The sequence below is a fragment of the Gorillibacterium massiliense genome (assembly GCF_000455485.1).
In the GTDB taxonomy this organism is placed as follows: Bacteria; Bacillota; Bacilli; order Paenibacillales; family NBRC-103111; genus Gorillibacterium; species Gorillibacterium massiliense.
Window position 1 is genome coordinate 1 of sequence record NZ_CBQR020000152.1, and the last position, 57671, is coordinate 57671.

The following is a 57671-nucleotide window of genomic DNA, read 5'->3' on the forward strand; positions in this document are numbered from 1 at the left end:
CCCAGGCGGAGGCGTCCGCCGCCGCCCTGGCTTTCTTGCAGCGCACAGCGCCGCCGACCACCATGCCTATGGCCGCATCTGCCTTGGCCATGCCGTCCGCACGCTCGCTCCTTGCTCCCGTGCCCGTTGCCGCGCCATTTTACTCCTCCCATCTGCGGTTTCTCATCTGGGCGGTGACCGGTGCGGGTAAAACCGAAATGATCTTCCCGCTATTGGAGCATGAAGTGCTTGCGGGCCGCCGGGTTGTGGTCGCTACCCCACGCAGGGACGTGGTGTTGGAGCTGCTTCCCCGTATGCGGGTGGCTTTTCCCCATATGAACGTCGTGGCGCTGTATGGCGGCAGCGAGGATCGCGGCAGTTCGCTTACTCAGAACGGTGGCATTCTTTTGTCTACTACCCACCAACTGCTGCGCTTTCGTAATGCTTTCGATTTGGCGGTCATCGATGAAGTAGATGCGTTCCCCTACCACAATGATCCTATGCTACAGTTTGCCGCAGCCAAATCGGTCAAGCCCGATGGCCGCTGTATTTATTTATCAGCGACGCCACCTGCTGGCATGCGCCGGGAAGCGGAGCAAGGCCGATTGGACTACGTTCGCGTACCGGTGCGATACCACCGTCATCCGCTGCCTGTCCCTTGGTTTTTGCGGGCTTCCCCCCTCCACAAGATACTGAAGACTGGAAAGCTGCCCGATCCCCTGCTTAAGAGCCTAAACGTCTCCATCCGCCGTGGTGCGCAAATTTTCCTCTTCGTTCCGCAGATTGCGATGGTTGATCCTCTTGTCACGCTTCTTCAAACCTGTTTTCCGGAGTTAACCATCGAAGGAACATCATCCAAGGATGATCTGCGAGCCGACAAAGTCACCGCATTCCGGCAAAAAAACACCAACCTGCTGGTGACGACCACCATTTTAGAAAGAGGAGTTACCGTGCCGAAGTCGGATGTTTTCGTGTTGGATGCGGATTCACCTTTGTTTGACGAAGCGGCTCTGGCGCAGATGGCCGGAAGAGCGGGGAGATCAAAGGACGATCCTGCGGGGCGGGTTGTTTTTGTAGCCGCTTCCTTAACCAAGTCTCAAGCGGAAGCAGTTCGCCAAATCCGTAAGATGAACACAATCGCCCGGAAAAAGGGCTTTTTACTGGATAAGAGATGTATTTATAAAGAGGAGGCTTAAGAAATGTCAGAGAGCAATCCCGAAAAATTAACCTGGAAACAGCGGTTTGCGCAAACCTGGCAGATTCATGAGCGTAAGAGTTGCCCCTGTTGTGGGCAGCCTCCCAAAGGCCCCCTCAATCCGCTGGGTCTTTGCGTAAAATGTTTTAGGGCCATTCCATGGATTACCGACATTTGCTGTGAAGTTTGCGGCCGATCGGAGATGTGCCCGGATTGCCTGCGGCCTCATAAACGTTATTTTCGCATGAATCGCAGCGCGGTCCGTTACAATCACCCAATGAAGGATATGCTGGCTCTGTATAAATATAGAGGGGACGAGCGTTTGGCTCACTTGATGGGAAAAATGCTTGTCCACGCCTACGCCAAGCTGCGCGAGGACTGTGGTGCAGAAAGACAGGCTTATTTTGATTGCATCACCTATGTACCGGTAAGCGAGGAACGCATGCTGGATCGAGGCTTCAATCAGGCGGAGCAGATGGCCCATGAGTTAGCCAAATGGGTACAGCTTCCCGTTATTCCATTGCTTTGCCGTACGCGTTCCACCTCCAAACAAAGCTTCAAAACAAGAGAAGAACGTATTAAAGATATGAAGGGGGCTTTTGCTCCCGACGAATCGGGCTTCCACCTTCTATCCCGGTTGCCCCATCAAGCTGGTGATCTTCAACATCCGCAGCGAATTATCCTCATCGACGATGTTTATACAACTGGCAGTACAATGAACCAATGCGCGGCAGTCCTCGCTTCTGGGCGGCATACAGAGGTATTTGGCCTCACTTGGGCTCGTTAAATTTTTCTTAAATTAAGGAAAACCATTTGCATTTCCTAGCGTATTGAAAGACACTGGTCTTAGGCTGAGTAAAGAAAAAGGAGGTCAAGTCAATGTTCGATATTCATACCCACATTCTTCCGGGAGTGGACGATGGTGCACAAAACCTCGATGAATCCCTTGATTTGGCCCGCGCTGCTGTTGCAGAAGGTATAACCGGCCTAATCGCCACCCCCCATCATCAAAACGGACGGTATTGGAACGATGCTGCTTTCGTAACGGCGGCAGTGTCGGTGCTGCAGGAGATTTTTCGGGAAAAAGAGATTCCGCTCAACCTGCAGGCTGGTCAAGAAATTCGCGTGTATCCGGAGCTTCTGGACGATTTAGCGGCAGGCAAGCTGCTGACTTTGGGGAATTCCCCCTACCTATTGATCGAATTTCCCACGGCCAATGTGCCGCATTATGTTTCGGAGCTGTTTTATGAGCTTTGTCTGCTTGGCAAAATCCCGGTTATCGCACACCCTGAGCGAAACACCGAACTGGCCAATCACCCGGATCGGTTGAAAAAGCTGATCGACCTGGGCGCCTATGCTCAAGTTACCTCCCATTCCATTAACGGGGGCTTCGGACGGACGGTTCAAACGATATCGTTAAAAATGCTACGCAGTAACCTGGTGCATCTCGTCTCATCGGATGCTCATCATATCGACATGCGTCATTTTGCGCTGCAGGAGGCCTATTGGCGAGTGCAAAAAGAGCTGGGGCGCGAAAAATGCCAGCATATGAAGAATAATGCAGAGAAAATCGGTATGGGTGAACACATGTCGAAGTTCTGGGAAGAACCTGTTGCGAGCCGCAAAACCTTCTTCTCCTTTTTTCGGAGTAAATCACTTTAATGGAATGGAATGTCGTCTCGATGAATCGTAAAGCAATCGTATGGCTTTTGGTATGCCTTGGCTGGATGGCGATCATTTTTAACTCGTCCAGTCAGCCTTATGAGAAACAAGATCTGCGTCCCAAGCTGCACAGCTGGATTTCGGAAGATTTCGTCAAAAAATACTTCTCTCATGTCGTCTTCGATTACGCCGGCAGCGAAGTCAGCATCCGCGCCAAAGGCGTACCGGGCTTCGTGGAATTTTTTATCCGCAAAGGGGCTCATTTTTCTGTTTATGCCGCGCTAAGCCTGTCGTTTCTCATGTTTTTCCGCTCGTTAAAGGTTTATCGCTGGAAGGGGTTCCTGTTCGCTGTTGCCGCAAGCCTGCTTTATGCCATTTCCGATGAAATCCATCAGAGCTTTACGGCGGACCGCACGCCTCTTGTTCAGGATGTAGTGGTGGACTTTGTCGGGGCTGTGGTGGGAGCGGCGATTTTGTCCTTCATTTTGCGGAAGAAAAAAGATAAAGATCGGCTCGTTTCATCATAGTATCAGAATGAGGGAAATCAAAAGAGGGCAAGCAAACGGATAAAGCCTCCATTTCGCAACTCGGAATAGAGGCTTATATTTTTCAAACTCAAAAGAACCGAGCAACAAATGACTCACCAAGCCATGCAAATTGAACTTTTCCAAATAGCTATCCAGTCTAGAGAACATGAACCAAACGCGTTAACACTTAGTACTGCCTTTTAATGAAACCTACACCGGGAAATGGCTACCTCAGCTTGAAGTTACACGGAGTCGTTTATCAATAAGGTTTAAAAGCCACTCCTGCTCGCCGGGAATTTTCTCTTGTAACCTAGCAGCTGCTACAGGCAATATCCAAGCATTAATACTTTCGTATCTTATATTTGCTAGCCTACAATACTCATTCAAGTAAGCTCTGTTTAATATTCTTTTAATCAGCCGGAGTGGAAGTGTCATTATTTTGGGTGTCCCTGATGAATTAAACGGAGAAAGAAAGATTATTGAAGTTCTTGCTACATCACACATAGGATCCCCAATGTTTGCGTTAGTCCAATCAATTGCAATTGATTTGTTATTCGTCACTAAAATATTGTCGGGATGAAAGTCACCATGACATATCCAATTACCTTCTGGTAATTTGTAAAGATATTCGCAAATTAGGCCTGTTTTCTCTCCCAGTATTTCTTTGGCCTCATGTATCGATTGTTCCAATATATCTTTTTGGCGAGGAAGCTTTGTCGTAGAACAGCGATGAATGCTAAAATGAAGTCGTGCCATTTCTCTTGCATGCTTTATACTTCTAGTAGGAGAAGTTTGCATCATGGTAAGCATGGACGCCCCAGGAACCCGTTCATAAAGAAGCCCTCTCCGGCCTCCCTCTTCCACCATCTCGTAAACACTTGGAGCAGGTACTCCAGCCTCTTTTAAGGCCATACCGATTTCAGCTTCACCACGAATCCATTCGGGTTGATACTGATCGTAATAAAGCTTTAAAACCTGATGATCCCCCCATTCATAGACCTCAGCACTCATACCCTTTCCTATCATCGCACCTTTTTTCAATGTTGCTCCTCCATCCAGTTCTATTTAATCTATTATTTCGTTGAAAATAATAAGATTACCTTTCTAGCATGGGAAACTATGAGTTTGCAGTCTCCGCTCCGTCAAGGCGAATGTGGTCGATCAATTCGCATTTGAGATCGAATCTGTGAGTGGCTTCGAGAATGCCTCCCCAAAAACTCGCCCTTACTTGTGGTACGTTTCCACGCAAGAAATCCTCAAGAATTGTGACTTAAATCTTCTATACAACCTTGCTTTTCTCATGTAAACTTTATATAGAAGAAACATGATGCGGAAAGCGAGGGGCAAACACATGACTCTAAATGTCATGAATTGTACGCGCTGCGGGAAGTTGTGTATGCGTACGCCTGCTGAACTTTGTCCGGCCTGCGTGCGAGAACTGGATGAACATTGTGAACGGTGCGTCAAATATATTAAAGAGAACAGCGGGACAACGCTTCAGGAACTTAGTGAGGCTACTGAGATCCCGGTTAAACAAATTATTCGATTTATTCGCGAGGGACGGATTTCGCTTGTTCGTACTCCTAATCTTCACTATCCCTGCGAGAGCTGCGGCGAGCCGATTCAGGAGCAGACCCTTTGTGATTCCTGCCGGCAGAGAATGGCCAAGGAGATTCAAGCCAGTATAAAGGGCGACGATGCTTTGGTACAGGAACAAACGAAGGAAGATCATATTACTTTTCAAATTCGCGACCGTCTTCAAGGCCGTAGACGTTAATTGTTGCCCGGTTTTTATGAAAAGCTAAACAATATCCATACATTTGCCGATACATGTAGTAAAGATGATCGGCTTTTTTGTATAGCTGTGAAAGGAGCGATTACGGTGAAAATCAATGAACCGTCTCGTATCGGAAATGTGAACCCGTATAACAGGCAGCAAGAAATGAAGACTGCCCAATCGGATAAAGCCAGGACCAAGCGGAAAGACGAAGTACAGATTTCCTCTGAAGCCAAGGAACTGCAAGAAGCAGTTTCGGGCGGACAACTTGTAGACGATGCTCGGAAGGAAAAGCTGGAAAGCCTGAAGCAATCGGTTTCCACGGGAACTTATCAAGTGGAAGCAGGCAAGATCGCCGAGAAGCTTTTGCCGTATTTGAAATAGAACCTCAAGGGAATGGGTGAAAGCTACATGACGACACAAGCCTTGGTGACGTGTCTGGAGGAACTCATAGGGCTCCATGAGTCGCTATGGCAGCTTGCCAGAGATAAGACAGACGTGCTGGTCCGCAATCAGGTCGACGAGCTGAATCGGCTGGTTAATAAGGAAACCCAGTCGATTAGGAAAATCGCAGAATGGGAAAGCAAAAGGAAGGAAGCCGTTGCGGACTTCTTGAAGCAGAAGGGGTTTCGACCGGACCCGGCCATTACCATGACGGAGCTTAGCAAGCTGGTTTCCGATCGGGAGGAAAAACGGCGCCTGCAGGAGTTGCAGGGGGCTTTGCAGGATATCGCGGCTCGTATTCAGGCGACCAATGAACGAAACAAAAGATTGATCGAACACTCATTGGAATTCGTTGAGTTATCTCTCGATTTACTCACCGCTCCGGAAGCGGACGAGATGGTGTACCAGGACCCCAGGAGTTCGCAGCAGTCAGGCAAACGGGTGGTTCGGTTCGATACTAAAGCATAAGGAGAATGCGGCATGAGTTCAACCTTTCACTTACTGGAAACCTCCAAGCGAAGCCTGCTGACCCACCAGGTTGCGCTGCAGACCACAGGCCAAAATATTACCAACGCAAGTACGACGGGATACTCCCGGCAGAGAGTGAGTATGGTCGCGAGCCGTCCGCTGGAAGCTCCGGGCTTGATGAGATCCAACACCCCCGGTCAAATCGGTACCGGTGTCGAATACGACAGCATCACCCGGATACGGAACACCTTTCTGGATGTCCAGTATCGTCGGGAGAATCAGTCGATGGGCTCCTGGCAAATCCAGAATGAGACGCTGACCGCCATTCAAAATATTGTAAACGAACCTTCCACCAATGGTCTTAGCACGGTAATGGACAAGTTCTGGAACTCCTGGGAGACGCTGAATCGGGACCCTTCACTCCTGAGCGCCCGAGTCGCCGTAGCCGGAGCTGCAAGTAACATGGCGGATACCTTCAAGCATATCGGCGAGTCTTTGACGAGTTTAGAGAAAGACATCAATTCCAGCATCGACAAGAAGGTGCAGCAGGCCAATACGCTGATCGACGGGATTGCCGACCTGAACCACTTGATTCGGTATACAGAAGCATTGGGTAACAATGCCAATGATTACCGGGATCAGCGGGATGTGATGATCGACCAGTTGTCCTCCATCGTCGATGTGAGCTTTTCCGAAGACAGCAGCGGCATGACCAATATCACCTCCGCAGGGGTCAATGTGGTAAGCGGGGAAACCGGAACCCATTTAACTACGGATGCGGCGACTGATGCCACATCCGGGGAGTTGAACGGATACGTGAAGTCGCTGGGGGAAACGGGAAAGATCCGAGATCAGCTCAATGCGCTGGTAAACACTCTGGCGACGGGAGATATAAACGTAACGCTCAGCAATGGGTATGTAACGAAGCAAGATCTGACGGCTTTGAACGATGTAACGCTGAAAGACGGCACAGTTATTCCAAAGGGGACGACTATTCCGGCGGGCTCTTCGGTAACCTCCTCCATCCAGTTGACTGTTAAGGGCTTTAACGGCTTGCACGAGCTTGGCTATACGCTGACTTCTCCCACGACGGACGGCGTACCGTTTTTTACAGCCAACGGGGGCGGCGATTTTACTATCGATAATATCGCCGTTAATCCAGCTATCTTGAAAGACACGAACATGATTGCCGCTTCGTCCAAATATGAAACGCTCAATGGAGTCGACAAGGCTATCCGCGGTAACAGTGACATCGCCAACGCCATTGCCGGCTTGCGTGATGCGATCTTCACTTTCCCGGATGCTCTCACCTCCTTGTCCAACGGCACTACCGACGATTATTTCCGTGCCGTGGTCGGCGATTTGGGGATTCGATCCAATAATGTGGAAACCAATTACAATAACCAGCAAACCATGGTAGATAACATAGAAATCCAACGGCAGTCGACCAGCGGCGTGTCCCTTGATGAAGAGTTCACGGATATGATCCGCTTCCAGAAAGCCTACAATGCCGCTGCGCGCGTTGTGACCGCCGTTGATGAAATGCTGGACAAAATTATTAACTCAATGGGTATCGTTGGGCGATAAGCCGACAGGAGGATGAATCAAGATGCGCGTAACCAACTCCATGCAGAGCACCCAGCTGCTGCGTAATTTGCGAAATGTCAATACTTCCATCACTCAGAGCCAGCAGCAGTTGGCTACGGGCCAACGGATCAACAAGCCAAGCGATAATCCGGTCGGTGTCACGTACCAGATGCGCTATGACACTGACTTGGCTCGCAGTGAAGAGTTCTCTCTCAACGCTCAGACCGGCAAGGAAATTTTAAACACGATGGATTCCCTGATGGGGCAGGCTAACGATGTGCTCAAGCGGGCGCATGTTCTTGCTCTGCAAGCAAAGAACGGAACCTACGATGACCAGCAGCGGGCCGCGATTGCCGCAGAGGTCAAGCAGCTGAGGGAACAGATGGTGACTATCGGCAACAGCAAATACAACGGCCGGTATCTGTTCAACGGCCAGAAAACCGATCAAGCACCATACACATCCGATAATGCCGCCGATGATCAAACGGATAACGGATTGTTTTATTTAAGCGTAAGTCCGGAAGTGAGAGTTCCAGTCAGCATATCCGGTGAAACCATCTTTGGTCAGCACGGAACGGACAATGCATTCAAGGTATTGGACGATTTGGTTGCGGGTCTGGAAGGCAACGACGCTACCGCTATCGGAGCAAGCTTGGACAAGATTGATACGATATCTGACACGATTTCCATTAGCTGGGCCGAGATTGGAGCCAGAACAAACCGTTTCTCGATGATGGAAGAACGAATCGCCGACGAGCAGGTTAATGTCAAAGAACAGCGAAGCAACATCGCTGATGTCGATTTCTCCCAGGTGCTTGTAGAGAACCAGTCCAAGCAAAATGTTCTGCAGGCGGCGCTCTCCACAGGAGCCAAGCTGATGCAGACTTCACTACTTGACTTTTTAAGGTAACCGTACATTCCCTTCGGATTAGGAGGATAAACGATGTCTGGGATTGGGTCCTTATCTTCCGCCTATCGGTATGCGGACAGAGGGTATCAACCGGCGGATATGGAGATTCGTATGCGGCAGGCTGATATTCAGGTGGATATGCAGCAAGTATACGAGGATTGGGGGCTGAAGAAGCCGTCCACTTTTTCCCGAGAGATGGCTCAGGAAGACAAAGCGAAATACATGGAAAATCTCGCATACAAAGTGGAGGAAGGCCGGCGCCTGGGCAATATACGATCCGGGGAGAAAAACGTTGCCGGTCATATGGCCCATGAGCGCTATATGCGCAATGGCTCCAAGGAGCTTACCATTGAGGCGCTGCCAAGGGAAGGTCCGCGATTCGATGTCCGTATCTATCCGCCGGAAATTCAGATAACCCCGAAGGGAGTATTACCGAAATAATGCTTATTCAAAGCTCAGCCTACGGAACCATTTCTGTCACAGACGAGCAGGTTTTTGCATTTGAGAGCGGCATTGTCGGGATTCCGGAAATTCGGGAATACGCGATACTGCCCTTTCAAGATACATCTTTTTTTATTCTTCATGCCCTAAGCGGAGATGTCAGTTTTATTTTGCTTCCAGCTTCCCAGGCGGCTATCCCCGATTATTCATTCGAGCTTTCGGACGAAGCGGCGGAGCGTCTGCTTGCAAAGGACCCGAGGGATTTGGAAGTCTTTCTCATCGTAAACGCTCAAGAAGATCGGTTATATGTGAATCTATTGGCTCCGATTTTATTATCCGCGACAGTACGCAAGGGGTACCAATACGTTATCACGGATAAAGCTTACGCAATCCGGCATCCGCTTGTAGCTGAAGGAGGCGAATAGATGCTGGTATTGAGGCGCAAAATCGGCGAAGCGGTGATGATCGGGGGGACTATTCAGGTCCAGATTTTGGGGATTGAAGGGGATCAAATCAAGCTTGGATTTATAGCTCCCAAAGACGTACAGATCCTTCGGGAGGAACTGTATCAAGGCATCGTCGAGGAAAATCAAGCAGCAAAGGAGCAAGCGAGTCAAATACAGCCAGATCACATCCTGAATCTGCTTAAAAACTTTCAAAGGTGAATTTCACTTAAATAAATTCTATAAGCGAGTTTTGGAAGGTTGGGGTGTTCAGGATGATGATTCAGCGTATGGAGACGGTGTCTGTTGAGAAAGTAAGGCCCGGGGAAAGCTACTCGACTGTTTCGAAAACTTCTCGGGTAGAACAAATCCCAAAGTCGATGAAAAGCGAAAGCAGCGAGAAACCTCAGGAGTTTTCGGGAGAGTTGCAGAAGAAGCTGGAGGAGCAAGTCCGTAAGTTGAACGAATCCATTGCCTCTTCTGGCAAGGAATTAAAGTTCAAGTACAACGATGAAGCGAAGCAATTGTATGTGGAAGTAATTGACGCGAAAACGAAAGAGGTTGTGACCAGCCTGCCACCGGAATTTTTAATCGATCTCTCGATGAAAATGAAAGAGATGATCGGCATGTTTTTGGACAAGAAGGTTTGATGCGTTCATTCAAAGTAAAGGAGTGATAGATTATGTCCATCAGTTTCGCGGGACTGGCTTCAGGATTTGATTCCACTGCGTATATCAAGGCTGTCATGGCTCAGGAAAGTGTTCCGCTGACCAATCTGCAGACGAAAATCAGCAACACGACGACCTTTCGCAGCGTGTTCACGACATTAAATTCCAAATTGGCGGCGCTTAAGACTGCCACTGCCGATCTGAACTATAACTCGACTTTTACCGTTGCGAAAGCGACCAGCTCTGACTCAAGCAAGCTGACAGTAAGCTCCACAGGTTCGGCGAGCTATGGGGAGTACGCGGTGAATGTCGTAGGCCTTGCCAAAGCGCAGGTAACAACCAGTAAAGCCATGGTATCGGCAGATTCGTTTTCTCAAACCGGAACCCTTTCGGTACCGACAAGCTCCGGTAGTGCTGATATCGACTTATCGAGTACTGATTTCCAGGGAATAACCAATGAAAAAGCTCTCGATTTGATTGCCCAGAAAATCAACAGTACAACCGGTGTAACCGTGAAGGCAGCTATCGTTCAAACAAAGCCTGGGGAAAAAACATTGGTTTTAACGGGAAAAGAAACAGGTGTGAGTTTCTCTGTTAGTGGCACCAACACAACCTTCATGAACTCAACAAATGTTACAGAAGCTAGCAACGCAAAAATTACAGTTAACGGTCTAGCCATCGAAAGTACCAGCAATACGGTAAAGGATGCCATCCCAGGTGTAACTTTAACCCTTACAGGGACAGGCGACAGTACCGTGAAAGTGGACCAGGATACAGATCAAATTACTTCAAAAATCGATACCTTCGTATCGGCGTACAATGCAGTCATTGATCTGATTGACGCCAACACCCAAAAATCCACCAAAAACTCAGACGGTACGTATACGGCGACACTGCAGAGCGATTCCACCCTGCGGGACTTGCGTAATCAGTTGGGCAATTGGGTGAATACGAAGTTTGATGTAGGAAATATCAAACTCTTGTCCGATGTCGGCTTGGAAGTGGACAAGGGTGTCACAACCGCTTCCCTGATGACAGGAAAATTGTCATTTGATAAGACCAAGTTTGCAGAAGCAATGGCCAAAGATTCCGATGCCGTTCAAAAGTTATTTGTCGGTACGTCGGCAGATAATGTTGGTATTGGGCAATTCTTCATGGATAAATTACAAAGTTATACTAGCAGTGTTGACGGCCTATTGATCGCGAAAATTAAAGGTTATGACTCTGATATCGCCTATATGCAGGAACAATCCGACAGTATGCAGCTCCGCTTGGATAAACGTGAAGAGACGTTAAAAGCGAAATATGCAAACCTTGAAGTGGTCATGTCGTCGCTTAACAACCAGAAGACCTGGATCACCAACCAAGTTGCAACCTTGACGAAATCTGCTTCCTCGAATTAACGGACAGGAGGATGGTGCATGTGGCATCACCTAATCTGACAGGCTATCAAGCTTATCAACAAACCAAATATCAGACTGCCACTCCCCATCGTTTGACACTGATGTTGTATAATGGCGCCATTCAATTTTCCCGAAGAGTGCAGAAGTCCATCGAAGCGGGCAATCTTATCGAAACAGGACGGAACGTTCGCAAGGTACAGGATATCATTCATGAGCTTCTGGGATCGTTGAACATGCGAGAAGGCGGCGAACTTGCCCGGAATTTGCGGTCACTCTACCTTTATTCTCTTGAAAAATTGCGCGAAGCCAATCTGGATCAATCCATGGAGGCGATCAGTGAAGTGATTGGCTTGCTGGAAGAGCTTAAGGGAGCATGGGAGGAAATCGGCAAGGTTGTCGCCACGGATGGTGTAAATGCATAATTCACTGGAAATACCCCATTTGCTGGAACGGCGAAAAATTCTATATGAACAATTGCTGAAAAATGCAGATCAGCAAGTTGGGCTGTTGAATCAACTGGAAGACGATGAGTTTCGGACGGCATACACTCGTGCAGCGACCGAGTGGAAAGTGTTGGTACAAGAGCTCGAGGCGGTTCAATTTCAATTGGGAGAAAGAGAAGTTCCCGATTCGAAGCTTCACGACAGCTCCTTGCTGCCGATTTTGGAGGAAATTCATCTTCGGCTGGGCCAAATCCAGTCACGGATCAGCAGCGAGCAGGCAGCGCTTCAAACCGATCAAACGGAAGTTCGCAATCAACACAAGATTTTAAACGCTTATTACGGCGTCGCCAACAGGGATCTGACGGCTCTTTATTTCGATGAAAAAAAATAATTTTGAAAAATTGAAAAATGTGCTAAAAAAATGAAATGGTACTTCCGATATAGATAGTAGGCCACAAGGATGTGGCCAATTCAAACCAATCATGGAGGATGATTATCAATGGGAATGTTTATTAACACAAACGTTGGTGCGATCAACGCAAACCGTAACTTGAGCTTCAACAACACAAACATGAGCAAGACAATGGAAAAGCTGTCTTCCGGCTACCGCATCAACCGTGCTGCTGACGATGCCGCTGGTCTGGCTATTTCCGAAAAAATGATTTACCAAATCAACGGTCTGAACCAAGCGCAACGCAATGCTCAAGACGGTATTTCGATGATTCAAACGGCTGAAGGTGACTTGACTGAAGTTCACTCCATGCTGCAACGCATGAACACTCTGGCTAACCAATCAGCTAACGGTACTTATCAAAATACCGACCGTGATAAAATTCAGCTTGAAGTTTCTCAATTGACATCAGAGATTAACCGAATTGTTGGTAACTCCAAATTTAACGGAGTTAATTTGCTGAATGCTAGCGCCACTGTCAATTTCCAAATTGGTGTTAGTAACACCGAAACATTGCAAGCTAGTTTGTCAGACAACAAGACTGCCACTCTCTTTAGTGGTGCAACTCTCAGTGTTGCAACACTTACAGGTGCACAAAGCGCTATGGCAATTATATCCAAAGCAATCAATACCGTATCTCAAAACCGTGCACAACTTGGTGCTTACCAAAACCGTTTGGAACATACGATCAACAGCTTGGGTGTTACTTCTGAGAACTTGTCTGCTGCTAACTCCCGGATTAAGGATGCCGATATGGCAACCGAAATGACCGCCTTCACGAAGAACCAAATTCTGGTTCAAGCGGGTACAGCAATGTTGGCACAAGCTAACTCCGCACCTCAAGCAGTTCTTAAGCTTCTTGGTTAATAACCGGATAAAGAGAGCCTCCATTAATTGGAGGCTCTTTTTTTTATTTTATTCTATTCAGACCATTAATAAATAAGCCGATAAAATAGGTAATACTCAAAAAAGGTGTGTAATTTATGATAATAAAGGTTGATCAAGGGAAACAGATATCCGTTTTAGACATAACGGAAGAATTTGAAAAAATATGGACGGAATGCCTGGAAGCTATTTACCATGAGGATAGAATTATTCATCATGTGCAAATCGATGGACACTATTATTATAGCGATTACGAGAATTACATTAAGAATAATATGGGGTTGACAAAGGAAGTTCATGTTATATCCTCTTCGCGACAAGAAAGTATATCCGAAACTGAAACTGCTTTGTCTGAATATCTGACCAGGTATATTCCCGTAATGAACAATATCGCGAATAAGCTCTACGGTGATGTATCCCCTGAAACATGGGAAGAGTTTGCTGCTGGGTTAAAGGGCCTTCAATGGATAATGAGTTCGTTTGAGTTTTTGCGGTTTTTATATGAAACCGGATCAGAAGAAAAAAAACTTATTCAGGATGGTTGTTCTCAATTATCGCAAATCGTTAAAGAACTCGATAATGAGATGCAGAGTGATCATTTGGTAGGTGTGGCGGATCTGCTACAATATGAGCTATTGCCTTTTCTAAATAGTTTCCTTACTGATGAAAGATAAGGATGGTTTGAGTATATGAGCGTATTCGATAGAAACATACATTTCCTTGAGCAAAATTATCCCCAGTTGCTTCCGATTATTAATAGTGGCGATTTTAGTTCCTGCACACGTCTTACCACCAAAAACCAAGAACCAAACATCATTTTGAACATGGACGGAACCGAAACCTATCTTCATAGTAAGTATAACGCTGAAGAAGAAGCGCGAAAATGGGTTCTATCACTTGATGAATCGGTTATACTGTCTGAACACATATTAATTGTCGGCTGCGGCCTAGGATTTTTTTTAGAACAACTGCTCCATCATTCAAAGTCTTCTTCAATTTATATTTACGAACCAAATGTTCAGGTTTTGAAAGAATGGGCGCATTTCAGAGATATGACAAAGGCGTTATCGTACCCGAAAGTTCGTTTATTTGTTGTCGGGGAGGACGAGCTTTTTCATTCGGTTATAGCTCAAACTGTTTCTTCTTATGTATCAAACACGTTTAGCATTATATCTCCACCTGTTTATAAAAGAATGTATCCGAATCTAGCAAACGAATTGCAGCAGAAAATTAGAGATGCCCTGTATGCCCATAAAACGAATCAAGCAACACTTAGCAGCTTTAACAAAGAGTGGCTTGAGAATGTATTGTATAATTTACCATATGTTCAAGAGGCTAACTCGACAGTTAAGTTCAAAGATAGCTTTAAGGGAGCCACGGCTATTATCGTCGGATCTGGTCCGTCATTAAAATATGATGTTGATTATCTGAGATCTTTAAAGTCAAAGTGTCTCATTATATCGGCAGGTTCAAGTATTCAAGCTTTGTTGCATCATGGAATTTCACCACATTTAATCGTGTCTATGGATGGTGGGATTCCAAATTATAAGGTCTTTGAAAACACTGACACAGGGAATGTTCCCTTGGTATTTTGTTCTCAAATCAATTATCGAATTGTAGAAAATTATAAAGCCCCATTATTCTCTTCCATACTGGAGACGGATGCATTAACTCCTTCAATCATTGGATCAGAGTCGCTACCTAGTTTTCAATCTACTACATCGGTAACGGGCACGGCGATGCAGTTAGCAGTATATATGGGGGCTTCAGAAATTGTCCTAACAGGACAGGACCTCTCCTACCCAGAACGGCAATATTACACACCCGGTGTTAGCCACATCAGTACCGACATTATGGATAGCGAATTAAATGGAGCAAAAGAGTTAGTGCCAAATGTGGATGGTGGAGAAAACCCGACGACCTTAAAAATGAAGGTTACATTAAATGATCTTGGGTTACTAGTTCAATTAATTCAACTTCAAGGGGTTAGGGTAATCAATGCATCGAAACATGGAGCAATAATCCCGAATACAGAATGGAAGCCAATGGAAGAGCTAATGTCTCAATGGTTGGAGAACAAAGACCAAGATTTTAGTGTTGATAGATTTGCATCAACTTATTCACATGAAGATAAATTCGAGAAATTTTCTATGGTTAAAGACGATATTCAAAAGCTTTACATGAAAACAAAAGAACAAGACAAACGAATTGTCAAATTGATAAATCTCATGGAACAGTTAGCAGATAGTGCAAGTAACGGAAACATGAGCACCCTATCGAAAAGATTGGTTGAAATTGATAAATTATGGACAACAATTACACGGCAAGATATCTATAAACTGCTCTATTCATTTGCACTTAAGCACCACATTGATATATATATGCGACATGTAACTGCTATTGTTGAAACACAAAATCAACGACAGAAGTCAGTCCTTATTGTGGAACATCTAGGTAAACTGGTTAAGGCGATGAACGACTTGACTCCGGAACTGTATGAAATTCTGAACAAAAGCATGGATAGAGTTGATATACTAAAAGGCAAATTAGGTGATGTCAGTTATGAACGGACAATTTAAAGGATCTAAGGTACTGATCGTCGGTGGTACAGGTACAATTGGCCAAAGCTTACTTCGTGAAATTCTCTTGGACAATCCCGATGTTATTCGTATACTCAGCCGTGACGAATATAAACAATTTCAACTGCAACAAGAATATAAGGAATACACAAATATTCGCTATTTGATTGGAGATGTTAGGGATTATAATCGTGTTGAAAGAGCTATGCAAGACATCGATTATGTCTTTCATACAGCCGCTATGAAACACGTCCCTGCTTGCGAGTACAATCCATTTGAAGCAGTTCAAACGAATATACTTGGAACTCAAAATGTTATACAGGCAGCTCTTGCCTGCGATGTGAAGAAGGTTGTATTTACGAGCACGGACAAAGCCATCTCCCCAACGAATACGTATGGAGCCTCTAAGTTAATGGCGGAAAGGCTAATGTCGGCAGCTCAGTTTCAAGCTGGTACCAAAAAAACAATATTTGCAGCCGTTCGTTTTGGTAATGTCATGGGTTCTAGAGGTTCAGTCATTCCATTATTTAAATGGCAGGTAGAAGAAAAAGGGAAAATAACAATTACCTGTAAAGAGATGACTAGATTCATGATGAGTTTACGGCAAGCGACGGAACTCACAATTAAAGCTATGCACATAGCAAAGGGCGGAGAGACCTTTGTACTGAAGATGCCCGTTGTGAGATTAATGGATTTAGCAAATATCGTTGTGCAATCAACCTCATCTACTTTAAATATTCCATCAAGTGAAATAGGTATAGAAGAGATCGGGATCAGACCTGGTGAGAAGATGTATGAGGAATTAATGACTGAAGAAGAATCAATTTCCGCTAAGGAAACAGACGAAATGTTTATAATCACCAATTCATTCTTAGGGAATCGTGACTATGCAGGTGCCGTGGCCTCAAAAAAACAGAGTTACAGTTCACATGGTTTGACTCCACTTTCTATAGAGGAGCTTCAACATCTGCTGGTTTCCGAAAATCTTATTAGAATTCAATAATAGTATAGAAACAGGTGAATACCATGAAAGTGGTCGCCATAATACAGGCTAGGATGGGATCGACGAGGCTGCCGGGAAAAGTACTGAAGGATTTATTTGGTAAATCCGTATTAAATCATGTAATTGATAGAGTGCAAAACGTTAAAGAAATTGATCAGGTAGTGGTAGCGACCACCGTACTGGAAAGTGACGATCCAATTGTTGCTGAGGCTTGTAAAGCTGGTGCAGGAGTTTACCGAGGGGAAGAGCAAGATGTGCTCTCTCGTTATTATGGAGCAGCGCTAGATGAAAAGGCAGATCTTGTTGTCCGCATTACATCCGACTGCCCTTTAGTTGATTCAAAGGTTGTGTCAGAAATAATAACTTTCCACAAACAACATAACTTTGATTATGTTAGTAATACACTTTCAAGGACATTTCCAAGAGGTCTGGATGTAGAAATCTTTACATTTGAAGCATTACAGAAGGCGTATGAGGAAGGTAATCATCCGGAAGAAAGAGAGCATGTAACACCATATATCTATCATAATCCTTCTCTCTTCTCGTTGTATGATTATAAACATTCAGAAGACTTATCTAACTATAGATGGACGCTTGATACTTTAGAAGATTGGAAACTTATACAATCAATCTATGAACATTTATATACTCCACATCAGTATTTTGGATTAGCTGAAACTTTAGAACTTATTCGGAAGAAGCCAGAACTAAGCCAAATAAATGCGCATGTCGAGCAAAAGAAGCTAAGTTATGTGAAGGGTATAATGGGTAAAATAGAATGAAGTTTTTCATAAGGACTGATGCATCAGCGCTAATTGGAACCGGGCACATTATGAGATGTTTGACACTTGCCAATCAACTGAAGCGTTATAATTATGAAGTAACTATTTTATATAGACAAATGCCATCTCATTTTATTCAGACCTTTGATGAGAATGGCTTTTCTTCCATTCATTTGATGAATAACGATCCTTTAGGAAGCAGCCTTGATGCATTGTATGTAACCAAGATTATACAAATGCATAGTGAAATATCTAAATCCGATTGGCTTATTGTTGATCATTATGGGATTGATTGGGTTTGGGAGGCTGAATTCGAAGGAGTTTTTGGAAGTATATTAGTCATTGATGATCTTGCCAATCGAAAACATCAATGTACTTTATTACTAGATGCAAACTTATATCAAAACTACGAAAGCAGATACAATCATTTATTGCATTGTACGGCTAAACAGCTGCTAGGCCCCAAATATGCATTACTACGTGAGGAATTTTTGATTGAACGAAATAAAGAAACGAATAGGGATGAAGAAGGAAGTCTCCATTTGCTGGTTTGTTTTGGTGGAACGGATCCAACAAATGAAACATTAAAGGTTCTTCATGCTCTCCAACCGCTGTTGGAAGACACAAATAAACTTAAAGTGAAGGTCATCCTGGGACAGGCTAATCCGAACATTTCGGTAATTCAATCGAAATGCCACATGCTTAAAAATACAAAGCTACTTATTCAACCTGCTTCTATGGCACGTGAAATGGCTACTTCTGACTTGGCGATCTGTGGTGGAGGTACAATGACTTGGGAGCGCTATTGCATGGGGCTGCCTGCAATAACAATTGCCATAGCAGACAATCAAGTTGAACTAGCAAAAGAAGGACAAGGACAGGGGATAGACCTTTATCTAGGTGAGTCGCAGGCGGTGACTGAAGAAGATATAAGGTCTTGCTTCATTAACCTTTTCAATGGAGTTGAACACTTTCGGAATGCTAGTAAACTGGCTATGGAACTGGTTGATGGTAGAGGTGCTGAACGAGTAACACAGCTGTTACTCTTGGAACAGAGGGGGAGCCAATGATTTTACGTGATGTTAGCCACGAGGATTTTGTGTGGGTATGGGAATGCAGGAATGATGAAACTACACGAAAAAACTCTATAAGTTCTAAGATTATTTCATTGGAAGAGCATTTGCAATGGATGGAGGAATCCATACTTTTATCCGAACGCAAAATGATGATTGCAGTAGAAGAGCATGAGCGAATCGGAATCATTCGATTTGACGTTGAAGATCGTGATACGGCAGTTATTAGCATAAATATTGCTCCAAAGAGTCGTGGGCGTGGCTACAGCCAACACATGCTTGAACATCTAGAAGTGTTAATAAAATCAAACTATAAGGATATACGTACCCTTAAAGCCAATATTAAGAAGGAAAATTTGATATCAATTAAGACTTTTACTAAATCAGGCTTCTCTTTGTATGAAGAAGTTCAAGAGATTATAATTCTAACAAAGTCCTTATATTCCTCGTAATCAAGGGAGAGAATGGTATGAGCAACTTCATCTCTATTTCGCAAAAAAGGGTTGGTTTGGGTTATCGCCCATTGATTATTGCTGAAATGTCCGGTAATCATAACCAATCTCTAGATCGTGCTTTGCAGATTGTTGAGGCTGCTGCAAAGGCAGGAGCGGATGCACTTAAATTGCAAACATACACCCCAGATACAATGACATTAAATATTGATGATGGGGAGTTTTTTATAGAAGATAAGAACAGCCTTTGGGAAGGTAAATCTCTATATAAATTATATGAAGAGGCTTACACCCCATGGGAATGGCACAAGCCAATATTTGACCGGTGTAAAGAGCTGGGAATGCTTGCATTTAGCTCTCCCTTTGATCATACAGCAGTCGATTTCTTAGAGACGTTAGATGTTCCGGCATATAAGGTTGCATCATTCGAGAATGCGGATCTTCCTCTGATTAGAAAGGTTGCTTCAACCGGCAAACCTGTGATCATTTCTACCGGCATGGCTACATTAGCCGAACTTGATGAGGCAGTAAAAGCCTTTAGAGAAACAGGAAATAATCAACTTATTCTTTTGAAATGTACAAGCACTTATCCTGCATCACCAGAAAATACGAATATTTCAACCATTCCTCATATGAGGCAACTCTTTAATTGTGAAGTTGGGCTTTCGGACCATACTTTGGGTATTGGGGTGGCTGTGGCAAGTGTGGCTTTGGGGGCTAGCGTCATAGAGAAGCATTTCACCTTATCAAGAGCAGATGGAGGAGTAGATTCTACGTTTTCCTTAGAACCACATGAACTCCAATCCCTGGTCGAGGAAACAGAGCGTGCCTGGCTATCGTTAGGTTCCGTTAGCTATGGAGCCACAAAAAAAGAAGAGGCATCACTGCAATTTAGACGATCCCTGTATATAGCTGAAGACTTAAAAGAAGGTACCATCCTTTCGGAAAAGAACGTAAGAATTATTCGCCCAGGATATGGACTTTCACCAAAGTTTTATGAGTATGTACTTGGTAAAAAGTTAAATCGGGATGTTGTTAAAGGAACTCCATTATCTTGGGATTTGATCTAAATAGCCTTTTTACTTCTTCATAGGGGGATAAATTATGAACATTCTACTAACCGGCGGAGCCGGTTTTATCGGTCGCTGGGTGGCGAGACAATTGCTCGGCGAAGGACATCATCTATGGATCTTGGACGATTTGTCGAACGGACGAAAGGAAAATCTCCATGAATTCGAAGGCCATCCGGGTTTGGAAGAATTCATTGTTGGATCCATTTTAGATGAGAAGCTACTTGAAGGATTATTTAATGCGCATAATTTCGACATATGCTATCACCTCGGCGCATCCATCAATGTCCAAGACTCGATCGATGATCCGAGCACAACGTTTAATAATGATACAGTCGGCACTTTTTATATCCTTGAACAATGCCGTAGACATAATACGAAGGTAGTCTTCATGAGTACTTGTATGGTTTACGACCGTTGCAATGAGGAAACAGGCATTACTGAATTGCACCCAACCAAACCAGCTTCGCCTTATGCAGGCGCTAAAGTAGCTGCTGAAAATATGGTGCTCTCCTATTATTATGCATATGGCTTGCCTACAGTAGTCATTCGACCATTTAATACTTATGGTCCCTTCCAGAAGACGGGGGGAGAAGGCGGCGTTGTCGCTATTTTTATCAAAAATGAACTAAATGGTTTGGATCTGAATATTTACGGTGACGGTACACAGACAAGAGATTTACTCTACGTAGAAGATTGTGCGAGATTTGTCGTATCAGCGGGATTTTCTGATAAGGTGAATGGTGAAATTGTTAATGCAGGATTAGGAAAGGACATTTCCGTGAATGATTTGGCCCTTCTCATTTCGGGTGATCCGAAGCGGATCAAGCACGTGGAGCATATTCACCCTCAGAGTGAAATTCAAAAGTTGTTATGCAACTCCGATAAGGCTAGTCGTATTCTTAGTTGGAAACCTGAAATTAGCCTCGAAGTGGGTATTCGCCGTACAAGAGAATGGATTCAAAGTGGTGGGTTAGCTTAAAAGGTTAGAAGAAGGGAAGATCAAAATGGCTAATCAACAAGCGCAATCATCCTCATCTCCCGTACGGGCTACACTTTTGCCCTATGGTCAGCAATGGTTGGATGAACAGGATATCGAGGCTGTCGTTCAAGTACTACGCGGTGACTTTCTAACACAAGGACCGGCCATTAAGGCATTTGAGTTAAAAGTAGCTAATTATGTGGGTGCCAAATATGCAGTAGCATTTACGAATGGAACTGCTGCACTTCATGGTGCCTGCTTTGCTGCCCAAATTGGCAAAGGTGATGAAGTCATTACTACACCAATTACATTTTTGGCATCAAGTAATTGTGTGCTCTATCAAGGAGGCACACCTGTATTTGCTGATATTGATATGAATACATACAATATCGATCCAGCACAAATTAAACAGAAAATTACAGCACGAACAAAAGCAATCATTGCAGTAGATTTCACGGGACAGCCAGTAGAGGTAGATCAAATCACTACAATAGCAAGAGATCACAACCTGGTATTCATTCAGGATGCGGCCCATTCATTGGGCTCAACTTATGGTGATCGGAAGATAGGCTCCGTGGCTGATATGACGATGTTTAGTTTTCACCCTGTGAAGCATATTACGACAGGTGAAGGCGGAATTATTACCACAAACAATGAACTATATTTCCGCAGGCTTTTGATGTTCCGAAGTCATGGTATGACAAGAAACCTCGATGAACTCACTAGAAATGATGGGCCATGGTACTATGAAATGCAAGAGCTGGGGTACAACTACAGAATGACCGATATACAAGCAGCATTAGGCGTGAGCCAGATGGATAAGATTGATTCCTTTATAGCTCGAAGACGTGAAATTGCGAAGCGATATACGGAGGCCTTTTCCTCGATGAAAGGGATTGTCATTCCGGCCCAACATGATCTGGCTGACTCTTCATGGCATTTGTATGTACTAAGATGGATCCCGGAATTCTTTAATGGAGACAGGAAAGCCATATTCAAGGCATTAAGGGAAGAAAATATCGGTGTTAATGTACACTACATTCCCGTATATCTACAACCGTATTACCAGCAGTTGGGGTATGAACAGGGGATTTGCCCAAATGCTGAGACTTACTATAGTTCAGCTATAACCATTCCGTGTTTCCCCAAAATGCAGGATACCGATGTGGATGATGTTATCGCTGCAGTGGAGAAGGTATATGGCAGATTTCTAAAATAAAACCATTCAGCTCTCTAAAAATGGCGTTGTAAACATGATTGTCCTTTAAAGACGAAGTGAAGGATAACAATCTCAGCCTCTTTCCTTATTATCAGGTCAACCAGTCTGTTCTGGTTGGCCTATTTTTTGATCGGTCTTTGATAGCGGCGCTTCTTGAAGGGCATGGTTGCTGCTTATCCTTATTACCCCCCTACCCCCGCGCATATGCTGTTCAAGGGGATGATGGCCTGACAGCAGGCTTTAGGCAAACCGTTTGAGACAGTGGAGGCCTACGTCGGCTTACTGCAGTGGTTGTTACAAGGCTTGCCATCGAATGCCTACGAATCTTTCCTCTATTTATCATCCACCTGCGTGTATAGCGGGCTACCCGACGGAAAAAGCGGAAGAGGGCTCATCACTCTCCGTCAATCCAATTCAATCGGTAACCTATTGGCCGAGTGCATTTTTTCATAATATATCCCGAGAGTAGCCATTTGGTATAGTTGGAAATTTGCAAAAGCTTCACTTGTGCACAAAGTTATCCACAGGCTGTGCATAATGTGTGTAAATGGAATGTAAACAATGAAAACAAGCTTTCATGGCATGTGGGCATTGTGAAGAACTTGAAGGTTGTCGAATATTCTGAAAATTATCGCGAGAAACGCTCGGTTTCAGGAAGAAATTAGGGACTAAAACGGCGCAGGCGAGGATACTGGCGAAAACGCACGAATGCGCTAGGAAATGAGACATGCGTCACTAAGCACGTTTGACATGGCTTGGCTTAGAATGGTATAGTCAAAAAGTGAAAGCCTTGGGCTTTTTATTTGAAAATGAAGGGAATGTGTGTAAATGCAAGGTCGTGTTAAATGGTTTAACGCAGAAAAAGGTTACGGTTTCATCGAGACCGAAGAAGGCGGAGACGTATTCGTTCACTTCTCAGCTATCCAATCTGACGGTTTCAAATCTTTGGACGAAGGCCAACAAGTTGAATTCGACATCGTCGAAGGCGCTCGCGGTCCGCAAGCCGCTAACGTTGTAAAACTGTAAGGGTCGGCGGAAGAGCCGCTCCCAACATAGATGGTTATCGGCTCCAAAAAGCACTCCGAATTATTTCGGGGTGTTTTTTGTTGTGGGGATGTCTCCTGTGGAAAAGGGACAGACGGTTAGTTTTGTGATGTTTCTCATATATTGGAGATGATCGTAAAGAGTTCTTAAAAGTTTCATACGATTTGTCCGTTTTTGTTAAGTTCTTGTTTTGATGTAATAGCTTATCTATATTATAATGAAGTAGAAAGGAGGAGTATCCATGAAGTATACCATTCGCGGAAAGAACCTTGAGGTAACGGAAGCTTTACGCGACTACGTGCAAAAAAGGCTTGGCCGATTGGAAAAGTATTTTGAAGCTCCCCCGACCTCTGATGTTACGGTTACGCTAAGCGTCGTTCGTGACAGCCAAAACGTAGAGGTGACTATCCCCTTGACCGGAGGCATTCTCCGGGCTGAAGTGAAAGGCGGCGATATGTACGCTTCCATCGATCTCGTCACCGAGAAACTGGAGCGGCAAATCCGCAAGCTGAAGACGAAAGCGAACAGAAAAATCCGTGAAATGGGCGGGATGCGGACCTTCAAGGAAGATCCCAAACTGCCGGACATGCATGACGAAGACGAGCAATTTGAGCTTGTTCGGACAAAGCGGTTTACTCTGAAACCGATGAATGTGGAGGAGGCCATCCTCCAAATGAACATGGTCGGGCACAATTTCTTCGTGTTTTCCAATTCAGAATCTGCCGAAGAGGTGAACGTCGTTTATAAACGAAACGATGGAACCTACGGTTTGATTGAGCCCGCCAATTAACAAATAATAGTTAAATGGCCCGGTCCTGAAACGGATCGGGCTTTGATGCGTATATAAGATGATTAAGGTACTGTTGCTACGAGGTCTTGAACCTGTTACAATTTTTGTAATGCTTTTTAGGTGCGATGAAGGAATATGTGATTTTTGAAAGGGGTTTACCCATGCTTGGACTCGTAAAAAAGGTGTTTGGGGATTCCAACGAGCGCGACATCAAACGAATGATGAAAACGGTCGAGCGAATCAATGAGATGGAACTGCGGTTTTCCGGCTTGTCGGACGAGCAGCTCCTGGCGAAGACCGATGAATACAAGGAACGTTACGCCAAAGGCGAAACGTTGGAGGATTTGATGCCCGAAGCGTTTGCGACGGTGCGTGAAGCGGCTAAACGGACGCTGGGACAGCGGCATTTTGACGTACAGCTGGTCGGAGGTATGGCGCTTCATGAAGGTCGGATCGCCGAGATGAAGACCGGGGAAGGGAAAACCCTCACTGGTACGCTTTCGGTTTACTTGAACGCACTGACGGGGCAAGGGGTTCACCTGGTTACGGTCAACGATTATCTGGCGACGGTAGGCGCGGAGCAAATGGGGAAAATCTATAATTTCCTCGGTTTGACTGTCGGCCTCAATCTCCACGATATGAGCCATGATGAAAAACAGCAAGCCTATGCTTGCGATATCACATATGGTACGAACAACGAATTCGGCTTTGACTATCTGCGGGACAACATGGTGCTCTATAAAGAGCAAATGGTACAGCGGCCCTTGTATTATGCCATCGTCGACGAAGTGGACTCGATTCTCATTGACGAAGCGCGGACTCCGCTTATTATTTCCGGCCAGGCGGCAAAATCGACGGAGATGTACTCCACGGCGGATCGTTTTGTGAACAAGCTGAAGCAGGACACGGACTACACCGTCGATATCAAGCTAAAGTCCGTCGCTTTGACGGAGGAAGGCGTGGCGAAGGCAGAACGGGCGTTTAGCGTAGATAACCTCTACTCTCATGAGCACGTAACCTTGAACCATCACATCGTTCAGGCTTTGAAGGCCAACGTCATCATGAAGCGGGACGTAGATTACGTTGTTCAAGATGAAGAGGTCGTCATTGTCGACGAGTTTACCGGTCGTCTGATGACCGGCCGCCGCTACAGCGAAGGCTTGCACCAAGCCATTGAAGCGAAAGAACAAATCAAGATTCAAAACGAAAGCATGACGCTGGCGACGATTACCTTCCAAAACTACTTCCGGATGTATAAAAAACTGGCCGGCATGACCGGTACGGCGAAGACAGAGGAAGAAGAGTTCAAGAAGATCTACGGGCTGGAAGTTCTCGTTGTACCGACTAATAAGCCGATGATCCGTAAGGATATGCCCGATGTGGTCTATAAAACGGAAATGAGCAAGTTCCGCGCAGCCGTGAACGAGATCGTAGATCGGCATAAGGTCAATCAGCCGGTACTGGTCGGTACGGTTTCCATCGAGCACTCGGAGCTTTTGTCGGAGTTACTGAAGAAGAAGGGCATTAAGCACCAAGTACTGAATGCCAAGTATCACCGGGAGGAAGCGGAAATTGTCTCCCTGGCTGGTCAACCGGGCGCAGTCACCATTGCGACCAACATGGCAGGTCGTGGTACGGATATTTTGCTGGGTGAAGGAGTTCCGGAGCTTGGCGGATTGCATATCATAGGTACGGAGCGTCACGAAAGCCGACGGATCGACAATCAGCTGCGGGGCCGTTCTGGACGTCAAGGCGACCCGGGTTCGTCCCAGTTTTACATCTCCCTGGAAGATGAACTGATGCGCCGCTTCGGCGCCGAGAACATCATGGGGATGATGGATCGCTTCGGCTTTGAAGAAGACCAACCAATTGAAAGCAAGCTCGTTTCGAAGGCGATCGAATCTGCCCAGAAGCGGGTTGAAGGCAACAACTTCGACGTGCGGAAGGTCGTTCTGCAATATGACGACGTGATGAACCAGCAGCGGAATATTATCTACAAACAGCGCAAAGAAGTGCTGGAGTCGGAAAATATCCGCGGTATTGTTGAAGGCATGCTGGAGCCGGTTCTGGACCGGGCTATTGCGGCGAATATGGCGAAGGAACAGATTCCTGAAGAATGGGATCTGGAGGCGCTGGTTCGCTACATCCACGGCACCTTCCTGCCGGAAGGCACTTTCACTAAAGAGGATCTCTGGGGTAAGGAACCGGAAGAGGTCATCGAGCTTGTTCAAGAGAAGATCAAGAAGCTGTACGATGAGCGGGAAGAGCAAATCGGTCCGGAAAATATGCGCGAGTTTGAAAAGGTCGTCGTTCTGCGTGCCGTCGACAGCAAGTGGATGGATCACATCGACGCCATGGATCAGCTTCGTCAAGGCATTCACCTTCGTGCTTACGGCGGTACCGATCCGCTGCGTGAGTATCAGTTTGAAGGCTTCGAGATGTTCCAGGAGATGGTCGAAAGCGTCCAGGAGGAAGTTTCCAAGTACATCATGAAGGCGCAAGTCGAAGTGAACCTGGAACGGGAAGCGGTGGCCGAAGGCCAAGCGGTTACTCCTGGAGAGTCGGCTGAAAAGCGCCCGGTGAAGAAGAAAGAAGCGGAGAAAATCGGCCGCAACGATCCTTGCCCATGCGGCAGCGGCAAGAAGTACAAGCACTGCCACGGGCTGGCTTAAAAGGGAATAGATGAAGGGGGATGAACCCTACGACGGCGCGTGCGCTGCCGGGTTTGTCCCTCTCCCGTTTATGAGAGCATTTTAAAACAAAAAAGGGAGAGATAATAATGTTGGATTCCGTGAAGGTGAAGCAGGACCTGCGTGAGGTTGCAGGTCGATTACAGGCGTTAAGGGGGTCACTTTGACTTAGATCTCAAGCTGGAGCAAATTGCCGACTTTGAGGAAAAGATGAGCGCGCCTGACTTTTGGGACGATAGCGACCGGGCACAAAAAGTGATCGCCGATCTGAATGCCATCAAATCGGTGGTAACGGATTTTGAGGGCCTAAGCGGCGAATATGACGATCTTGCGGTGATGCTGGAGCTGGTGGAGGACGAAGGGGAAGACGGCGAGAGCATGCTTCCTGATCTGGCGGCAGGTACGGCGGAGCTGGTGAAAAAGCTGGAGACTTATGAGCTGCAGCTTTTACTTAGCGAGCCTTACGATAAGCTCAACGCGATTTTGGAGTTGCATCCGGGTGCAGGCGGCACGGAGTCCCAGGATTGGGCGGATATGCTCTTGCGCATGTACCGCCGCTGGGGTGAACGCCGCGGCTTCAAGGTTGAAGTGCTGGACTATCTGCCCGGTGATGAGGCCGGTGTGAAGAGCGTAACCCTTTTGCTCAAAGGCTACAATGCTTACGGCTATCTGAAAACGGAAAAAGGCGTACACCGGCTGGTACGGATCTCGCCGTTTGACGCGTCGGGACGCCGCCATACGTCTTTCGTTTCTTGTGACGTTGTGCCAGAGATCGACGACACCGTGGAGATCGATATTCGCACGGAGGACTTGAAGGTGGATGTATACCGTTCCAGCGGCGCTGGCGGTCAGCACATCAACACGACGGATTCTGCTGTACGGATGACCCACATCCCTACTGGCATCATTGTATCGTGTCAGACGGAGCGCTCCCAGATTAAGAACCGCGAGCGGTGTATGACGATGCTGCGTTCCAAGCTGTACGAGCGGAGGATTGAGGAGCAGAAGAAGGAACTGGCGGAAATCCGCGGTGAGCAATCCGATATCGCTTGGGGCAGCCAGATTCGTTCATACGTGTTCCATCCGTACAGTATGGTGAAGGACCACCGCACCGGTGCTGAAACCGGCAACGTGGGCGCCGTCATGGACGGGGAGATCGATTTCCTGATTGATGCTTATCTGCGCAAGCAGATCAATAGGGAGCCAGAGCAAGAATAAGTGGGATTAACCGTATAGGCAGAATACCCACCTTGGAATGTGCACGGTCGTGCGAGGATACTATGGAAAGGCGAGAGGAGACGGAAGGGTGCCTACAGCATTCGGTGTTTTGCCTTTGGTTTTGGACATGAACGCGGGAAATGGCAACAAGATGACGGCTCACGCTTCCTTGTTATGGGATGACCAGGATGTTTTCCTGGTGGATACGGGTATTGTGGGTCAGCTTGATGTTATCCGAAAAGCGATGGCATCGGCCGGATTTCCTTTCGAGAAGCTCACGGGCGTTATCCTCACCCATCAGGACCGTGACCACATTGGTGGATTGCCGGAGCTGCTTGAGGCAAAGAGCGGTAGCCTTAAGGTGCTGGCTCATGAGTTGGCATTACCTTATCTGGCAGGTGAGATTCCTTTGGTCAAAAGCGGAGCTACAGTGAAGCCGCCGCTTCAGGTTGATCAAATCTTGCAGGATGGCGATGAGCTTTCGTTGGCTGGAGGCGTCATCGTGATTCATACGCCGGGACACACTCCGGATCACATTTGCCTTTATCACAAGCCGAGCCGGACGCTTATATCCGGGGATGCGCTGATTGCGGAAAACGGCGTCCTTTTGCCGCCAGATCCGCAGTTTACGCCAGCCTACGAGCAAGCTTTGAGTTCGGTCGCCAAACTCTGTGACCTGGAAGTCGACACGGTGATCGCTTATCATGGCGGCGTCTGCACAGAGTTGGTTGCGGAACGGCTTGCCAGTATCGCACAACGTCAGGATTGAGAAAATAGAGAAACGTCGGGCATAGCCTGGCGTTTTTTTTGTTGTTATGGAGTTCGTTGATAACGAATATGCATTATGTTGCATAAATATGCAGCTGGATAGATCGTTTTTTAACAAGGAAGACGAATGAACTATTTTGTAAAGATAACTGGGCAGCTATTGCGGAAAACAGGATAGAATGATACCTTTCATGTGGAAACGCTTGGGAGGCACGCAGTGTCCATAATAGGTGGAATGTGGCGCCGTTGTGGATGGTTGAACGGAGGAAGAATCGATAAATCTCCGCGGGAGGAATGACTCATGAAGGAAACATCGATCGGAATGGAGCGTTTGCGGCGGCAGCATCTCGCGGGTTCGGTTTTGGACAAGCCGGAGCAAATCGTCCGCTCTCTTGGTGCGATGCAGGCACAGGATTATCATCAGGCGGTATGGGCGGTGGGTTCTCGCATGGGGAACGTAAACCGTGGGCTGTCAGATGTAATCAATGCTATTGCGGAGGGGAAAATCATTCTGAGCTGGTCGCTGCGCGGAACCATTCATTTGATGGCTGCTGAAGATGCGGGGTGGATGATCAAGCTGTCGGGTCAGCGAATCGCGAATTCGGGGAAGCGGAGGCTGGCAGAACTGGAGCTTGATGATGGAACGCTGGAGCGCTGCCGCACAATTCTTTACAAGGCGCTGGCTGGCGGACAAAGGGTTGACCGCCCCAGCCTCATGCAGCGGTTGGAACAAGAGGGGATCAGCACCGCGGGTCAACGGGGCTATCATATTTTATGGCACAGTGCGTATGAGGGGTTAATTTGCTTCGGACCGGTGATCGTAAAGCAGCAAAGCTTTGTCCTCGTGGAGGAGTGGGTGAAAGAAAGGCGTGAGCTGAGCCGGGAGGAGTCGCTGGTTGAGCTGGCCCGGCGGTATTATTCATCTCATGGCCCGGCGACGGTTCAAGACTTCGCATGGTGGTCGGGGATGACGTTGACCGATGCCCGTACGGGGTTGGATGGGGCGAAGCGGGAGCTGGCGGTTGAAACGGTGGGAGGCTGCGAATACTGGAGGGCGAAGGAGCTTTGCTCTGAAGCTTCTTCGGAGCAGAGTGTTTATCTTCTGGCGGGTTTTGACGAATACCTTCTGGGCTACAAAGACCGCAGCGCCGTTCTTGCTCCTGAAAATGCTCCGCAGGTTGCCCCCGGCAATAACGGGATCTTTCTGCCACTCATGGTAAGGGAAGACGGCCAAGTCATGGGAACGTGGAAGCGGATGGTGAAGAAGAAAGGGCTGGAGGTCGAGTTGAACCCTTTTACCCCGATTGACGGTTATCAAAAGGATTTGGCAGCGAAGGCGGCCGAAGATTACGCTGCATTTATGGGACTTCCACTTCTGAAAATCGTGTAACAAATCAGGGTGGGGGCAATAATAAATGGATTGAATTTTTATACCTTTATACGTATAATAATACATATCTTTTTTACTACATCAGAACTTATAAGGTTATTACTATAAATCATCCTGATTCCGCTCCGGTAAACGCTGCCCGTCCTCTAAGTCGGCATAAGCTGTTTATCCTTGGGGATAACGGATTAAGAGGGGAATGGAAATGATGCAAAACGCGCCGATTCGGGCAGCGATCGTTGGATCTACAGGTTATGGCGGTGTGGAATTGATCCGGCTGCTTTTGAACCACCCCTATGTGCAGATTACGTCGGTCATTTCTTCGTCGACTGCAGGGGCGCCGCTTAAGGATGGGTTTCCCCATTTGACCGGTATTTTGGAAATGGATCTGGACGCTATCGATATACCGCTCATCAAAGAGAAGGCGGATGTGGTTTTTACCGCAACACCCCATGGGGTCAGCGCCGAGCTGGCGCCGCAATTTTTGCAGACTGGTCTCAAGGTAATCGATTTGTCCGGGGATTTCCGTCTGAAATCAGGGGAAACGTACCGCAAATGGTATAAAAAAGAGCCTGCCTCCGCGGAATTGTTGGAGCAAGCTGTGTTTGGACTGGCTGAAGTCTATGGAGAGCAAGTGGAAGGAGCGGACTTCATTTCGAATCCGGGATGCTTCCCGACGGCGACGCTGCTGGGGTTAATTCCTGCCGTTGCGGCAGGATGGGTTGATCCGGACAGCTTGATTATCGATTCCAAAACGGGGGTATCCGGCTCGGGCCGGGGGGCTAATTTAGGGAATCATTATTCGGAGATCAATGAGAATTTCAAGGCCTATAAGGTCAATGCTCATCAGCATACTCCCGAAATCGAGCAGTATTTGGGCGAAGCGGCGGGACGCGAGGTGGCGGTGACGTTTACGACGCATTTGGTGCCGATGACCCGGGGGATTATGAGCACGATGTACGGAAAACTGTCGGATGACCGCGGCGAAGAGGATTTTATTGAGCTGTACCGGCAATTTTATGAAGGACGGCCATTCGTGCGGGTGCGGGGCAAAGGGATTGTACCGGCGACGAAAGAGGTCTGGGGCTCCAATTACTGCGATATCGGCTTTTCGGTGGATCCGCGGACGAAGCGGGTGACCATCATTTCGGTCATCGACAACCTGGTGAAGGGTGCGGCTGGTCAAGCGGTTCAGAATTTGAACCTGATGATGGGCTGGGAGGAGACGGCGGGGTTGCAGATGGCTCCGGTTTATCCATAAGCGTGGTTCAGAACAGGCGAATGATTCGGGATTTATGATGAATGGCATTAAGGATAATTTACTATGGAGGGAATGGGTGGAGCGAGGAATGGGGAAGTCCTTTGAGGTTTTGGATGGTGGAAATGTGACGTCGCCGAAAGGCTTTTTGGCTGGAGGACTTCATAGCGGTCTGAAAAAAGTGGATCGCAATGATCTCGGGCTAATCTATTGCGAAGTGCCGGCAGCGGCGGCGGCGGTGTATACGCTGAATGCGTTTCAGGCGGCGCCGCTTAAGGTGACCCGGGAAAGTATCGCCCGGGAAGGCAAGCTGCAGGCGCTGATCGTCAACAGCGGCAACGCCAACGCCGTGACTGGCGCCCAAGGCGAGGCCGACGCGCAGGAAATGCGCGACCAAACGGCCAGCATCTTGGGCATCGCCGGGCATCTAGTTGGCGTAGCCAGCACCGGCGTCATCGGCGAGCTGCTGCCGATGGACAAAGTGCGCCGCGGCATCGCTAATTTGCCCGGACGACTGAAGGCGGACGGAGGCGATGACTTCTGTCAGGCGATCCTGACCACGGATCTGGTGCAGAAGTCGACGGCGGTCCGCCTGACGGTTGGCGGGCAAGCGGTGACCGTCGCAGGTGCGGCAAAAGGGTCCGGCATGATCCATCCGAACATGGCGACCATGCTCGGATTCATCACGACGGACGCCGCCATCGATGCGGAGCATCTCCATCTGCTGCTCCGTAAGGCGACGGACTCCTCGTTCAACATGATTACGGTTGATGGGGACACCTCCACGAACGATATGGTCGTGGTCATGGCCAGCGGCTTAGCCGCCAATGAACCTCTGAATCCGGAGCATCCGGATTGGGCAGCATTCGCGGAAGCTTTCGGGTTCATCGCTGAGTACTTGGCGAAGGCCATCGCCCGGGATGGCGAAGGTGCTACCAAGCTGGTAGAAGTCAACGTCACCGGCGCTGCTTCAATAGAAAGCGCACGAGCCGTGGCGAAGACGGTAGTCGGATCCAGCCTGGTGAAGTCCGCTTGCTTTGGCGCCGATGCCAACTGGGGACGGATTCTCGCCGCAACGGGGCGGGCGGGTGTAATGGTCGATCCGGAGACGGTAGACGTGCGCTTGGGGGATTTTCTCGTACTTGAACAGTCCCGCCCGGTGCCATTCGACGATCCGGCTGCGACGGAATACTTGAAGGGTAACGAAGTGCAAATTTATGTGAACCTGAACATGGGAACAGCATCGGCAACCGCTTGGGGCTGTGATTTGACTTATGATTATGTGCGGATTAATGCCGCTTATCGGACTTGATAGCAAGTATGAATGCTTTAGTGTTATGGGATAGGTGAACGAACGGATGAGATGGCCGCAAGACAACCGGCGAGAGGAGAACGTTTAGGGTGAGCGCGAAATGTTTTGTGATCAAATGCGGCGGCAGCACCTTAGCTGCTCTGCCGGATAGCTTTTTCCAGGATCTGCGAGATTTGCAGGCCGAAGGCTGGCAGCCGGTCATCGTTCACGGCGGCGGCCCCGCCATTAACGAAACGCTGGGCAAGCTGGGAATCGAGTCCGTGTTTGTCGGCGGTTTGCGCAAAACGGACGAGGCGGTTCTCGACGTCGTGGAGATGGTGCTGTCCGGAAAAATCAACAAGGAGATCGTTCGCCGAATTCAGCGATCGGGTGCGCAAGCTGTTGGCCTTTCCGGCGCGGACGGCCGACTTATCGAGGCCGTACCTGTAGCGAACTCCTCGGAGGTCGGGTTAGTCGGTGACGTCGTAGGGGTTAACACCGGCTTGATCGAAGGAGTAACGGCAATGGGCTACATCCCCGTCATCGCGCCGGTGGGCCTTGGCGCCGACGGCAGCCAGCGCTTCAACATCAACGCAGATACGGCGGCTGGCGCCGTTGCTTCCCACTTAGGCGTGGAGCGGATGCTGGTGGTTACCGATGTGCCCGGTATTTTGCGTACGGTAGACGGCGAGAAGCAAGTGATGCCAGCTGCAACGGTGGCGGAAATCGACGAGATGATCGCTTCCGGTGAAATTTATGGCGGCATGATCCCGAAAGTGCGCGCTGCGGTGCAATGCATTCAAGGGAAGGTGCAGGAAGTCGTCATCGTGGACGGCTCCATGCCGGGCGTATTGCGAAGTGCCGTTGTAGAAGGCGGCATCGGAACGCGGATCGTGAAAGCGTAAATCCGGCGATTCTTTTATTAGGGGTAACATTAAAAAAACTATACACAAGAAACGGAGTGATCAAGAATGGGTGAACAGCAAAGCGCATTGTTTCCGACATACGCACGCTTCCCGATTACGATGGTGAAGGGAGAAGGCAGCCGGCTGTGGGACGATCAGGGCAATGAATACTTGGATTTCATGGCCGGTCTGGCCGTCACGGGGTTGGGGCATGCGCCCAAGCGCGTAAAAGAGCGCCTGGTTGCCCAGCTTGATGAGCTTTGGCATACGAGCAATCTGTTTTCCACCCCGCAAGCGGAAAAAGTGGCCCAGCTGCTGACGGCGAATAGCTGCGGAGACGCGGTATTCTTCTGCAACAGCGGCGCGGATGCAAACGAAGCGGCCATCAAGCTGGCCCGCCGCTACAACCAAAAGGTGCTGGGCAATGACCGCTACGAAATCATTACCTTCAAGCAAAGCTTCCACGGCCGCACCTTGGCTACGCTGACCGCAACAGGTCAGGATAAGGTAAAAGAAGGCTACCTGCCCTTGCCTCAAGGCTTTATCCATGCTCCCTACAACGACGTGGCGGCTCTTGAGAGCTATATTACCGATAAAACCTGCGCCATTATGCTAGAATTGGTACAGGCCGAAGGCGGCATCATCGTGGCCGACCCCGATTTCGTACAAGAAATCACCCGCCTCTGCGAAAAATACAACCTGCTGCTCATCATCGACGAAGTGCAGACCGGGCTGTGCCGCACGGGTAAGCTTTTTGCATATCAACACTACGGCATTGAACCGGATATTTTCACCTTAGCAAAAGCTCTCGGCAGCGGCTTCCCGGTTGGTGCGATGGTCGGGAAAAGCAAGCTGATCCCGGCCTTCACCCCAGGCAGCCATGCTACGACTTTCGGCGGCACGCCGATTGCCATGTCTGCGGCTCTCGCCACGCTGGAAGTTATGCTGGCGGATCACCTCGCGGACGAAGCCGCACGCAAAGGCAAGCTATTGGTCGATAAGCTGGAGAAGGCTCTCGCGGGCAACGCGTTTGTGAAGGAAATCCGCGGCACCGGCCTGATTATCGGCATCGAATGCGTCGAGCCCACTGCGGATGCCATTGCGGCCATCCACGCTAAGAGACTGCTGGTGGTACCGGCTGGCCCGATGGTGATTCGTCTCTTGCCGAGTTTGATCGTCACGGACGAGGAAATCGACAAGGCTGTTGAAATTATCGCTGGTGTGTTGGCAGAAAAAGAAGCCGAACGCAAGCAAACGGCCGCTAAGTGAGAAAGTGAGATAAAACACCCGTTAGAGAAAGGGGATTCGTTAGATGAGCACGTTGCAATCACAAACCGCGCTGGGTTTGTTAGGCCGGGATTTTCTCGGACTGATGGATTATTCGCCGGAAGAAATCCGCTACTTGATCGATTTGGCTATCGAACTGAAGAGCAAGAACAAAGCGGGAGAGGTTTACCAGCCTTTGAAAGGCAAAACCCTCGGCATGATTTTCGAAAAATCGTCCACCCGTACCCGGGTTTCTTTTGAAGTGGGCATGTATCAATTGGGCGGCCACGCCATGTTCCTATCCCGCAACGACCTGCAAATAGGCCGGGGCGAGACGATCCACGATACGGCGCAAACGCTGTCCCGTTATCTGGACGGCATCATGATCCGCACCTTCGCCCATAAAACGGTCATCGACCTGGCGCGTTATGCCACGGTTCCGGTGATCAACGGGTTGACGGACTTCGCCCACCCTTGCCAAGCTTTGGCCGACTATATGACGGTGCTGGAGCATAAAGGCAAGCTGGAAGGCCTGAAAATTGCCTACATCGGCGACGGCAATAACATGGTGCACTCTCTGATGATCGGCGCAGCCAAGCTGGGCATGCATATGGCAGTAGCTTCACCTGAAGGCTACATGCCGGATCAAGAGATCCAAGCATCGAGCCGAGAATATGCGGCAGCCAGCGGCGGGTCGCTTCTCGTCACCACCGATCCGAAGGAAGCCATTGCCGACGCGGACGTTATCTACACGGACGTTTGGGCCAGCATGGGCTTTGAAGAGGAGCAGAAGGTGCGGGAGAAGGCTTTTGCCAACTATCAAGTGAACGAAGAGCTGACGGCTTATGCGAAAAAAGACTACGTCTTCCTCCACTGTCTCCCGGCTCATCGGGGTGAAGAGGTTAGTGCAGGAGTGATCGACGGCCCGAACTCGATTATTTTTGACGAAGCGGAAAATCGTCTCCACGCGCAAAAAGCGATTATGGCAGCGCTCATGTCGTAATGTTTGCCGAACGGATACGCTGGATATGAATTGACGGATACTGAGAGGAGCAAGGAAATCATGGCAAAAGAAAAAATCGTACTGGCCTACTCCGGCGGGCTGGACACGTCCGTTATTTTGGCGTGGCTGAAAGAGACTTATGATGCCGAAATCATCACCTTCACGGCAGATATCGGACAAGGGGACGAACTGGATGGGCTGGAGGAAAAAGCGCTGAAAACTGGCGCGACGAAAGCCTATATCGATGACCTGAAGGAAGAGTTCGCGAAGGATTTTATTTTCCCGATGTTCCAATCCGGTGCGCTGTATGAAGGGCAATACCTGCTCGGCACTAGCATCGCCCGCCCGCTTATCGCTAAGCGGATGGTGGAGATCGCCATCGCTGAAGGCGCAACAGCCATCGCTCACGGAGCGACAGGCAAAGGCAACGACCAAGTGCGCTTCGAGTTGACGGCGGCAGCGCTGGCACCGGAGATCAAAGTTATCGCACCATGGCGCGAAGATCGTTTCCGCGACCAGTTCCCGGGCCGGGCGGAAATGATCGCCTATGCCGAAAAACACGGCATCAACGTAACCGCGACGGCTGCCAAGCCGTACTCCACGGACCGCAATCTGCTGCACATCAGCTTTGAGAGCGGCATGCTGGAAGATCCTTGGTTCGACCCGAGCGCTGATTCCAACAAAGACATGTTCGTGCTCAGCGTATCTCCCGAAGATGCGCCGAACGAATCCGAATACATTGAACTGGACTTCGTGCAGGGCAACTGCGTAGCCGTCAACGGCAAAGCGATGAACCCGCTGGAAATCATGAACACCTTGAACAAGTTGGGCGGCAAGCACGGCATCGGCCGGGTGGACATGGTTGAAAACCGCTTCGTCGGCATGAAGAGCCGGGGCGTATATGAAACCCCGGGGGGCACGATCCTGTTCACCGCTCACCGGAAAATGGAGTCCCTCACCATGGACCGCGACGTCATGCACCTGCGGGATTCCCTTATCGCCAAATATGCTTCCTTGGTCTACAACGGCTTCTGGTTCGCGCCGGAACGCCTTGCTTTACAAGCCCTCGTTACCGAGAGTCAAAAGAACGTATCCGGTACCGTGCGGCTGAAGCTGTATAAAGGCAACGTCATCGGCGCCGGGGTGAAGAGCGACGTGAGCCTCTACAACCCGAACATCGCGACGATGGAGGCCGACCCGACCCAAGCGTACAACCAAGGCGACGCCGCTGGCTTCATTCGCCTGAACGCGTTACGCCTTAAGGTTTCCGCCGGCGTCGAACAAAACGCCAAGAACCAGAAGTAAGGTATAAAAAGTGATCATGACGGCGAAGTGTCGATAAGCGGGACTTTCTAAACAGACCTGAGAAGCGGAGAAGCAGATTGTTCCGTAACACACGATGCAGCTAGCGTTGCTAAGCGAACGTGTGAAAATCGGCAAAGCCGCCTGAACCCAATCTTCAAATAGAAGATAGTTCAGGGCAGCGTTAGCGGTCGCCTTTGCAGCCGGATTCCTACCTTGAGGTTTAATCCATTCATGGAATCCGGATGCAACAGCGATTGGAGGAATAATCGTGCTTTGCAGCGCCGAGATGTGGTCTGTTTAGAGGGTTGTTTTCGTTCAGAGCCGCTTATGATCACTCTCAGATGAAAGGGGATTGCCAACGTGTCGAAACTATGGGGCGGCCGTTTCACCAAAAAAACCGACCAATTGGTTGAGGAATATACCGCCTCGATCCTGTTTGATAAGGAATTGGCGGAGGAAGACATCCAAGGAAGCTTGGCCCACGTGAAGATGCTGGGCAAATCGGCCATTCTCTCCGCCGATGATGTGGAGAAGATCACCGACGGCCTGCTGAAGGTGCAGGGGATCATCCGCCGGGGCGAAATGGAGTTTAATATCGGCGATGAAGACATCCACATGAATGTGGAAAAAGCCTTGATCGACGAAGCTGGCCCCGTCGGCGGCAAGCTGCATACCGGCCGAAGCCGCAACGATCAGGTGGCGACGGACATGCACCTGTACCTGCGCAAGCGGGTGGTGGAGATCGCCGGCATGCTGCAAAAGCTGCAGGCGGCGCTAATCACCCAAGCCAAAGCCAATGAAGAGACGATTATTCCCGGCTATACGCATTTGCAACGGGCACAGCCGATTTTGTTTGCCCATCACCTGATGGCCTACGTGTCGATGTTCCAGCGGGATATCGAGCGGCTGCAAGACAGCTACAAGCGCATCAACGTGCTGCCGTTAGGCGCAGGCGCACTGGCCGGTACGACGTTCCCCATCGACCGCCATTACACGGCGGAGCTGCTTGGCTTCGACGGGGTGTACGAGAACAGCTTGGATGCTGTCAGCGACCGGGATTTCATTCTGGAGTTCCTCTCCAACTCATCCATGATCATGATGCACCTCTCCCGCATGTGCGAGGAGTTCGTGCTTTGGTCCAGCACCGAGTTTCACTTCATCGAGCTGGATGACGCTTTCTGCACCGGCAGCAGCATCATGCCGCAAAAGAAAAATCCCGACGTCGCCGAGCTGGTCCGGGGTAAAACCGGCCGCGTCTACGGCAATCTCGTCGGCCTGCTGACCGTGCTTAAGGCGCTTCCGCTGGCTTACAACAAAGACATGCAGGAAGACAAGGAAGGCATGTTCGACACGGTGAAAACACTGCAGGGCGCCCTGCTGCTGTTCGCCCCCATGGTAGAGACCATGAAAGTGAATAAGGACCGGATGCGTCAGGCCGTAAGCCAGGATTTTTCCAATGCGACGGATATCGCCGACTACTTGGTGACCAAGGGACTTCCCTTCCGCCAAGCCCACGAGGTCATCGGCAAAACGGTGCTGTACTGCATCCAGAACGGAAAATATTTGCTGGATCTGACCTTGGAGGAATTCAAGGGCTTCTCCACCCTGTTCGACGAGAAAATCTACGAAGTGCTCCAGCCGGAGCAAGTGGTGGCAGCCCGCAACGTTTACGGGGGCACCGCCCAACCGCAAGTCAAAGCGGCGATCGCCCGCGCGGAAGAAGCAACGGCGCGTACGGCGGCTTGGGTAGAAGAGTATTTGGCGAAAAGCAAATAAAACCGCTGCGTCTCGGAACGTTGGCGGAAGTAAGATACGGCGGTTTCCCGTTTCAACGGGAGGCTGCCGTTTTGTGTTGTATAGATGCAGATTGATATAGGAACATATGTTTGGTATAATGGGTGTGTATTGGAAAATGAAGTAAAGCGGGTGCGGGCGGATGATTACGAGAAAGGCGTCCCATTATGGGGATGATACTTGCGCGGCTTACGTCAAGGCGGGGGATTTCATTTATCTCGCCCATCATGGCGGAGGTTATGAAAAGGACGATATCGTACATCAAATGGAAGAGAGCTTTACTGCCCTGCGCGCCACGTTAGAGTCGGCCGGAGCAGGCTTGGATGACATGGTACAGATCAACCTGTATCTTCGGAACATTTCCGATTTTGGAAAAGCACGGGATGTGTTTTATCGCTTCTTTAAGAGCGACAGCTTTCCGGCAAGAATGTCTACCACGACGGATTTCGTAAACCCGGTATGCTTGTGCATGCTGGATGGAGTCGCGTACAAGAAAGCTAATGAGGCTTGATCCACGATAAAAAAACGGCACATGCGAAAGAACCCGTCCGCCCGTTGCGGTTTGGGTTCTTTTCTACTTTCCATGCCCCCCGCTGACAAACAGTCCGTCCTCCGGTGTCCACTCCGCATACAGTACCTTCCGGTAATCGGGAAAACCTTGATTTCTCAGCTCTTTGATGAGCCACTCTTCTGTCTTTCCGGTCTGCTGCAGGGCATCGTGTTGAATGCTTCCGTCTTCGAGGATCAAAAACGGCAGGCTTTTTTCCTTTGGGCTCAGTTGAAGGGTCTCGTTCTTGACCGTTTCATAGGCTGTTTTTTTCATCACGGTCAGCACGCCGCTTGTTTCATAAAGTGCGTAATGCACTTCACGCAACGAAAACACGTTCTGCATCCGCAGAAGCAACCGCAGTTGCTCGAAATCTAACTTGTTTCGCTTCATTTCGGACCGGTCTATTTTTCCTTCCCGGATCAGGATCGACGGCTTACCATCCAACACGGCCTGGATTTTCTTGCCTCGTTCGGTCATCCATTCAAACAGATAGGTCAAAACGCCCCAAACCGCAAAAGCAAAGACCAATTGCCACACGGGAAGCTTCTGCTGGTACATGATGTTGCCGACAATTTCCCCCAAAATCAAGGATGAGACAAAGGCGAAGGGGGTGAGTTGGGAGATTTCCTTTTTGCCAAGGAACCGGGTGATGATCCATAGACCGAGAAACCCGATGATCAGCTTAAGGGCAATTGTCGCATAGCTCATATCATCACCTCCGGTATCGACGAATTGGAGCCGTCCGATATGCGCTCCTGTTTTCCACATACGTATTGTTAGCTTGTCTGGATCTTTCTTCTGTTATCCTACCCCTGTTTGAGAAGAGTGATTTTTTTTATGCAGATGTGCATTTTACCAACGGTTGATGACCATTAAAGTGTGAAAAAAGGCACACCAATCGACCGGTGAGACCAGTATAATCGAGATAAAGTTTTTTATTGACGGAAGCATGATCGTGGAAGACATAACATGGGCAGGATCGCATGATGGAGAGAATCGATTCCCGTGAACCGGTTTTGGCCATTGGGCAGGGTGTTGCCCCGTTTTGACGCGGGCAGCGCCAACAACATGGGAGGCGAGACGAAGATGGCACGTTATTTTAACGGAAAAGAAATTGAACTGTTGGCGCCGGCAGGGACGTTTGAGATTTTTGAGGCAGTGGTGCAAGCTCCCTGTGACGCGGTGTATTTCGGTGGACCGAGCTTAAATATGCGGTTGATCCGCAAGGGATATAATTTTTCTTACGAAGAGATTGTAAAAGCGATCACAATCGCTCATGATCTCGGCAAAAAAGCCTATATCACCGTAAATAATCTCCTTAGCGAAACCGATGTGGAAGAAGCAAAGGACTATTTGCGCTTTTTGGAGAGTGCGGCTCCGGATGCCCTTATCGTTCAGGATTTCGCCGTTCTGGCGTTGGTGCAAGAGCTCGGTATTACCATTCCCATGCATGCCTCTGTTATGATGAACGTACACAACCTGGAGATGATCCGCGCCTTGCAGGAAATGGGTGTGACCCGTGCGGTGACCTCCCGTGAGATGGATTTGCAAACCGCACGCCTGCTGCAGGAGAAGAGTGGGATCGAGCTGGAGTATTTCATCCACGGTGATATGTGTTCGGTGCATGGCGCCAACTGCTATTTCAGCTCCCAAGTGTTCGGTATGAGCAGCAACCGGGGCAAGTGCCTGAAGCCATGTCGTTGGGATTACCGGGTCAAGAAGGATGGCCACGTCTATCCGACGGAATATCCATTAGCAGTGAAAGACATGTATATGTATGAGCATTTGCCCGAGCTTATCGAGTCCGGCGTCATGTCCTTCAAGATCGAAGGTCGCATGCGGGACAAAGAGTTCATGCTGATGTTGGTAAATGCCTATGGAGATGCCCTTGACCGCTATCTGGCTGATCCGGTCGGCTTTGAGCGCGCGAAAGACAGTAATGAACTGTATGAGAACCGCAAGCGGGATTTTTTCACGGCTTATGCCTTTGGTAATCCGGGGCTGTCGTATATAAACCGGCGGTACGAAGGAACAGGGAAATTTTACAGTACGGGAAAAGTGTTCAGTACCCCGACAGAGGAACGGGAGCTGTCGCAAGATCGGGTTGGCATGCTGAGAGAGCGGCTTGCGAAAGTGAACCGTCCTGCAGGTACTGTGGCAGAGCGGGGACAACTGGCGGTGCGGGTCAACAATATGGTGCAAGCGCAGGTAGCTTTAGAAGCTAGCGTGGACTATCTCTATCTGTCAGGCGATGTGTTTGAACCGGATAAGCCTTTTACAAAGGCGGATATTTGCCGGTTGGGCGAGCTGAAGGGCAAGACTAAGCTGATCTTGGGCTTGCCGCGGATGATGCGGGAAATCCACTTCAGCCAATATGACCAGCTTTTTGCGGCGGGACCGCTGCCGATCGACGGAGTGCTGGCAACCAACGTTGGAGCGATCCGGCGCTACAAAGATGCAGGTTACCCTTTGGTGGGCGACGTGAGCTTGAACGTGTTTAACCACGTGGCCGCCGATCTTTACGCCCGGCTCGGTTTGGATCGGGTCACCCTTTCGCCGGAACTGACGATGGAGGACTTGTCATCCGTGACGGAGCGGAGTAATCTTCCATTAGAAGCGGTTGTACACGGCTCTCCGGCTTTGATGTATATGGATCTCGACCTTTATGAAAACACGGAAGTGCTTCAGCCCATCGCCGAGGAAGACAATCATTACGTGGATAATTCGGTATTGGTGCTCATGACGGACAAAGGCGAAAACCCGGTATACCGGGATCAGCATGGCCGGTGTCATTTGATGTTCGCCAAGGAGCTGAACCTGCTGCCGCTCATGAAAGAACTGAAGGAAGCCGGCGTTTCCAGCTTCCGCATCGAAGGGGCGACGTACAAGCCGGAGCAGTTGCGGGATATTTTAGCGGTATATCGGCAGGCACTGGACGAGCTTGAGAGCTGCGGGGAGCTTTTTGCCGGAATGAAGCCTAATTATGCGGGATACACCTTGGGTGCTTTGCAGTTTTAATTTGTGGTAAATCAAGAGAGGAGTCTTTCGCATGTCGCAGCCGATCGGTCGCGAGGCCGTCAAAGAGAAAAGACAATCTTATTTTTATCCTTGCACGTCTCATTTTTACCGCGACGCGCCGCAAATCGTCCGTGGCTCGATGCAGCACCTGTATGACGAGAACGGCAAGGAGTATGTCGACTTTTTCGCAGGGGTATCGGTCGTAGCCTCCGGGCACTGCAACCCGGCGATTACGGCAAAAACCATCGAGCAGATCGGAAAGCTCCAGCACACTTCAACCATATATTTGACCCAGCCTAACGTGGATTTGGCCGAGCGCCTTGCCGGCGTGCTTCCCGGGGAGCTGCGCCGGACGTTTTTCGTCAACAGCGGCTCGGAAGCCAATGAGGGTGCGCTCTTGCTGGCGCGGATGCATACCGGCCGCAAAGGCTTCATCGCTTTGGAAGGCGGCTTGCATGGCCGCACCAATTTGACAATGAGCGTGACCCACATGCAAATGTGGCGGACGGATCGTTTCTTGGATGAGGACGTTACGTTCATTCCCCGTCCGTATCATCCGTTTTTGTCTCCCGAGGAAGCGGCGGATGCATCTTTGGCCGAACTGGCGGATGTGCTGGAAGAGAAAGGCGATACTATCGCTGCGATGATCGTAGAGCCGATCCAAGGCAACGGTGGGATGATCATGCCCGTAGAACGGTACTTCCGGGAAGTGAAGGAACTGTTGGATCGCTACGGCGTACTGCTTATCGCCGATGAAATTCAAACCGGCTTCGGCAGGACGGGCGCGATGTTCGGGATGGATCATTTCGGCGTAGTACCGGATATTATCTCCATGGCAAAAGCGCTGGGAAACGGCGTACCGGTGGCAGGCTTCGCGACTACCGACGCCATCGCAGCGTCGCTTAACCGCCCTTCAGCTTCCACCTTCGGAGGCAATCCTGTTTCAGCGGTTACGGCTCTGGCGGTGCTTGATTTTATCGAAGCTGAGCACCTGCCGGAGCGGGCTGCAGCGCGCGGCGCGCAGTTGAAGGCCGGGCTTGAGGCGCTGCAGGAGCAATACCCGGACATGATCGTCGATGTGCGCGGCAGTGGCTTGATGCTGGGCGCCGAGCTGGCGGCTCAAACGGATGCTGCGGCAGCAGAGTTGACCGATGATGTGCTGGAGGAAATGAAAGACCGCGGCTACATCATCGGCAAAAACGGTGTCGGCCGAAACGTGTTGGCTTTCCAACCCCCGCTGATCATTACCGAGGAAGACGTGGCGGGCATGCTGGATGCGCTTGGCGCTGTCTTCTCCGAATTGGCGGAAAATTAAACCTGCAGATGGATCACAAGAAAGAGGATGGTCGTCTCATGAGCATGAAAATGACATACAAAACCGTCGCCAAGAAAACGAGGATGTTCAGCCAGCTGGTCATGTTTTCCCATACGCTGTTCTCGCTGCCCTTCGCTATTATCTCTATGGTATGGGCGGCGGGAGGCTGGCCATCCTGGCATATGATGATTTGGGGACTCATCGCGCTAGTCGGCGCCCGCAACGGGGCCAACGCCTTCAACCGTTTGGTTGACCAGACCTTTGACGGCAAAAATCCCCGCACCGCCCACCGGCATTTGCCCCAAAGGCTGCTGCAATCGAAAGAGGTCGTCATTTTTGTCATCGTGAACTATGCGATCTTTATCGTTGCGGCCGGGATGCTGAACACGTTGTGCTTAGTCTTGTCGCCAGTAGCTATCGTGTTGGTGTCGACGTATTCCTATGCAAAGCGGTTTACTTGGCTGGCGCATCTGTACCTTGGCTTCACCATCGCCTCCGCTCCTATTGGAGCATGGTTTGCCGTGACGGGGCATATCGCCTTCACCCCTTTTGTCATCGGAACCGTGGTCATGCTGTGGATCGCCGGTTTTGACATTATCTACGGGACCCAAGACATCGAGTTTGACCGCAAAGAGGGGCTGTGGTCCATTCCCAGTTACTTCGGATTGCAAAACGCGCTGTGGATAGCTAGAGGGCTGCATTTCATCATGGTGCTGCTTCTTCTCTTTCTGTATTTTTACCGGGATTTAGGCTGGTTGTATTTGGTGGGCATCGGCATCGCCTCGCTTCTGCTGTTGCTGGAGCATAACATCATCAAACCTTCCAATCGGCGGTTGATGCATTTGGCTTCGTACAATTTGAACCAGGTGATCAGCATGACGATCCTGTTTTTCACGGTGTTCGATTATTTTCTTTTAGTGCGTTAAGGGTTTAGAGGATAAACCGATCATAGAAAAGCTCTTGCGGCGTGACTCCCGCGGGAGCTTTTTTGCATTTGTGTGAACGCGTCGATTGACGGAAAGATATACCCAAATAATCTAAAAAACCTATCTTGACAAAAAAATCCACCTGACCTATTATGATAAATAACTAATTCCTAGTTACCTTATAGGAATTATAAGTTAATGATACGAATTGACCATAAATGGGGGCAGAGAGCAGGATGACCAAAATCTTCAGGGTCGACGCCGTTTGGCAATTGGCTGGTGTTTACGAAGTGAGAACAAAGGCGTTCGTCGAAGGGCAGGGCATTCCGAAGGATCTGGAATTTGACGAAGCGTATGGCCAAACGTACCAGTACCTCCTGCTGGAAGATGAGTCCATTCCGGTGGCGACGGCACGCATCAATACCGGTCATGATGGATATGCGAAGATCGAACGGGTAGCCGTCATTCCGGGCTATCAGAACAAAGGGTATGGGCGCATCCTCATCTCGGCGGCTGAAGATTGGGTCAAAGAACTCGGCTTTCGCAGAATCGTGATTACGAGTCAGGAGCAAGCAGCCGGATTTTATGAGCGGTTGGGGTATACGGTTCGCCCCGACATCAAGGTAGAATCGAGAATCCCCATTGTGTATACGGAAAAAGAAATATAAACAAAGCGGAGAGAGGATGAAGACGAGATGACGCAAGAGAACAACATACTGGCACCTAAGGTCGCGAAGCACGAGGAAGTAAACGAAATCACGAAGGACGGAGCCTTCAACCGGCAAAAGAACCGGTTCGCGACTCCTTTCGGCGATCAGCCGGGAGATTTGCCCGTCGAGGCGGGACGCTACCGGTTGCTTTGGGCAAAGATTTGTCCTTGGGCCCATCGGGCCGTGATCGTGCGGGAACTGTTGGGCTTGCAGGACGTGATCAGCCTCGGAACCGCAAGTCCGGTCCGTACCGAAAACGGCTGGGAATTTTCCTTGGATGAGGGCGGTGTCGATCCGGTACTGGGCATCCGCTACCTGCCGGAAATATACGCCGAAACCGATCCGGACTACAGCGGCCGGGCAACGGTTCCAACGGTGGTAGACGTTACGACGAGAAAGGTCGTTAACAACGATTATTTCCGTCTGACCAACTACCTGGAAACCGCCTTTAAGCCGTTTCACCGCGAAGGCGCGCTGGATTTGTATCCGGAGGTACTGCGGGCCGAAATCGACGCATTCAACGATACGCTGTTTCACGATGTGAACAACGGAGTTTATAAAGCGGGTTTTGCCCGTTCCCAGGAAGCATATGAACAGGCATATGACGCACTGTTCGCCCGGCTGGATCAATTGGAAGAGAGACTTTCCACCCAGCGTTATCTGTTTGGCGACAAAATAACGGACGCGGACGTTCGTCTCTATGTAACCCTGGTGCGTTTCGATGCCGCCTACTATTCTGTTTTCCGGACGAACCGCAATCGCATCGTGGACTTCCCGAACCTGTGGAATTACGCAAAAGATTTGTACCAGACCCCGGGCTTTGGAGATACCACCGATTTTGACTCCATCAAAAGGGGTTATCAACTTGGCAATCATGCGGCCAATCCCTATCAACTTCTAGCGAAGGGGCCGGACCTCTCCATCTGGAACGAGCCTCATGACCGGAACCGGTTTTAAGCGAACGATAGGAAAGAGGAAGACGAGAGAATGATTGGAGGGACGAAGCCGATGACCGCAAATGCAAAACCCATTGAAATCGAGAAGACAGGCGCTTTTAAGCGGCAAGGGAATCAGTTCACGACGTCATTCGGCGAGGGAGAGAACGAGCTTCCCGTAGAAGCGGGTCGTTACCGCCTATTGTGGTCTCCCGTTTGCCCATGGGCGCACCGTTCCATTATCGTCCGAAAGCTGCTGGGTTTGGAAGATGTCATAAGCGTCGGAACGGCGGACCCGCTGCGGCCAAAGCTGGATCGGGTGGATTGGGCGTTCACGTTGGACGAAAACGATGTCGACCCGGTGCTCCGGATTCATTACATAAGCGAGGTTTACCTCAACGCGGACCCGGATTATAAAGGCAGGCCGACAGTGCCTGCGGTTGTCGAGATTGCCACGAAGAAAGTCGTCCAAAACGACTACCATGAATTGACTTACTTTTTTGAAACGGCATGGAAAAGGTTCCATAAGGAAGGCGCGCCGGATTTATTCCCGGTTGCCTTGCGGAAGGACATTCGCGAGTTGAATGAGCGGATTTTTCACGGGATCAACAACGGCGTATACAAAGCCGGCTTTGCCCACTCCCAAGAAGCGTACGAAGAGGCCTACGACGGCGTGTTTCAACTGCTTGACGAGTTGGAGGAACGATTGTCGACCCAGCGCTACTTGTTCGGAAATCAAATAACCGATTCGGATGTCCGACTGTATGTCACTTTGGCCCGCTTCGATATTGCGTATAACACGGCTTTTCGCGTCAACCGCAATCGCCTTGTGGAATTTCCGAATTTGTGGGCCTATGCCCGTGATTTGTTCCAAACTCCCGGCTTTGGGGATACGACGGATTTCGATGCGATCAAAAAGCATTACCATCTGTCTATCACCAACGATCCGAACCGTACGTTTTCCAGCATTCTGCCGAAAGGTCCCGATCTCTCCGGCTGGCATACGGAGCACGGCAGAGCAGCAAGGTTTCAATGATTTTAAACCATAGAGAAATCGATAGGAGGGAGCTGCAATGGCTCAAAGTGCAAATGTGAGGGTAAGGCCGAAAGAAACCGAAAACGAAATCAACGAAAAAGGGTTCTTCGTGCGGCAAAAAAATCATTTTACGACTCCTTTTGGAAACGGCGAAGGGAAACTGCCCGTTGAAGCCGGCCGCTACCGGTTGATTTGGGCGAAAGGCTGCCATTGGTCCAATCGCGCCTCCATCGTGAGAGAATTGCTGGGTTTGGAAGACGTCATTAGCATCAATCTGGTCGGGCGCGGCAAGCACGAGCAAGATCTCGGCTGGGAGTTCGTTTTCGATGAAAACAGCACGGACCCCGTACTGGGCGTGCAGTTTTTAAGCGAGCTGTATGCTAATGGAGATCCGGAATATAAAGGCCGGGCAACGGTTCCCGCCATCGTCGACGTCACCACCAAGAAAGTCGTCAACAACGACTACGTTTGGCTGACCAATTATTTGGAGAAGGAGTTTGCTCCCTTCCATAAAGAAGGCGCGCCTGATTTATACCCGGCGGAACTGAGGGAAGAGATCGACCGGTACAACGATTACTTGTTCGACAATGTCAACAACGGCGTGTATAAGGCGATGTTCGCCCAATCCATCGAGGCGTATAACGACGCGTATAATCATCTGTATGCCGCTTTCGATGAGATTGAGGAGCGTTTGGAAACCCGGCGATTTTTATTTGGGGACTATGTCACCGATGCGGATATCCGGCTCTTCGTCACCCTGGCCCGCTTTGACACCTATTACTTCAAAAACCTAGGCCCGCTGCGCAACCGCATCGTCGATTTCAAAAACATTTGGGGCTATGCCCGGGATTTATACGAAATTCCCGCTTTCAAGAACAACACATACCTTAGAGATTTGGCTAAAGCCAACGGAAATAAAGAAACGATCTTTATCGATTACAATACCCGCTTTTGGGATCAGATCGATTATGAAGGGCTCTGGTCGGAGCCGCAAAACCGCAAGGAAAAAAGCTCCGATCCGGAAAATAAATTCAAGAGAAACTAGGGGGAAACGTACATGTTAGTTATCAAGAAGCTTGGACTCATTTTGGCTGCATCGGCGCTGCTGCTTACCGCGGCGGCTTGCGGCGACACTAAATCATCAGCAAGTGAGGATAGCGGCTCCGCGAAGACGGCAAAAACGGCTGTTCATATTGCAACAGGCGGCTCTCCCAAGCCCTTTTCCTTCGTGAATGACAAGAATGAGATCGACGGGTTTGATATTCAGGTCGTAAAAGCGATTTTTGCAGGGCTGCCGCAGTATACCTACGATATCGAGAAAACAGAGTTCGCTTCCATCTTTGCCGGTCTTGATTCGGACCGCTATCAGATCGGGGCTAACAATTTTGCCAGTAACGAGAAGAGGAGAGAAAAATACTTGTTCTCCGATCCGATCTTTAAAAACCAGTTCGTGATCGCGGTGGCGGAAGGCCGGGACGATATCAAATCTTTCGCCGATCTGGAAGGAAAGAAGACGGAAGTAAGCCCCAGCGTAAACTACACCGTCGCATTGGAAAACTATAACAAGGAACATGCCAAAACGCCGGTCAATCTGAAGTATTCGGAAGCCGAGCTTGTTACCGAACTGCAAAACGTCGAAAGCGGAGCGACTGATTTCAACCTGATCGACGCCGCCATGCTGCAGCTATACATAAAGGAATACGGCCTGAAGCTGAAAGCCGTGCCCCTATCCCAGGAAGACTCCGACCGCATCGGCGTTCCCTACAGCTATTTGGTTTTAAGCAAGGGGAAGAATAGCGAGCAATTGCAGAAGGATGTAAATGCCCGGATTAAGGAATTGATCAAGGACGGAACCATCTCCAAACTAAGCAAGGAATATTTGAACGGTGATTTTGCTCCGGAAATCAAATAAAGGACAACGCCTATGCCGAAAATTTTCGATATCGAACTGGTTTTCACACTTATTCCCAAGCTTCTAAAATATTTGCCCGTTACCTTGGAATTGACGGCCGTTTCGATGCTGGCGGGGCTCCTTTTGGGGCTCCTGCTGGCTCTTATCCGAATCAAAAAGATTCCCGTCCTGTATCAGCTAAGCGTTGTATTCATTTCGTTTATCCGCGGAACTCCCATTCTCGTTCAACTGTATTTGTCCTATGCGGGGATTCCGATTCTTTTGAAATATTACAACTATTATCATGATACCAGCTATAATGTGAACTCGATTCCTTCTCTCTTCTATGTCCTGTTTGCTTTGGCGCTGAACGAAGCGGCTTATAATTCCGAAGTTATTCGGGCCGCACTTTTGTCCGTCGATAAAGGGCAGATTGAAGCGGCTCATTCCCTCGGCATGACCTACGGGCAGGTGCTGAGGCGGATCATTTTGCCGGAAGCTTTTATCGTGGCGCTGCCCACATTAGGCAATGCTCTCATCGGCTTGATGAAAGGAACGTCTCTCGCTTTTGTCTGCTCCGTCGTGGAGATCACGGCGCAGTCGCGCATATTGGCCGGCAATAACCTGCGCTTCTTTGAATCCTATTGCTCGTTGGCGCTCATTTATTGGGGCTTGACGATTTTGATCGAGCGGGGAGTGGCCTTCTTGGAGAAGCGGCTCGACATCGATTTTAAAAGCATACGGAAAAGAAAGCGGGGGCTTGCCTTTGATTGAGATTCGCGGATTGACCAAATCGTTTCATCGGCAAGTCGTTTTGGATCATATCGATCTGACTATCCAAAAAGGGGAAGTCGTCGCCATCATCGGTTCGTCCGGGGCGGGGAAATCCACCTTGCTCCGTTCGATCAATCTGCTGGAGGTTCCGGATCAAGGGACAATCTCCATCGATGATCTTACCGTCGACACGGAAAAGAAAAAGAAAAAAGACGTGCTGGAGCTACGGAAAAGCACGGCGATGGTGTTTCAGCAGTTCAATCTGTTTCGGCAGAAGACGGCTCTGGAAAATGTGATGGAAGGGCTCGTTATCGTTAAAAAAACGCCGAAGGACGAAGCCCGGGCTATTGCGGCAAACCAGCTTGCGAAAGTAGGCTTGGCCGACAAGATCGATCATTATCCGAAGCAGTTATCCGGCGGTCAGCAGCAGCGGGTAGCCATCGCCCGGGCGCTGGCCATGCAGCCGAAGCTTCTCTTGTTCGACGAACCTACGTCCGCCCTCGATCCGGAACTGGTGGGGGAAGTGCTGGATACCATCAAAAAGGCGGCTGAGGAAGGCAATACGATGCTGTTGGTCTCTCATGAGATGAATTTCGTGCGCAAGGTTGCCACCAGGGTGCTCTTTTTGGACAAAGGTGTCATTGTGGAGGATGGACCGCCGAAAGAGGTCTTCGCGCATCCCAAATCCGAAAGAACCCGGCAATTTCTCGCTCATTATTACCGCGATCAGGAACTTGATTTCGTCATTTAGCGAGGGCTGCACATGGCATATACCTTTCAGAAAAACAGGGAGAATATCGATTGGAAGCAAGTAACGGATCTGTTGAACGGGTTCGGCCTGACGGATTTCAGCCCCGAGCAGACGAGAACCGCGTTCGAGAACAGCGCCGTCAATGTGTTCGTGCTGGACGGTGATACTGTCATCGGCTGCGGCCGAGCGTTGTCCGATGGCATATCGCAGGCGGCCATCTACAACATTGCAGTAAACGCCAACTACCATAATCAGGGCTTAGGCAGGAAAATCATTTCGCTCATTCTTGAGGAAACGGCTTCCTGTAACGTGGTGCTGTATACACATCCGGATACCATCGCCTGGTATGAGAAACAAGGGTTCCGCAGGATGAAGACGGGCATGGCGATCTATCATCCGTCTCATATCGAGGATTTGATCCGGATGGAGTTTATATGACACTTGCCGCGGACTGTGGTGTAGTATTCGCATGCGGGAAGGTTCAGGCATTTGAGCGCTAGGCTGTCGGAAATGTCGACGCTGGATCAGTGGGTGCCTTCATCTTCCACATCGACGGTCATGCGCCTATCCGCGGGGATTTGATAGGTCCCGGTTGCCCTGTCGGATCGAGAAAGCCCCCTTGCCGCCCGAGATGCTGCTGCTGTTCCTTTATTTTTACCGGGATCTGGGCTGAATGTTCGATTATTGTCCTTTGGTGCGATAATGGTTTTGTATGGAAAACGAAAATATTTATGGTATAAATTGGTTATACCATGTTATACTTTGAGTAGGAACATGACGAAGAACGTCCTTTTGCCGTTGGCGAAGGGGCGTTTTTTATTTTGGGGCTGAAATGGAGGGTAGATTATGCATTTTGAAGAGGCGTACAAGCTATGGTTGGAACATCATCAAGAACTTCGCACAGGGGAGAGGAAGGGCCGTCTGATCAGAGGACATAATCACGCCGAAAAGCTGCTGGTGAAAAACATTTGGTGGCCGCTATTCGGCAATTTGGACAACTTGCATCCGGAGTATGAAGTGTATGATTGGAACCGAAAATCGCAGTTTCTGGATCTCGCTTTTCTGCCGGGTTATATCGATTTGGGGATCGAGTGCGATGGATTTCAGACGCATGTACGGGATATGGATCGGGATGGATTTAGCTACAGCTTGAACCGGGATGCTTATCTGATGGGGATGGGGTGGAGGGTGATTCATTTTTCGTATGATGATGTGTTGAATCGCCCGGAAATCTGCCGGATGCTGCTCCAACTGGTTCTTAGCCCTTCTATCGCGTTGCAAAGCCAAGAGAATGTTGCGACACTCGTGGCTGAAAAAGAAGTTCTCCGCCTGGCGTGGAAGTTGGGTGGAGTGGTAAGGCCGCTCGATGTCGAAAAGCACATGCGGATTAACTTCCGCACGGCTAGGCGGCATATTCAGTCTCTGGCAGCCAAAGGCTTGATTGACCCAATACCGGGGAATAACGGGGTCCGTTACTACGAAGTACGGAAAGATTCGCTTCGTTCCCTACTGTAAGAGATTCATGATGAGGAGAAGAATAGGGGGAGTAAGTGGAATGAGGGAGGTCGGGGAAGTAAGGGAAGTAGGGGGAAGTAAGGGAAGTAAGGAGACAGGGGGAGTTGGGAAGTAAGGGAGGTAGGGGGAGTAAGGGAAGTAAGGGAAGTAAGGGAAGTAAGGAAAGTAAGGGAGTTGGGAGACAAAGGGAGTGGGAGAAGTAGCTAGTTGGTTCTAGGGTGATTGTAAAAAGTGCAGGAGAAAGGAGGCTGAAGTGCCTTTTTGGCTACCGCAGTTGTAAAAAGTACAATTGAATTCAGGCAGTAGGGCCTTGTATGGCCTCTTGGTCGCATTCACCTGTACTTTGTACAATTGAAGTCCACATATCAACTAAAATATGGAAATTCAATTGTAGATTTTACAACCGGCGATAAAGTGACGTGGGCGGGAGAACTGGAAGAGCTGGAAGTGCGGGAGAGTTGGAAATACGGGAGTGCTAGAAGTGCTAGAAGTGCTAACAGTGCTGGAAATGCGGGAGTGCTGGGAGTACTGGGAGTGCTGGGATTGATGGGTTTGATGGGTTAATTGGTGGATAGATTCATAGGGATGGTAGAGGGAGCGGGACCGTCTTGGTGCGCAGAATTGGCAAGCGGTGGGCTTGGCAGGGCGTTGGGTGAGGGCAGGTCGAGTGGCGATGCAATTAAGGAAAGGAAGAGATACCATAGGGTGCCCCCAAAAGAAAAACCGGCCCCTGAGCGGGCGCCGGTTACGGTTCTTCTTGCAGAATGCGTTCGTGCAAACGTGCAGCTTCTTCCGCATTACTTCTCGGAAGCCAAATACTCCAACGCCTCCAGGGCGTTTTCGGTCTTTTTGGCGTTACCGCGGACGGTAGCGTAGTATTCGCCTGCAGGAAGGTTCAGGCTTTTGAGCGCTGGACTGTCGGAGATATCGACGGCGGTCCATTGGGTGCCTTCATCTTCCACGTCGACGGTGGTGCGCTTATCCGCCGGAATTTGATCGGTGCCTGTCTGTCCGGTCAGATCGAGAAAGCCGCCTTGCCGCCCGAACGTATCGAAGTTCGCCTTGTCCATGATATAGAGGTCGGCTTTTTCCGCGGCCATGGTCACGACGGCTTTTTGCTGCATCGTCATGCCGTATTGGTCCGTGGGATTGGTCGGCGAGTATTGCGTGACCATGTAAATGTCTTTCCATGCGGGAATTCCGCCTAGCAGCTTGTCCTCGAAGGGTTGGGGTTCTTGAATATCATATTCCGTATAAAAGGAAACCTTCAAATCGGCTTTCGCGATCAGCTTATCGGCTTGGCGATTGTGGATGATGCTGGTGGTCATGTAGATAATAAGGGCGATTGCCGCGATGGCTCCGATGACATACCAGCGGTAATATTCGTAAAAATGGCCGATGCGGGCCACGGTTTTATTTTTCGGCTCCAGCTTCCGGATTGCTTCCTCGCGGGCGGCGTTTCGGATGAAATTGTACGCATCGTTGATTTCCTCCGCCGTCGGTTCGCCGGTTGGGCTGCCGTCCTCGTTCAGGTTTCGTTGTTTGCGCGCCAATAGGGCGTAGCGTTTCTCGACTTCCTCGTATGTGGCGGCTACGTCCAACCCCAACAAAGAATAGGCCTTTTCTTTATCCAGCATGATCTTGTGTTTCCTCCTCGTACAGGCAATCTCTCGTATCTATTTTACTACGCATCATACCATTGGAAAGTGGCAAAAAATTGCCGATGTCATTCCTCCAGTATAGCCCGAAGCGGCAGGCACTGCAAAAACAAAAACAGCCCCGGTTTGCCGGCGGCTGTTTAATGGAAATGATAGTCATTTATTTGTTCAACGTCACATCGTTGTCCTCGACGCCTGGCAGGTGAATGTAGCTGCGTTCCACCAGCTCGTCGATATTGGTGGAGGCCTTCAGGAGACCCAATTGTTTAAGATCTTCAGCGGTAAGCTTAAGCGCTTCTTTCGCTCCGCTGCCCGAGGGACGGAAGTCATAAGAGGCGAGGACCTGCCCGTTCAATACCGGATCCCCCGGCACCCATTTCGTGTCAACTTGCAGCTTGGCGGCTTCTTCCGGGTGTTCTTCTACCCAGTGGGCACCTTTTTGGACGGCTCGGGCGAAGGCGGCGGCTACGTCCGGATGTTCCTTTATGATGTCCCGGCGTAAATAGGCGACGCAGCAGTATTCGTTTTTAAAGTAGGGGTCCGTGGCTGTATTCAGCAGTTCTTTCAGGTTTTGATCCTTCTCGGCTATGATGGCTTGCGGATCGCTGTGGGCGATGGCATCGACCGCGCCATTTTTCAAGGCGAGGGGGAGATCGGCTGCCGCATAGTTGACGAATTCAACCTCCATTTTCTTCTCCGTTACGCCTACTCCGGCTCGTGCCAAGGCGCGCTGGGCGAGCATGGCGGGACTGGAGGCGAGACCGGGCACCCCGATGCGTTTGCCTTTCAGATCTGCCAGACTCTTGATGGGGCTGTTTGCCGGAACGAGAATGCGGATGCATCCCGTATGGACGCCGGTGACCAATTGGACGTCCAAGCCGTTCTCGATGGGTTGGACCATTTTCGCTAAGAGGCCGAAAGAGGCGTCGATTTTTTTCGTGGAGATCAGTTCCAGGGAGGTGGCAGAATCGACTTTAGTCGTGGTGTATTTTAGGCCCGCTTCGTCAAAAAAGCCTTTTTCGATGGCGATATGCAAAGCCGCTTCGCAAAGCCCGCCGCCGAAGCCGATTTTCAGCACGTAATTGTCGGTGATTTTATCCACCGCTGCTGCCAGTTGGGCGGTTGCCGCTGTAGGAGCGGATGTTGCGGCCATGTTGTGTCCTGCATGCTCGTCAGTCGAAGCTGGCGCTAGAGAGGCCGCCGCCGCTGCAGATGCCGAGGGAGACGCGGCGCCCGATGAATGCTCGCCGCAGGCCGGCAAGAGGGCTGCCGTCAGCGCCAAAGCGGCGATCAAGGCGGCGGCCCGCTTCACCTTGCGGGCTTTTTTCGTTTTTTTATTAACCACGATAAGTTCCTCCTTATTTCTTTATAAATAATAAGCCGGTTCATCCACTTTGCCGGCAAAATCGAGAATGTCCAGAATCCGCGACCGGAGCTGCATAAAGTCTGGGTTGCCCCGGGCTCTGGGCCGGGCCAGCTCCACCTGGATGGAGGTTTCGATCCGGGCCGGTCGGGTGGTCATGACTAAGATGCGGTCAGACAGATAGATGGCCTCATCTACGTCGTGAGTGACCATCACCATGGTCGTTCCCCGCTCCCGCCATATGCGGATCAGCTCATCCTGCATGTTCATGCGGGTGAAGGCATCGAGAGCGCCTAGCGGTTCGTCCAGGAGCAGAACCTTCGGCTCGTTGACCAGCGCCCGGGCGAGAGAAGCCCGCTGGGCCATGCCGCCTGACAATTGGTGGGGGTAGGACTTACCAAAGCCCTCCAATCCGACGAGGCCGATAAATTTGGCGACTTCGGCTTTTTTTGTTTTGTAGACGCCTCTCGCCTTTAAGCCGAAGGCAACATTGTCTTCTACCGTCAGCCAGGGAAACAACGTCGGATCTTGAAACACCAGCCCTCTTTCGTAGCTAGGTTCCCGGATTGTTTTTCCGTCCAGCTCTAGCGTGCCTTCGTCTGACGTCAGCAGTCCGGCAATAAGGCGCAGCAGCGTGGATTTGCCGCAGCCGGAAGGGCCGATCAGGGAGACGAACTCCCCGGGCTTGATGACCGTATCCACTTGACTCAGGGCGACGATGGGTTCGCCCGTCGGCTGGATGAACGACTTTTTCACTTGGCGGATGGCGATTTCCCCGGTTTGAGCCGAAGCTTGGAGCTGTGTGTCGGTTTCCGTTGCCACGGCGGTTACCATTTGATCACGCCCTTTTGCCAGAGCAGCACCCGGTCCCGCACCCGAAATAGCAGCGTAATCAGCAGGGAAAAGCTGACGGCGATGAGCAGCAGGCCGGCGTAAACGTTGGCGTAGGAGAGCATTTCCTTTTGCCAGTTGATGTACCAGCCGATGCCGTATTTGACCCCCAGCATTTCCGCCGTCATGAGAGCGATGAAGGAAGCGCAGGCGCCGTTGAAAATGCCGATGAACATGCTGGGCATGGCTGCTGGCACGCCGACCCGGAATATTTGGTAACGAGTGCTTGCGCCCAAGGTGCTGGACACTTCAAAGTAGGAATTTTGCACATTGGACACGCCGCTACTGGTCATGACGGTGGTGGGAAACCAGACGGCGAAGGCGATCATGAAGACGCTGGCCGTGTAGCTGGTGGGAAACACGATCAGCACGATGGGCGTCCAGGCGGTGGCGGGAATCGGACCCAAGGCCTTGATCAGCGGGTTGATCCAATATGCCCATTTGCGGCTGAAGCCGACGCTGATGCCGGTGGCCAATCCTGCTACTGCGCCGAAAAAGAAACCGGTAAACAGCAGTTTGGCGGAATGCCCGATGCATTTCAGCAGGAAGCCGGCGTCCTCCACGATCACGGCCAAAATTTTGTCCAGCGGCGGAAAATAGAGGGCGGGCAGCACGTCAGTCTTCAGCGTCAAATAGTTAAGCACGTTTAAGAGTGTGATGACGGCGGCGAGAAACAGCGACCGGTGGCGGTAGCCGATGCCCGCCTGCTCATGCTTGCGCAGCGAATGCAGCGGCAGGACGAGGGTGATGATCGCGGAGATGGATAACACGTACAGAAAATAAGGATGCAGTGGCTCGAAGGTGCTTCGCGTCGGCGCCAACAGATGGATGAGAAGGGCGGCGATAACGGCGGCGAGGGGCAGCCAGACGATATTTCGACCGAGATGTTCGAACCGCTTGCGGATCGCAACTGGCGTCGGCTCGGCTTGATCCGCATAAGCCACATTGACATTGGCTACGCCGGCCAAGAGGAGCAGGCGGTTTTTCCAATTTGCCATAGCCCCGGGTCTCCTTTCTTTTGAAATAGGTAAGCGGTGAAAAATAGGCAGGTCGGTGCTCAGAATGGCACCGGTTCGGCGCCTTCGTCTTCCAAAGCGGATTGGTCGATGTAGCGGAAGGGCTCTTCGGCATACCAGGACTCCCGGTAGGGCAGCTTCGTGTTTTGGCCTAGATTAC

At 49.7% G+C, this 57671-nt stretch carries 60 protein-coding genes (1 of these 60 running past the window's edge); 53 read left to right on the forward strand and 7 right to left on the reverse strand.

The genetic code is table 11. From position 1 onward, the window contains the following. The 4 genes from TJ79_RS21435 to TJ79_RS21450 all read left to right on the forward strand — a co-directional run. On the forward strand, positions 1-1175 hold a 1175-nt coding region (locus TJ79_RS21435; protein ID WP_052339849.1), incomplete at its 5' end, for a helicase-related protein. A gap of 243 nt (positions 1176-1418) precedes the next feature. Next, positions 1419-1961, forward strand: a complete 543-nt coding sequence (locus TJ79_RS21440) for a ComF family protein (protein ID WP_155987986.1) — start codon at positions 1419-1421, stop codon at positions 1959-1961. A 92-nt stretch (positions 1962-2053) separates the two neighbouring features. Continuing rightward, positions 2054-2836, forward strand: coding sequence for a tyrosine-protein phosphatase (locus tag TJ79_RS21445; RefSeq protein ID WP_040952403.1), 783 nt, complete (start codon positions 2054-2056; stop codon positions 2834-2836). After that, positions 2836-3363 carry a VanZ family protein gene (locus tag TJ79_RS21450; RefSeq protein ID WP_155987987.1) on the forward strand — a complete coding sequence of 176 codons (528 nt, stop codon included), beginning with the start codon at positions 2836-2838 and terminating at the stop codon, positions 3361-3363. The genes TJ79_RS21445 and TJ79_RS21450 overlap by 1 nt, the downstream gene beginning before the upstream one ends. Before the next feature lie 231 nt (positions 3364-3594). On the opposite strand, the gene TJ79_RS21455 is transcribed toward TJ79_RS21450, so the two are convergent. Then, positions 3595-4404 carry an aminoglycoside phosphotransferase family protein gene (locus TJ79_RS21455; protein WP_040952404.1) on the reverse strand — a complete coding sequence of 270 codons (810 nt, stop codon included), beginning with the start codon at positions 4402-4404 and terminating at the stop codon, positions 3595-3597. Positions 4405-4759: 355 nt separating this feature from the next. On the opposite strand from TJ79_RS21455, the gene TJ79_RS21460 reads away from it, so the two are divergent. The 36 genes from TJ79_RS21460 (at position 4760) to TJ79_RS21635 (ending at position 39673) form a co-directional block, all read left to right on the forward strand. Further along, on the forward strand, positions 4760-5140 hold the full coding sequence (locus tag TJ79_RS21460) for a flagellar protein (protein WP_238323103.1): 381 nt from the start codon (positions 4760-4762) through the stop codon (positions 5138-5140). A 105-nt stretch (positions 5141-5245) separates the two neighbouring features. Continuing rightward, complete coding sequence (gene flgM, locus TJ79_RS21465; protein WP_040952405.1) at positions 5246-5524, forward strand: flagellar biosynthesis anti-sigma factor FlgM; 279 nt, start codon at positions 5246-5248, stop codon at positions 5522-5524. Positions 5525-5551: 27 nt separating this feature from the next. Further along, entirely contained in the window at positions 5552-6052 is a 501-nt protein-coding gene (locus TJ79_RS21470) for a flagellar protein FlgN (protein ID WP_040952406.1), read from the forward strand. Between the two features lie 12 nt (positions 6053-6064). Next, positions 6065-7639, forward strand: coding sequence for a flagellar hook-associated protein FlgK (flgK, locus tag TJ79_RS21475; RefSeq protein WP_040952407.1), 1575 nt, complete (start codon positions 6065-6067; stop codon positions 7637-7639). 22 nt (positions 7640-7661) lie between these two features. After that, positions 7662-8549, forward strand: a complete 888-nt coding sequence (gene flgL, locus TJ79_RS21480) for a flagellar hook-associated protein FlgL (RefSeq protein ID WP_040952408.1) — start codon at positions 7662-7664, stop codon at positions 8547-8549. 33 nt (positions 8550-8582) lie between these two features. Next, positions 8583-8990, forward strand: coding sequence for a DUF6470 family protein (locus TJ79_RS21485; protein ID WP_052339850.1), 408 nt, complete (start codon positions 8583-8585; stop codon positions 8988-8990). Next, positions 8990-9415, forward strand: a complete 426-nt coding sequence (fliW, locus tag TJ79_RS21490) for a flagellar assembly protein FliW (RefSeq protein ID WP_040952409.1) — start codon at positions 8990-8992, stop codon at positions 9413-9415. Before TJ79_RS21485 ends, fliW begins: the two co-directional genes overlap by 1 nt. Then, positions 9416-9655: a carbon storage regulator CsrA gene (gene csrA, locus TJ79_RS21495; RefSeq protein WP_040952410.1), complete on the forward strand. Its 240-nt coding sequence runs from the start codon at positions 9416-9418 to the stop codon at positions 9653-9655. 53 nt (positions 9656-9708) lie between these two features. Then, positions 9709-10083: a flagellar protein FlaG gene (locus tag TJ79_RS21500; protein ID WP_052339851.1), complete on the forward strand. Its 375-nt coding sequence runs from the start codon at positions 9709-9711 to the stop codon at positions 10081-10083. Positions 10084-10115: 32 nt separating this feature from the next. Next, entirely contained in the window at positions 10116-11504 is a 1389-nt protein-coding gene (gene fliD / locus TJ79_RS21505) for a flagellar filament capping protein FliD (protein WP_040952412.1), read from the forward strand. A 20-nt stretch (positions 11505-11524) separates the two neighbouring features. Then, positions 11525-11926 carry a flagellar export chaperone FliS gene (gene fliS / locus TJ79_RS21510; protein ID WP_052339852.1) on the forward strand — a complete coding sequence of 134 codons (402 nt, stop codon included), beginning with the start codon at positions 11525-11527 and terminating at the stop codon, positions 11924-11926. After that, positions 11919-12338 carry a hypothetical protein gene (locus TJ79_RS21515; protein WP_040952414.1) on the forward strand — a complete coding sequence of 140 codons (420 nt, stop codon included), beginning with the start codon at positions 11919-11921 and terminating at the stop codon, positions 12336-12338. The genes fliS and TJ79_RS21515 overlap by 8 nt, the downstream gene beginning before the upstream one ends. A 108-nt stretch (positions 12339-12446) precedes the next feature. Next, on the forward strand, positions 12447-13265 hold the full coding sequence (locus TJ79_RS21520; RefSeq protein WP_040952415.1) for a flagellin N-terminal helical domain-containing protein: 819 nt from the start codon (positions 12447-12449) through the stop codon (positions 13263-13265). Positions 13266-13381: 116 nt separating this feature from the next. Further along, a complete protein-coding gene (locus tag TJ79_RS21525; RefSeq protein WP_040952416.1) occupies positions 13382-13957 on the forward strand; it encodes a hypothetical protein in 576 nt (191 codons plus the stop codon). Between the two features lie 15 nt (positions 13958-13972). Further along, complete coding sequence (locus tag TJ79_RS21530) at positions 13973-15862, forward strand: motility associated factor glycosyltransferase family protein (protein ID WP_040952417.1); 1890 nt, start codon at positions 13973-13975, stop codon at positions 15860-15862. Continuing rightward, positions 15846-16865: a UDP-N-acetylglucosamine 4,6-dehydratase family protein gene (locus tag TJ79_RS21535; RefSeq protein ID WP_040952418.1), complete on the forward strand. Its 1020-nt coding sequence runs from the start codon at positions 15846-15848 to the stop codon at positions 16863-16865. Before TJ79_RS21530 ends, TJ79_RS21535 begins: the two co-directional genes overlap by 17 nt. Before the next feature lie 23 nt (positions 16866-16888). Next, a complete protein-coding gene (locus TJ79_RS21540) occupies positions 16889-17647 on the forward strand; it encodes a cytidylyltransferase domain-containing protein (RefSeq protein ID WP_040952419.1) in 759 nt (252 codons plus the stop codon). After that, positions 17644-18717, forward strand: coding sequence for a UDP-2,4-diacetamido-2,4,6-trideoxy-beta-L-altropyranose hydrolase (gene pseG, locus TJ79_RS21545; RefSeq protein WP_040952420.1), 1074 nt, complete (start codon positions 17644-17646; stop codon positions 18715-18717). The genes TJ79_RS21540 and pseG overlap by 4 nt, the downstream gene beginning before the upstream one ends. Further along, on the forward strand, positions 18714-19172 hold the full coding sequence (locus TJ79_RS21550; protein ID WP_040952421.1) for a GNAT family N-acetyltransferase: 459 nt from the start codon (positions 18714-18716) through the stop codon (positions 19170-19172). Before pseG ends, TJ79_RS21550 begins: the two co-directional genes overlap by 4 nt. 17 nt (positions 19173-19189) lie before the next feature. Beyond that, entirely contained in the window at positions 19190-20242 is a 1053-nt protein-coding gene (gene pseI / locus TJ79_RS21555; RefSeq protein WP_040952422.1) for a pseudaminic acid synthase, read from the forward strand. Between the two features lie 34 nt (positions 20243-20276). After that, positions 20277-21224: a dTDP-glucose 4,6-dehydratase gene (locus TJ79_RS21560; protein WP_040952423.1), complete on the forward strand. Its 948-nt coding sequence runs from the start codon at positions 20277-20279 to the stop codon at positions 21222-21224. Positions 21225-21249: 25 nt separating this feature from the next. Further along, positions 21250-22443 carry a UDP-4-amino-4,6-dideoxy-N-acetyl-beta-L-altrosamine transaminase gene (gene pseC, locus TJ79_RS21565; RefSeq protein WP_040952424.1) on the forward strand — a complete coding sequence of 398 codons (1194 nt, stop codon included), beginning with the start codon at positions 21250-21252 and terminating at the stop codon, positions 22441-22443. Between the two features lie 828 nt (positions 22444-23271). Further along, positions 23272-23469, forward strand: coding sequence for a cold shock domain-containing protein (locus TJ79_RS21570; protein WP_040952425.1), 198 nt, complete (start codon positions 23272-23274; stop codon positions 23467-23469). A 259-nt stretch (positions 23470-23728) separates the two neighbouring features. Continuing rightward, positions 23729-24277: a ribosome hibernation-promoting factor, HPF/YfiA family gene (hpf, locus tag TJ79_RS21575; RefSeq protein ID WP_040952426.1), complete on the forward strand. Its 549-nt coding sequence runs from the start codon at positions 23729-23731 to the stop codon at positions 24275-24277. A 161-nt stretch (positions 24278-24438) separates the two neighbouring features. Continuing rightward, the gene (secA, locus tag TJ79_RS21580; RefSeq protein WP_040952427.1) at positions 24439-26949 is read left to right on the forward strand and encodes a preprotein translocase subunit SecA; all 2511 of its coding nucleotides are present in this window, start codon (positions 24439-24441) and stop codon (positions 26947-26949) included. A gap of 107 nt (positions 26950-27056) precedes the next feature. Further along, positions 27057-28185 (forward strand): peptide chain release factor 2 gene (gene prfB / locus TJ79_RS21585; protein WP_155987988.1). Its coding sequence is split into 2 segments (ribosomal slippage): positions 27057-27131 and positions 27133-28185, totalling 1128 coding nucleotides; the frame shifts between segments, so codons are not numbered across the junction. An 88-nt stretch (positions 28186-28273) separates the two neighbouring features. Then, entirely contained in the window at positions 28274-28954 is a 681-nt protein-coding gene (locus TJ79_RS21590; protein WP_238323104.1) for an MBL fold metallo-hydrolase, read from the forward strand. Positions 28955-29254: 300 nt separating this feature from the next. Further along, positions 29255-30343: a winged helix DNA-binding domain-containing protein gene (locus tag TJ79_RS21595; RefSeq protein WP_040952429.1), complete on the forward strand. Its 1089-nt coding sequence runs from the start codon at positions 29255-29257 to the stop codon at positions 30341-30343. A 205-nt stretch (positions 30344-30548) separates the two neighbouring features. Further along, the gene (gene argC, locus TJ79_RS21600) at positions 30549-31601 is read left to right on the forward strand and encodes an N-acetyl-gamma-glutamyl-phosphate reductase (protein ID WP_040952456.1); all 1053 of its coding nucleotides are present in this window, start codon (positions 30549-30551) and stop codon (positions 31599-31601) included. A gap of 88 nt (positions 31602-31689) precedes the next feature. Next, on the forward strand, positions 31690-32910 hold the full coding sequence (argJ, locus tag TJ79_RS21605) for a bifunctional glutamate N-acetyltransferase/amino-acid acetyltransferase ArgJ (protein WP_040952430.1): 1221 nt from the start codon (positions 31690-31692) through the stop codon (positions 32908-32910). A gap of 89 nt (positions 32911-32999) precedes the next feature. Further along, the gene (argB, locus tag TJ79_RS21610) at positions 33000-33794 is read left to right on the forward strand and encodes an acetylglutamate kinase (protein WP_040952431.1); all 795 of its coding nucleotides are present in this window, start codon (positions 33000-33002) and stop codon (positions 33792-33794) included. Positions 33795-33860: 66 nt separating this feature from the next. Beyond that, positions 33861-35063, forward strand: coding sequence for an acetylornithine transaminase (locus tag TJ79_RS21615; RefSeq protein WP_040952432.1), 1203 nt, complete (start codon positions 33861-33863; stop codon positions 35061-35063). Between the two features lie 43 nt (positions 35064-35106). After that, the gene (gene argF / locus TJ79_RS21620; RefSeq protein WP_040952433.1) at positions 35107-36063 is read left to right on the forward strand and encodes an ornithine carbamoyltransferase; all 957 of its coding nucleotides are present in this window, start codon (positions 35107-35109) and stop codon (positions 36061-36063) included. A 60-nt stretch (positions 36064-36123) separates the two neighbouring features. Then, complete coding sequence (locus tag TJ79_RS21625; protein ID WP_040952434.1) at positions 36124-37368, forward strand: argininosuccinate synthase; 1245 nt, start codon at positions 36124-36126, stop codon at positions 37366-37368. Between the two features lie 360 nt (positions 37369-37728). Continuing rightward, entirely contained in the window at positions 37729-39144 is a 1416-nt protein-coding gene (gene argH, locus TJ79_RS21630) for an argininosuccinate lyase (RefSeq protein ID WP_040952435.1), read from the forward strand. A 160-nt stretch (positions 39145-39304) separates the two neighbouring features. Continuing rightward, the gene (locus tag TJ79_RS21635) at positions 39305-39673 is read left to right on the forward strand and encodes a RidA family protein (RefSeq protein ID WP_040952436.1); all 369 of its coding nucleotides are present in this window, start codon (positions 39305-39307) and stop codon (positions 39671-39673) included. 63 nt (positions 39674-39736) lie between these two features. Here TJ79_RS21635 and TJ79_RS21640 read toward each other — a convergent pair whose 3' ends face one another. Then, a complete protein-coding gene (locus TJ79_RS21640; RefSeq protein ID WP_040952457.1) occupies positions 39737-40420 on the reverse strand; it encodes a DUF421 domain-containing protein in 684 nt (227 codons plus the stop codon). A 378-nt stretch (positions 40421-40798) separates the two neighbouring features. Here TJ79_RS21640 and TJ79_RS21645 point away from each other — a divergent pair, with 378 nt between their 5' ends. The 13 genes from TJ79_RS21645 to TJ79_RS28285 all read left to right on the forward strand — a co-directional run bounded on the left by TJ79_RS21645 (position 40799) and on the right by TJ79_RS28285 (position 53147). Continuing rightward, a complete protein-coding gene (locus tag TJ79_RS21645) occupies positions 40799-42730 on the forward strand; it encodes a peptidase U32 family protein (protein WP_040952458.1) in 1932 nt (643 codons plus the stop codon). A gap of 31 nt (positions 42731-42761) precedes the next feature. Then, positions 42762-44045: an aspartate aminotransferase family protein gene (locus TJ79_RS21650; protein ID WP_040952437.1), complete on the forward strand. Its 1284-nt coding sequence runs from the start codon at positions 42762-42764 to the stop codon at positions 44043-44045. 44 nt (positions 44046-44089) lie between these two features. Continuing rightward, positions 44090-44971 (forward strand): UbiA-like polyprenyltransferase, encoded by an 882-nt coding sequence (locus TJ79_RS21655; protein ID WP_040952459.1) that lies wholly within the window; start codon positions 44090-44092, stop codon positions 44969-44971. Between the two features lie 236 nt (positions 44972-45207). Next, a complete protein-coding gene (locus TJ79_RS21660) occupies positions 45208-45639 on the forward strand; it encodes a GNAT family N-acetyltransferase (protein WP_040952438.1) in 432 nt (143 codons plus the stop codon). A gap of 27 nt (positions 45640-45666) precedes the next feature. After that, entirely contained in the window at positions 45667-46638 is a 972-nt protein-coding gene (locus tag TJ79_RS21665; protein ID WP_040952439.1) for a glutathione S-transferase family protein, read from the forward strand. A gap of 51 nt (positions 46639-46689) precedes the next feature. After that, a complete protein-coding gene (locus TJ79_RS21670; RefSeq protein ID WP_040952460.1) occupies positions 46690-47652 on the forward strand; it encodes a glutathione S-transferase family protein in 963 nt (320 codons plus the stop codon). Positions 47653-47689: 37 nt separating this feature from the next. Then, positions 47690-48697, forward strand: a complete 1008-nt coding sequence (locus TJ79_RS21675) for a glutathione S-transferase C-terminal domain-containing protein (protein ID WP_040952440.1) — start codon at positions 47690-47692, stop codon at positions 48695-48697. Positions 48698-48709: 12 nt separating this feature from the next. Then, the gene (locus tag TJ79_RS21680; RefSeq protein ID WP_040952441.1) at positions 48710-49564 is read left to right on the forward strand and encodes a transporter substrate-binding domain-containing protein; all 855 of its coding nucleotides are present in this window, start codon (positions 48710-48712) and stop codon (positions 49562-49564) included. A gap of 12 nt (positions 49565-49576) precedes the next feature. Beyond that, positions 49577-50317: an amino acid ABC transporter permease gene (locus TJ79_RS21685; RefSeq protein WP_040952442.1), complete on the forward strand. Its 741-nt coding sequence runs from the start codon at positions 49577-49579 to the stop codon at positions 50315-50317. Next, the gene (locus TJ79_RS21690; RefSeq protein WP_040952443.1) at positions 50310-51068 is read left to right on the forward strand and encodes an amino acid ABC transporter ATP-binding protein; all 759 of its coding nucleotides are present in this window, start codon (positions 50310-50312) and stop codon (positions 51066-51068) included. The genes TJ79_RS21685 and TJ79_RS21690 overlap by 8 nt, the downstream gene beginning before the upstream one ends. Positions 51069-51080: 12 nt before the next feature. Continuing rightward, positions 51081-51506, forward strand: coding sequence for a GNAT family N-acetyltransferase (locus tag TJ79_RS21695; RefSeq protein WP_040952444.1), 426 nt, complete (start codon positions 51081-51083; stop codon positions 51504-51506). Between the two features lie 408 nt (positions 51507-51914). Beyond that, positions 51915-52583, forward strand: a complete 669-nt coding sequence (locus tag TJ79_RS21700) for a PDDEXK family nuclease (protein WP_040952445.1) — start codon at positions 51915-51917, stop codon at positions 52581-52583. A gap of 414 nt (positions 52584-52997) precedes the next feature. Continuing rightward, entirely contained in the window at positions 52998-53147 is a 150-nt protein-coding gene (locus TJ79_RS28285) for a hypothetical protein (RefSeq protein WP_238323106.1), read from the forward strand. Positions 53148-53380: 233 nt separating this feature from the next. Here TJ79_RS28285 and TJ79_RS21705 read toward each other — a convergent pair whose 3' ends face one another. The 5 genes from TJ79_RS21705 to TJ79_RS21725 form a co-directional block, all read right to left on the reverse strand. Next, the gene (locus TJ79_RS21705; protein ID WP_040952446.1) at positions 53381-54220 is read right to left on the reverse strand and encodes a hypothetical protein; all 840 of its coding nucleotides are present in this window, start codon (positions 54218-54220) and stop codon (positions 53381-53383) included. Positions 54221-54401: 181 nt separating this feature from the next. Further along, the gene (locus tag TJ79_RS21710; protein WP_052339854.1) at positions 54402-55586 is read right to left on the reverse strand and encodes an ABC transporter substrate-binding protein; all 1185 of its coding nucleotides are present in this window, start codon (positions 55584-55586) and stop codon (positions 54402-54404) included. Positions 55587-55607: 21 nt separating this feature from the next. After that, entirely contained in the window at positions 55608-56438 is an 831-nt protein-coding gene (locus TJ79_RS21715; protein WP_052339855.1) for an ABC transporter ATP-binding protein, read from the reverse strand. After that, a complete protein-coding gene (locus TJ79_RS21720; RefSeq protein ID WP_081757072.1) occupies positions 56432-57493 on the reverse strand; it encodes an ABC transporter permease in 1062 nt (353 codons plus the stop codon). Before TJ79_RS21720 ends, TJ79_RS21715 begins: the two co-directional genes overlap by 7 nt. 59 nt (positions 57494-57552) lie before the next feature. Next, positions 57553-57671, reverse strand: partial view of a nitrogenase component 1 gene (locus TJ79_RS21725; protein ID WP_040952447.1) — the 3' portion only. The gene runs 1438 nt beyond the window's last position; only the last 119 of its 1557 coding nucleotides appear in the window; its start codon lies off the right edge, out of view — the gene reads right to left on this strand; its stop codon occupies positions 57553-57555.

What these genes read in the sequence shown, in the direction of transcription:
- TJ79_RS21440 (WP_155987986.1), top strand. Translation starts at nt 1,419, where the DNA reads ATGAATCGCAGCGCGGTCCGTTACAATCACCCAATGAAGGATATGCTG.
- TJ79_RS21445 (WP_040952403.1), top strand. Translation starts at nt 2,054, where the DNA reads ATGTTCGATATTCATACCCACATTCTTCCGGGAGTGGACGATGGTGCA.
- TJ79_RS21450 (WP_155987987.1), top strand. Translation starts at nt 2,836, where the DNA reads ATGGAATGGAATGTCGTCTCGATGAATCGTAAAGCAATCGTATGGCTT.
- TJ79_RS21460 (WP_238323103.1), top strand. Translation starts at nt 4,760, where the DNA reads ATGCGTACGCCTGCTGAACTTTGTCCGGCCTGCGTGCGAGAACTGGAT.
- TJ79_RS21470 (WP_040952406.1), top strand. Translation starts at nt 5,552, where the DNA reads ATGACGACACAAGCCTTGGTGACGTGTCTGGAGGAACTCATAGGGCTC.
- flgK (WP_040952407.1), top strand. Translation starts at nt 6,065, where the DNA reads ATGAGTTCAACCTTTCACTTACTGGAAACCTCCAAGCGAAGCCTGCTG.
- flgL (WP_040952408.1), top strand. Translation starts at nt 7,662, where the DNA reads ATGCGCGTAACCAACTCCATGCAGAGCACCCAGCTGCTGCGTAATTTG.
- TJ79_RS21485 (WP_052339850.1), top strand. Translation starts at nt 8,583, where the DNA reads ATGTCTGGGATTGGGTCCTTATCTTCCGCCTATCGGTATGCGGACAGA.
- fliW (WP_040952409.1), top strand. Translation starts at nt 8,990, where the DNA reads ATGCTTATTCAAAGCTCAGCCTACGGAACCATTTCTGTCACAGACGAG.
- csrA (WP_040952410.1), top strand. Translation starts at nt 9,416, where the DNA reads ATGCTGGTATTGAGGCGCAAAATCGGCGAAGCGGTGATGATCGGGGGG.
- TJ79_RS21500 (WP_052339851.1), top strand. Translation starts at nt 9,709, where the DNA reads ATGATGATTCAGCGTATGGAGACGGTGTCTGTTGAGAAAGTAAGGCCC.
- fliD (WP_040952412.1), top strand. Translation starts at nt 10,116, where the DNA reads ATGTCCATCAGTTTCGCGGGACTGGCTTCAGGATTTGATTCCACTGCG.
- TJ79_RS21515 (WP_040952414.1), top strand. Translation starts at nt 11,919, where the DNA reads ATGCATAATTCACTGGAAATACCCCATTTGCTGGAACGGCGAAAAATT.
- TJ79_RS21520 (WP_040952415.1), top strand. Translation starts at nt 12,447, where the DNA reads ATGGGAATGTTTATTAACACAAACGTTGGTGCGATCAACGCAAACCGT.
- TJ79_RS21525 (WP_040952416.1), top strand. Translation starts at nt 13,382, where the DNA reads ATGATAATAAAGGTTGATCAAGGGAAACAGATATCCGTTTTAGACATA.
- TJ79_RS21530 (WP_040952417.1), top strand. Translation starts at nt 13,973, where the DNA reads ATGAGCGTATTCGATAGAAACATACATTTCCTTGAGCAAAATTATCCC.
- TJ79_RS21535 (WP_040952418.1), top strand. Translation starts at nt 15,846, where the DNA reads ATGAACGGACAATTTAAAGGATCTAAGGTACTGATCGTCGGTGGTACA.
- TJ79_RS21540 (WP_040952419.1), top strand. Translation starts at nt 16,889, where the DNA reads ATGAAAGTGGTCGCCATAATACAGGCTAGGATGGGATCGACGAGGCTG.
- pseG (WP_040952420.1), top strand. Translation starts at nt 17,644, where the DNA reads ATGAAGTTTTTCATAAGGACTGATGCATCAGCGCTAATTGGAACCGGG.
- TJ79_RS21550 (WP_040952421.1), top strand. Translation starts at nt 18,714, where the DNA reads ATGATTTTACGTGATGTTAGCCACGAGGATTTTGTGTGGGTATGGGAA.
- pseI (WP_040952422.1), top strand. Translation starts at nt 19,190, where the DNA reads ATGAGCAACTTCATCTCTATTTCGCAAAAAAGGGTTGGTTTGGGTTAT.
- TJ79_RS21560 (WP_040952423.1), top strand. Translation starts at nt 20,277, where the DNA reads ATGAACATTCTACTAACCGGCGGAGCCGGTTTTATCGGTCGCTGGGTG.
- pseC (WP_040952424.1), top strand. Translation starts at nt 21,250, where the DNA reads ATGGCTAATCAACAAGCGCAATCATCCTCATCTCCCGTACGGGCTACA.
- TJ79_RS21570 (WP_040952425.1), top strand. Translation starts at nt 23,272, where the DNA reads ATGCAAGGTCGTGTTAAATGGTTTAACGCAGAAAAAGGTTACGGTTTC.
- hpf (WP_040952426.1), top strand. Translation starts at nt 23,729, where the DNA reads ATGAAGTATACCATTCGCGGAAAGAACCTTGAGGTAACGGAAGCTTTA.
- secA (WP_040952427.1), top strand. Translation starts at nt 24,439, where the DNA reads ATGCTTGGACTCGTAAAAAAGGTGTTTGGGGATTCCAACGAGCGCGAC.
- TJ79_RS21595 (WP_040952429.1), top strand. Translation starts at nt 29,255, where the DNA reads ATGAAGGAAACATCGATCGGAATGGAGCGTTTGCGGCGGCAGCATCTC.
- argC (WP_040952456.1), top strand. Translation starts at nt 30,549, where the DNA reads ATGCAAAACGCGCCGATTCGGGCAGCGATCGTTGGATCTACAGGTTAT.
- argJ (WP_040952430.1), top strand. Translation starts at nt 31,690, where the DNA reads ATGGGGAAGTCCTTTGAGGTTTTGGATGGTGGAAATGTGACGTCGCCG.
- TJ79_RS21615 (WP_040952432.1), top strand. Translation starts at nt 33,861, where the DNA reads ATGGGTGAACAGCAAAGCGCATTGTTTCCGACATACGCACGCTTCCCG.
- argF (WP_040952433.1), top strand. Translation starts at nt 35,107, where the DNA reads ATGAGCACGTTGCAATCACAAACCGCGCTGGGTTTGTTAGGCCGGGAT.
- TJ79_RS21625 (WP_040952434.1), top strand. Translation starts at nt 36,124, where the DNA reads ATGGCAAAAGAAAAAATCGTACTGGCCTACTCCGGCGGGCTGGACACG.
- TJ79_RS21635 (WP_040952436.1), top strand. Translation starts at nt 39,305, where the DNA reads ATGATTACGAGAAAGGCGTCCCATTATGGGGATGATACTTGCGCGGCT.
- TJ79_RS21640 (WP_040952457.1), bottom strand. Translation starts at nt 40,420, where the DNA reads ATGAGCTATGCGACAATTGCCCTTAAGCTGATCATCGGGTTTCTCGGT.
- TJ79_RS21645 (WP_040952458.1), top strand. Translation starts at nt 40,799, where the DNA reads ATGGCACGTTATTTTAACGGAAAAGAAATTGAACTGTTGGCGCCGGCA.
- TJ79_RS21650 (WP_040952437.1), top strand. Translation starts at nt 42,762, where the DNA reads ATGTCGCAGCCGATCGGTCGCGAGGCCGTCAAAGAGAAAAGACAATCT.
- TJ79_RS21655 (WP_040952459.1), top strand. Translation starts at nt 44,090, where the DNA reads ATGAAAATGACATACAAAACCGTCGCCAAGAAAACGAGGATGTTCAGC.
- TJ79_RS21660 (WP_040952438.1), top strand. Translation starts at nt 45,208, where the DNA reads ATGACCAAAATCTTCAGGGTCGACGCCGTTTGGCAATTGGCTGGTGTT.
- TJ79_RS21665 (WP_040952439.1), top strand. Translation starts at nt 45,667, where the DNA reads ATGACGCAAGAGAACAACATACTGGCACCTAAGGTCGCGAAGCACGAG.
- TJ79_RS21670 (WP_040952460.1), top strand. Translation starts at nt 46,690, where the DNA reads ATGACCGCAAATGCAAAACCCATTGAAATCGAGAAGACAGGCGCTTTT.
- TJ79_RS21675 (WP_040952440.1), top strand. Translation starts at nt 47,690, where the DNA reads ATGGCTCAAAGTGCAAATGTGAGGGTAAGGCCGAAAGAAACCGAAAAC.
- TJ79_RS21680 (WP_040952441.1), top strand. Translation starts at nt 48,710, where the DNA reads ATGTTAGTTATCAAGAAGCTTGGACTCATTTTGGCTGCATCGGCGCTG.
- TJ79_RS21685 (WP_040952442.1), top strand. Translation starts at nt 49,577, where the DNA reads ATGCCGAAAATTTTCGATATCGAACTGGTTTTCACACTTATTCCCAAG.
- TJ79_RS21695 (WP_040952444.1), top strand. Translation starts at nt 51,081, where the DNA reads ATGGCATATACCTTTCAGAAAAACAGGGAGAATATCGATTGGAAGCAA.
- TJ79_RS21700 (WP_040952445.1), top strand. Translation starts at nt 51,915, where the DNA reads ATGCATTTTGAAGAGGCGTACAAGCTATGGTTGGAACATCATCAAGAA.
- TJ79_RS21705 (WP_040952446.1), bottom strand. Translation starts at nt 54,220, where the DNA reads ATGCTGGATAAAGAAAAGGCCTATTCTTTGTTGGGGTTGGACGTAGCC.
- TJ79_RS21715 (WP_052339855.1), bottom strand. Translation starts at nt 56,438, where the DNA reads ATGGTAACCGCCGTGGCAACGGAAACCGACACACAGCTCCAAGCTTCG.
- TJ79_RS21720 (WP_081757072.1), bottom strand. Translation starts at nt 57,493, where the DNA reads ATGGCAAATTGGAAAAACCGCCTGCTCCTCTTGGCCGGCGTAGCCAAT.